The sequence below is a fragment of the Xanthobacteraceae bacterium genome (assembly GCA_019454205.1).
Lineage (GTDB): Bacteria > Pseudomonadota > Alphaproteobacteria > Rhizobiales > Xanthobacteraceae.
The window spans coordinates 2951557-3007980 of sequence record CP075369.1 but is presented as its reverse complement, the minus strand read 5'-3'; the positions used below and the strand labels follow the sequence as shown (position 1 = coordinate 3007980).

Below are 56424 nucleotides of genomic sequence, written 5' to 3'. Positions count from 1 at the left end.
CGGCTGCAAACCGAAACCGAGCAGATCCGCGCGTTGCTCGACCAGACGCCGTCGCCGGTGTGGCTGCGCGATTCCGAGCAGAAGATTTCATTCGCCAACCGTGCCTATGCCGCGGCGGTGGAAGCGAAGAACCCCGCCGACGTGATCGAGCGCAGCATCGAACTGCTCGATCAGCCCTCGCGCGCGGAAGTCGCACGCGGACGGCAGGAGCGCGGCTCGTTCCGCGGACGCATGAACGCGGTTGTCGCCGGGTCGCGGCGTACGCTTGAGGTTTTCGAGACGAGCACGGGACGCGGCGCGGCGGGGATCGCGCTCGACGTCACCGACGCGGAAATGGCGCGCAACGAAATCGGGCGCGTGATGGAAGCGCACCAGCGCACGCTCAACCAGCTCGCGACCGGCGTTGCCATCTTCGGCGCGGACCGGAGGCTCGCGTTCTACAATGCGGCCTATGTCGCGCTGTTCCGGCTGGAGCCTTCGTTCCTCGACGACCGGCCGGACGACTCGATGGTGCTCGACAAACTGCGCGCGCAGCGTTGCGTGCCGGAGACCAGCGACTTCCGCGCGTTCAAGGCCTCGCTCCACGAAGCCTATGAGGCGGTGGATGCGCGCCAGTCGCTCTGGCATCTGCCCGACGGGCGCTCGCTTCGTGTCGCCGCGACGCCGAACGCGCAGGGCGGCGTCACCTATCTGTTCGACGACATCTCGGAAGGTGTCGCGCTCGCGAGCCGTTTCAACACCATCGCCAACACGCAGACCGAAACGCTGGACGCGCTCGCCGAAGCGGTCGCGGTGTTCGCAGGCGACGGGCGACTGCATCTGCACAATTCGGCGTTCCGCGAGCTATGGCGGATCGGCGCGGATGAACTGGTCGAGAAGCCGCACGTCAACGTCATCAAGCAGCACTGCCGCGCGCTGGACATGCGCAGCGCCGAAATCTGGACCGCGATCGAGCGCATCATCACCGGCGTCGCCGAGCGGCACCGCTTCACGCGGCAACTGGAGGAACAGGGCCGCACACTGGAATGTTCGGTGACGCCACTGCCCGACGGCGGCAACCTCGTCACCTTCCGCGACATCAGCGACAGCGTGCGCATCGAGCGCGTGCTGCGCGAACGCAACGCCGCGCTGATCGCCGCCGACGCGATCCGCGATACGGTGATCCGCTACATTTCGCACGACCTGCGCTCGCCGCTGAACAACATCAGCGGCTACACGCAATTCCTCGGCACGCCCGAAGCCGGTCCGCTCACCGAGCGGCAGCGCGAGTATCTCGGCCACATTTCCTCGTCGAGCGCCGAACTGCTCGCGATCGTGGACAGCCTGCAACTCGCCATCGCCGACGCGGGGGGCGAGCGGGTGTTGCCGCGCGAAGTCGATGTACGCGCGCTGCTGGATGCGATTGCGCGCGAAAGCGGACCAAGGCTCCGCGAGAAGCGGCTGTCGCTGCACATTGACGTCCCGGCGGGGATCGGCCGTTTCGGCGCGGACGAAGATAAGGTGCGCCAGGTGTTGCAAAACCTGGTCGCCAATGCCGCGCTGCACTCGCCTGAAGGCGAAACCATCGGCCTCGCGGCGGAGCGCCGCCAGCACGCCATGCTGTTCCACGTCTCCGACCGTGGTCCCGGCATCCCGCGCGACGTACAGGAGCGCCTGTTCCAGAATTTGGAAACCTTGCCGATCGATTCCACCCACCGGGGCGCGGGTCTTGGGCTATCTCTGGTCCGTTCGGCCATGAAGTTGCAGGGCGGGGACGTTATGATCGACTCCGAGCCGAACCGGGGTACGGTCGTGACCTGCGTGTTTCCGCTCGCATCGCCAGAAGCCTAGGACACGGCTAAAACAGCAGGATGAGTACGGAAGACAAAAGCTGGGACATCGTCGTCGAGGACGAAGCGGCGACGCAGCGGCTGGCGCGCGATCTCGCCTTCGCCCTGAATCCCGGCGACCTGGTCGCGCTACACGGCGAACTCGGCACCGGCAAATCCGCGCTGGCGCGTGCGATCATCCGCACGCTCGCGCGCGACGAAACGCTCGAAGTGCCAAGCCCGACCTTCACGCTGATCCAGCTTTACGAACTGCCGCGTTTTCCGGTGGTGCATGCCGACCTGTTCCGGGTCGAGACATTGGCCGAACTTTCCGAACTCGGTTGGGAAGAAGCCTCCGCCGGAGCGGCCGTGCTGGTGGAATGGCCGGAGCGCGCGGGCGCATTGCTGCAAGCCGACCGCCTCGACGTCTATCTCGAACTCGCGCCCGACATGGGACCGGAGTGCCGCGTGATCCGCATCACGGGGCGCGGACAATGGGCGGAACGGCTTACACGACTGCGCGCCGAACATGCGCTGCTGGAAGCCTCCGGCTTCCACGACGCCGTGCGCGAACATATTCAGGGCGACGCCTCGACCCGGCGTTACGAGCGGCTTCGGCGCGAAGGCGGCGGCACCGCAATCCTGATGAAAGCGCCCGCCAGCAAGGACGGCCCGCCGGTACGGCAAGGCCGGACCTACGGCGAAATCGCGAAGCTCGCGCAGAACATCGAACCCTTCGTCGCATTCTCGCGCGGCCTGCGCGCACGCGGATTTTCCGCGCCGGAAATTTATTCAGCCGACCTGCATAACGGCCTCCTGCTGATCGAAGACCTCGGCACCGACGGCATCGCCTTCGGCGATCCGTTGCAACCCGACGAGGAGCGTTACGGCGCGGCGGTCGATCTGCTCGCCATGCTGCATCTGCAACAGCTTCCGCCAGCGCTCTCGATTGCGCCGCGCTTCGAATATGAAATTCCGCGCTACGACCTCGACGCATTCCTGATCGAAGCCGAACTCCTGCTCGACTGGTACCTGCCCTATCGCGGTGTGAAAACGCAGGACGCCACCGCGCGCGAAATCTTCCGCGCACTGTGGCGCGACGCGCTGGTCGATACGCTGCACGGGCCGGTGACATGGGTGATGCGCGATTATCATTCGCCGAACCTGCTGTGGTTGCCAGAGCGCAGCGGCGTGCAGCGCGTAGGGCTGCTCGACTTTCAGGACGGCTTGCTGGGGCCGCCGGCCTATGACGTCGCCTCGCTCCTGATGGATGCGCGTTGCGACATTCCCGACGAGATGGAAGTGCGCCTGCTATCGCGCTACGCGATGACGATGGCACCGAGCGATCCTTCGTTCGATCCGGCGGCGTTCGCGAAGCACTACGTCACGATGGGCGCGCAGCGCGCGACCAAGATCCTCGGTATCTTCGCGCGGCTCGACATGCGCGACCGCAAACCGCAATACCTGCGGCACATTCCGCGCGTCTGGAGTTACCTGACGCGGACGCTGGAACATCCCTCGCTTTCGGCGCTGAAGGCGTGGTTCTCGATCAACGTGCCGCCGCCGGTGCGCCCGGCGACGGTTTCGCCCGACGAACCCGAACTACCGCTGCTCGACCCGGCGCCGAAGCCGGAATTGCCGAACCCGTGAAGCCCGGCGAAATCAAAACCGCGATGGTGCTCGCGGCCGGATTGGGCACGCGGATGCGCCCGCTCACCGACCACAAGCCGAAGCCGATGGTCGAAGTCGCGGGGAAAACGCTGATCGACCGCGTGCTCGACAAGCTCGCCGAGGCGGGAGCCGAACGCGCCATCGTCAACGTGCATTACTTCGCCGATCTGCTGGAAGCACATCTCGCACAGCGCACCTCGCCTGCAATCGAAATCTCCGACGAACGCGACGTGCTGCTCGACACCGGCGGCGGCGTGGTGCGCGCTTTGCCGAAACTCGGCGGCGCGCCGTTCTTCTCGGTGAACTCCGATACGATCTGGATCGAAGGCGCGACGCCGAACTTCATTCGTCTCGGCGAAGCGTTCGACGCGGATAAAATGGACGTGCTGCTGCTGCTCGCACCGAGCGCGGGAGCCATCGGTTATCACGGGCGCGGCGACTTCCACATGGATGCGGACGGCAAGCTGACCCGCCGCGGCGAGAACGAGGTCGCGCCGTTCGTCTTCGCGGGCGCGGCGGTGCTTACGCCGAAGGTATTCGGGGATGCGCCGCGTGGCGCATTCTCGCTGAACCGCACATTCGATTCCGTGGCCGCCACGGGACGTTTATACGGATTGCGCCTCGACGGGCTGTGGATGCATGTCGGTTCGCCCGACGCAATCGCGCAGGCAGAGGATGCGATCCGCGCCGCCAGCGAGTAATCTCGCGATTCCATGCGGCCCACTCCCCGCGTCTTCACCATTCCGCCTACCGCGCCGTTCCTGCGGACGCTTGCCGATGCCGTGCTCGACGGGCGCGTGGTGCCGGGTTTCGCGCCACGCCATGCGCCGGAAACCTTAAGCGACGCGACCATCTTTCTTCCAACCCGCCGCGCGGCCGGCGAACTCGCGGATGCGTTTCTGGAATCGCTCGGCACGAACGCGGCGTTGCTGCCGCGCATCGTCCCGCTCGGCGACGTGGACGAGGATGCGCTCGCCTTCGACTTCGACGGGCTGGAGCCGCTCGCGCCCGCGGTTTCCTCGGCGCAACGGAGGCTCGCGCTCGCCAACCTGATCTCGCGCTTCGCGGAAAGCCAGCCCGGTCTTTTGCCCGGATCGCCCGCCGCCGCCATCGCGCTCGCCGACGAACTCGCGCACCTGATCGACGACTTCATCACCGCGGGCTTGCCGTTCGACGCGCTGAAAGAAGCGGTGGACGGCGAATACGACAAATACTGGGAACGCTCGCGCCTGTTCCTGCGGCTCGCGGGCGACGGCTGGAATAATTTTCTTTCCGAGAATGGCATGATGGACGCGGCCGCGCGCCGCGATGCCCTGCTCGCGCACGAAGCCGCGCGCCTCGCGGGCGGAGGCGGCGGCCCGGTGATCGCCGCAGGCTCCACCGGCACGCTGCCGAAGGTCGCGGAACTGTTGCGCACGGTTGCGCTGCGCACGAACGGTGCGGTCGTGTTGCCGGGCCTCGACCAGATCATCGACGACAATGCCTTCGCCGCCATCGGCGCGGAAGACGAGCCGCTGCCCGGCCATCCGCAATTCGGCTTGAAGCGGCTGATCGAGAAGATCGGAATTGCACGAAGCGCGGTGGAACCGCTCGGCGTTCCGGTCGCGCCCCTGCGCGAGCAACTACTCTCGCGCGCGTTTCGGCCGCCGGTTTCCGCGGATAATTTTCCGGCACTCTCTCCAGATGTGTTGCGCGGCATCACCGTGATCGAAGCATCGGACGCGCGTGAGGAAGCGCTTGCCATCGCGATCGTGCTCCGCGAAACGCTGGCGCTATCCGGGAAGACCGCGGCGCTCGTCACGCCCGACCGCGCGCTGGCGCGGCGCGTCTGTGCCGAACTCGCCTACTGGGACATCGAAGCCTACGATTCCGCAGGCGTGCCGCTCGCGGAAACCGAGGCAGGCCGTTTCGCGCGGCTCGTTGCGGAAGCCGCACTGGAAGACACCGCACCGTCCACGCTGCTCGCGCTGCTGCGCCACCCGGCGATGGACGAGCGCTTTCAGGAACCGCATGTCGACGCGCTCGAAATCGCGGCGCTGCGCGGCGGACGCCCGGCCGGCGGCGTGCGCGGCTTGCAGGCCGCCATCGCAGGATGGAAGGCGCAGGATATTCACCGCTTCGATGCGCGCAGCCGTCTCCTGACGGAAGAAGACTGGGCGAATGCCGCGGCCCTTGCAAAAGAATTGGCGGATGCCCTCGCGCCGCTCACGGCGCTGCATGGAACGTGCGATTTTGCGCCTGTCGCCACCGCGCACCGGGAAGCGATCACGAAAATCGCACCAAGATTCTTCGATGAAGGCGAAGACGCGGAAGCGCTGCTGGCCCTGTTCGATGAACTGATCGCGGCAGGGAGCGCGAGCGCCCCCATGACGCTCGCCGAATATGCCGACGCGCTGCCCGCGCTGTTGCGCGACCGCACGGTGCGGACCGCCGCGCGCGGCGATGCGCGCATCCGGATTCTCGGCCCGCTGGAATCGCGCATGATCGCGGTCGACCGCATGGTGCTCGGCGGTTTGTGCGAAGGCGTGTGGCCGCCGGAAGCGCATAGCGACGCATGGCTGAACCGGCCAATGCGCCGCAAGCTCAAGCTCGACCTGCCGGAGCGCCGCATCGGTCTATCAGCACATGACTTCGTACAAGCCGCGGGCGGAGTGGAAGTCTTCTTCACCCGCGCGCGCAAGCAGAATGGTGTCGAGACCATCGCCTCGCGCTTCGTGCAGCGGCTCGCGGCGGCGGCTCCGCTGGTAGATAAAAAGAAAAGCTGGGACAAGACGCTGCAACGCGGCGAACGTTATCTGCTTCTCGCGCGCAGCCTCTCCCCGCAGGAGAAAGCCGCTCCCGCTTCCGCGCCGCGGCCGAAGCCGCCGGTCTCCGCGCGGCCGGTTTTCTTCAGCGCAAGCGACGTGCGCGACCTGGTGCGCGATCCCTACACGATCTACGCGAAATACATCCTCGGCTTGCACGCTATCGACCCGGTGGACGACGAGCCGGAAGCAGCGCAGCGCGGCACGCTGATCCACGCGATCCTCGAAAAGTTCACGAAGGAATATCCTTCGGCGCTGCCGGACGATGCGCTGGCGCGCCTTGTCGCGATTGGCGACGCCGAGTTCAAGACGCAGGAAACCAATCCCGTCGCGCGGGCGGTGTGGTGGCCGCGGTTCCTGCGCGCCGCCGAATGGTTCGTCGCATGGGAGCAAAAGCGCCGCGCAGAGATCAGCGCAATTCATACCGAGCAGCGCGGCGAACTGAATTTCCCGATCGGCACGCGCGAATTCACGCTGAGCGCGCGCGCCGACCGCATCGATCTGCGCGCCGGCAACCTCGCCTCCGTGCTCGACTACAAGACCGGCAAGCCGCCAACCATCAAAGAGATGATCGCGGGGTTCGAGCCGCAACTGCCGCTGGAAGCGGCCATCGTTGCAGGCGGGGGGTTCAAGAATGTAGGCGAGCGCAACGTTGCCGAACTCGGCATCGTGCGCCTTTCCGGTAACAAGGAGCCGGGCGATTTCGCCGACTTCGCAAGGAAGATCGAGAAGGATTTCGCCGAAATCGCACAACGGCTGAGGATCGCGCCTCGCGACGGACAGCAGCCGGTCGATGCCGTGGCTGAGGCCGCGTTGCGCGATTTCAAGAAGCTGCTCGCGGAGTATGAATCGGAGGATACGGCTTATCTTTCCACGCCGCGCCCGCAATGGCGCAACGAATACGGCAAGTACGACCATCTCGCGCGCATCAAGGAATGGTCGGAGGACACCGAAGAATGAGCATCGCGCGCACAAGCCCCACGCCGCAGATGCAGGCGTCCGATCCCGCCCATTCGGCGTGGGTGTCCGCCAATGCCGGTTCGGGCAAGACCACCGTGCTTGTGTGGCGCGTCATCCGCCTGTTGCTGGATGGCGTGAAGCCCGCGCGCATTCTCTGCCTCACCTACACGAAGGCGGCGGCTGCCAACATGGCGAACCGCACCCTCTCGACGTTGCGCGACTGGGTGCAACTCGACGACGGAGAACTCGACAAGGAGCTTGCGCGCTTCGATCCGACGCCAGCCAGCGCGGAGCGGCGGCAAAAAGCGCGGCGCCTTTTCGCAGCGGCGCTGGAAACACCCGGCGGGCTGAAGGTGCAGACCATCCATGCCTTCTGCGACAGCGTGCTGCACATGTTTCCGGTGGAGTCGCAGGTGCCGGCAGGCTTCGAGGTGCTCGACGATGCGGGCGAGCGCGACCTGCTGGCACAGGCACGGCTCGATACGCTGGGCGCGGCAGGCGAGCAGCCGGAGAGCGGGCTGGGCCGCGCGCTCTCGCATGTCATCGCGCAGGTGGACGACGACCGCTTGCAGGCCGTGCTGATGGAGGCGGTGCGGGCGCGCGCTTCGCTTTCGCTGGAACGCACCAACGACGAAGCGATTGCGAAGGCGCTGAACGCTTCAAGAGCCGTAGCTGAGATCGAGCACGATATTCTGGACGGCCCGGTTTTTCCGCGCGCCGCATGGAGCGGCACCGCGCAGGAGATGATGGAGCGCTTTGCCGCGAAGGGGAAAGGCAACGCCTTCAAATGCGCAGGGCTGTTTCAGGCCGCGGCGGCGGCCGGCGACAGCGAAGCGTTTGACGCCTATCTCGAAATCTTCGTGACCGGTCAGGGCACGTTAAAGGCGGACGCGACGTTTGGCAGCGAAGCCGACCTCAAGGCCATTCCCGGTCTTCGCGAAAAACTGTTTGCCGAGCGCGAGCGGCTGGAAAGCCTCATCGAACAGCTTCGTGCGGCGCGCGAACGCGAACGCAGCGCCGCGCTGTTCCGGATCGCGGCGGATGTGATCAAGCGCTATGAAGCGGCGAAACAGGCGCGCGGCGTGCTCGATTTCGCCGACCTCGTCACGAAAACGGTCGCGATGCTGGACCGCGAGGAATCCGCCTGGGTGCACTACAAGCTCGACGGCGGCATCGACCATATCCTCGTGGACGAAGCGCAGGACACCAGCCCGGAGCAGTGGCACATCGTCGGCAAGCTCGCGGAGGAATTCTTCGCGGGCAAAGGCGCGTCGGAGAAGCGCCGCACCATCTTCGCGGTCGGCGACGAGAAGCAGTCGATCTTTAGCTTTCAGGGCGCGGACCCGGCGCGCTTCGCGGAAGAACGCGCGGGCTTCCAGTCGCGGATCGCAGCAGCGGGACAAGAGCTGCTGGTGCCGCGGCTGAACGAATCCTATCGTTCGGTGCCCGCCGTGCTCGGTGCGGTCGATCTCGTATTCAAGGACGAGAGCCGCTGGCAAGCGCTCGGCGGAGAAGAGCCGTTGCATGAGGCGATCCGCAAGAAAGCGCCGGGCCGCGTCGAGATATGGCCCTGCATGGCGTGGGGTGTGCAGGAAGAAGACGAATCGGCCTGGCAGAAGCCGCTCGATTCCGTGCCTGAATCCAGTTCGCATGTGCGCCTCGCGAACGCGATCGCGAAAGCCATTCACGAATGGAAAAAAGACGGCGGCCTCACCGTCGGCGAAGTGGACCGCATCACGCGCGAAGAAAAATCCCGCCCGGTGCGCGACGGCGACATCATCATCCTCGTCCAGAAGCGCGGCCCACTGTTCGATACGATCCTGCGCACGCTGAAGGGCAGCGGTATCCGCGTCGCGGGCGCGGACCGCCTGCAACTCACCGAGCACATCGCGGTCATGGACCTGATGGCGCTGGGCGACGCGCTGCTGCTGGAGAGCGACGACCTGCAACTTGCCTGCGCGCTGAAAAGTCCGCTGTTCGGATTTTCCGACGACGACCTGTTCGCGCTCGCGCACGAACGGAAAAGTACGCTGATCGAAGCGCTGCGAACGAGTAGCGCGGCGCGTTACCGCGAAGCAGCGGCGCTGCTCGACCGCTGGCGGCAGGAAGCGCGGCACCTGAAGCCGTTCGATTTCTATTCGCGCGTGCTCGGCCGCGACGGCGGGCGCAATCGCATGATCGCGCGGCTCGGCGAAGAAGCGGCCGATGCGCTCGATGAGTTCCTTTCACGCGCGCTCGGCTACGAAGCGCTGGAAACGCCCTCCCTGCAAGGCTTTCTCGGCTTCCTGCGCCGCGCAGGCGCGGAGGTGAAGCGCGACCTCGAAGCGGGCGGCGATGCGGTGCGCGTGATGACCGTGCATGGCGTGAAGGGTCTGGAAGCGCCGGTCGTGATCCTCGCCGAAACCACCGCGGTTCCGGCTCCGCAGAATGCACCGAAACTGGTTCGCGCGGGCGGCGATAACGGCGCCTTCGTCTGGGCAACAGGCAACAAGACCGAAGCCTCGCTGATCATGGAAGCCGCCAAAATCGCGGCCGGACGAAAGCGCAGCGAAGAATACGAGCGCCTGCTCTATGTCGCGCTCACGCGCGCAAAGGACGTGCTGGTCGTCTGCGGTGCGCTGAAAAAGAATCGCGACAAGGCCGAAGAAGGATCGTGGTTCGATCTGGTCTGGAACGCGCTCGCGGAAGACCAGCATGCCCGCCCCATGCAGGCAGCGTATCATCCAGAAAAAATCATCCTTTGGGGCCAGCCGCTGGAGCCGCTGCCGCGCGCGGAGGACACGCCGCGGTCCGCGCAGGCCCTCCCCGATACGCCATGGCTGCACGCGAAACCTTCCGCGCCGGTTTCGCGGCGGCGCGTGCTGCGGCCTTCGCATCTGCTCGAAACGGAAAGCAGCGCACGCGAAAGAATCCCGCCGCGCGAAAAGGGCGGCCTCGCGCGCGGCATCCTCGTGCATCGCCTGCTGCAATCGCTCCCCTCGCTCCCACCGGCGGAACGCCAAGCCGCAGGCCGCCGCTATCTCGCGGCCGCCGCCGCACATCTCGACGAGGCGGCGCGCGAGCTTCTGCTTGCGGAGAGCCTTGCCGTGATCGCGCATCCGCTATGCGCGGAACTGTTCGGCGCGGGCAGCCGCGCGGAAGCGGAATGCGTTGCGCGCATCGTCAGAGAAAACGAAACGCTGGAAATCCCCGCGCGGATCGACCGGCTGCTGGTGACGGCGACGCAGATCACGCTTGCGGATTTCAAATCCGACCAGCGCATCCCCGATCGCGCGGACGCCGTGCCAACGCGCTATCAGGCGCAGCTTGCCGCCTATCGTGAAGCCATGCGCGCCGCCTTTCCGGGCCGGGCCGTGCGCTGCATTCTGATCTATACGGGCGGGCCGCGCGTGATCGAAGTCCCTGAATCCGCTCTCGATTCCGCCTGGGCCAAAGTTCAGGCGCATGGCGGCGGCGCGTTCTCCTGATCGTGTCTTGACCCTCACGACCCCGGAACCTACCTATGCCTTTCACAAGGGATTTCTCCCGATTCCCCTTCCATTGATGAGGTCCGCCATGGCCGGAGTCGCCAAAGTTTCCGATGCTTCTTTCGAAGCCGATGTAATCAAGTCGAACGAGCCGGTCCTCGTGGACTTCTGGGCCGAGTGGTGCGGACCCTGCCGCCAGATCGCGCCCGCGCTGGAAGAAATCGCCGGCGCCGGCAGCAAGGTGAAGATCGTCAAGCTCAACGTAGACGAGAACCCGGAAGTCGCGTCGAAGTACGGCATCATGTCGATCCCGACCTTGATGATCTTCAAGAACGGCGAAATGGCCTCGCGCCTGATCGGCGCCTATCCGAAGGCGAAGATCGAACAGTGGATCTCGACCACGGTCTGATCCGCAGCGAGAACCGAAGACAATAAAAAAACGCCGCCCTTTTCGGGCGGCGTTTCGTTTTATCGCGGCGGCGTTTCGTTCGCGGCGAGAACCGCGCCCGCGAGATAGAGCGAACCGCTGATGAGCACGCGTGGCGGAACGGGAAGATCAAGCGAGGCGACGCGCGCAAGCGCATCCTCCACGTCCTTCGCGGCCTCCCCGGCAATGCCCGCGCTGCGCGCGGCAGCGACAATCTCGCTCGCGGGCCGCGAGGCTTCGCCCGGCGGCGACACGCCGAACACATAACGGGCCAGCCCGGAGAAGCGCGCGAGAAAGTCGTCCGCGCTTTTCGTGTTCAGCATGCCGACGATGAGAACCAGCGGGCGCGGCACGCGCTCTTCCAGTTCTCCCGCGGCGTGGGAAACGGCTTCGCCGCCCGCGGCGTTGTGCCCGCCGTCGAGCCAGAGTTCGGAGCCGGAAGGAAGAAGCGCTGCGAGCTTGCCGCCGGAAAGATTCTGCATCCGCGCCGGCCAGTCGGCCTTCTGCAACCCGGCTTCGATCGCGGACGGAAGGATGCCGAGCTGCGGCAGGCAGCGCAGCGTTGCGATAGCCGTGCCTGCGTTCTCGATCTGGTGGCGGCCGAACAGGCGGGGCTTCGGCAGATCGAGCAGCCCGGACTCGTCCGCATACACCAGCCGTCCGCCCTCTTCGTGCGCGGACCATTTCTCGCCGCAAATGAACGGCTTCGCGCCCGCGCGCGATGCCGCGCGTTCCATCACGCGAAGCGCCTCTTCGCTTTGCCGCGCGAGAATTGCAGGCACGCCGCGCTTGAAGATGCCTGCCTTCTCGGCAGCAATTTTTTCGACCGTGTCGCCGAGATATTCGGTGTGGTCGATGGAAACCGGCGTCACCACGGTCGCGAGCGGTTGCGCGATCACATTGGTCGCGTCGAGACGGCCGCCAAGGCCGACTTCAAGCAACAGCACGTCCGCGGGCGTGCGCGCGAACAGAAGGAATGCCGCCGCCGTCGTGATCTCGAAAAACGTGATTTCATGGCCCGCGTTGGCGCGCTCGGTTTCTTCCAGCGCAGCCGCCAATGCCGTATCGCTCACCAGTTCGCCCGCAAGGCGGATGCGCTCGTGGAAACGCACCAGATGCGGCGAAGTATAAGTGTGAACGCGCTTGCCCGACGCTTCCAGCATGGCGCGAAGAAAGGCGACCGTCGAACCCTTGCCGTTAGTGCCGCCGACATGGATGACCGGCGGAACGGCGCGCTCCGGGTTGCCGAGCGCGCCCAGCAGGCGGTGCAGGCGGCCGAGCGAAAGATCGATGCGTTTGGGATGAAGCGCACCGAGCCGCGCCAAAACCTGATCGGCGGCGGACCCGTGCGAAGCGGAAGCGTTCACTCTGCCTGGGCCGGAACGGGTACCGGCGCTTCCAGGGCGGGCTGCGCCGGGAACGCTGGCGCTTTCATCAACATGCGGCACAGGCGCGAGAGCGTTTTGCGCATCTCGTGGCGATGCACGACCATATCGACCATGCCGTGGTCGCGGAGATATTCGGCGCGTTGGAAGCCTTCCGGCAATTTCTCGCGGATGGTCTGCTCGATCACGCGCGGGCCGGCGAAACCGATCAGCGCGCCCGGCTCCGAAATCTGGATATCGCCGAGCATCGCGTAGGACGCGGTGACGCCGCCGGTCGTCGGGTTGGTCAGCACGACGATGTAGGGCTTTTTCGCTTCACGCAGCTTCTGCACCGCGACCGTGGTGCGCGGCATCTGCATGAGCGAAAGAATCCCCTCCTGCATGCGCGCGCCGCCGCTCGCGACGAAGAGAATGAACGGCGTCTGTTTTTCTACCGCGGTGTCGAGGCCTTTAATCACGGCTTCGCCTGCCGCCATGCCGAGCGAGCCGCCCATGAAATCGAAATCCTGCGCGGCGGCGACAACCGGAAGGCCGTCGAGCTTGCCGAAGCCGATCTTCACCGCGTCCTTCATGCCGGTTTTCGTGCGCGCATCCTTGATGCGGTCGGTGTAACGGCGCTCGTCGCGGAATTTCAGCGGGTCGGCGGGAACGTCCGGCACCGCCACGTCGAGCCAGGTTTCGTTGTCGAAGGTCGCCTTGAGGCGCGCGTTGGCGCCCATGCGCATGTGATAGTTCGAGCCGGGAATCACCCACTGGTTCGCTTCCACATCCTTGTGAAAAACGAGCTGGCCCGTTTCCGGGCACTTGATCCAGAGATTCTCCGGTACCTCGCGGCGCGAGAGAAACGAGCGAATCTTGGGGCCGACGTTCGAAATCCAGTTCATGACCGGGTCTCCGGAAACTTGGTTCGCGCTTCTTATAGCGGGAAGCGTGGCAAAATTACTCCGCCGCCTTGCGGCGGGCCGAGCGCACGCCTTCGGCGAGCGCGGAGGTGAGGTCGGTAACGGCTTTCACGGTTTTTGCCGTTGCCTTGCCGTTGCCGTCGAGGCTGGTGCGCACCGCCTCCACCAGCGCCGAGCCGACCACGGCCGCATCGGCGCCCATCGCAACCGCGCGCGCGTGTTCCGGCGTTTTCAGGCCGAAGCCCACCGCGATGGGAAGTTGCGTATGGCGCTTGATGCGTGTCACCGCCTCGATCACCTTCGGCGTGTCGGGCGTCGCTGCGCCGGACACACCGGCAATCGAAACGTAATAGACGAAGCCGGACGTATTCTTCAGCACCGCAGGCAGGCGCTTGTCGTCGGTGGTCGGCGTCGAGAGGCGGATGAAGTTGATGCCCGCCTTCATCGCGGGAAGGCAAAGTTCCTCGTCTTCCTCCGGCGGCAGGTCGACGACGATCAGTCCATCGACACCGGCGGCCTTCGCGTCGCCGAGGAATTTTTCCACGCCATAGACGTAGATGGGATTGTAGTAGCCCATCAGCACGATCGGCGTCTCGTTATCCTGTTCGCGGAACGCGCGGACCATCTGGATCGTCTTCTTCAGCGATTGTCCCGCCGCAAGCGCGCGCAAGGACGAAGCCTGAATCGGCGGACCGTCTGCCATCGCGTCGGTGAAGGGAACGCCGAGTTCGATCACGTCCGCGCCCGCCTTCGGAAGCGCCTTCACGATGGCGAGCGAAGTTTCGTAATCGGGATCGCCCGCGGTCACGAAGGTGACGAGGCCGGCGCGGCCTTCGGCGGAAAGCGCCTTGAAGCGCGCATCGATACGGGTCGCGGTCATTTCGGCGGAATCGCTTTCGATAGAATTTCGCGCACCACCTTGTCGGGGCAGCGCACCGGATAGGTCACGAACGACACCGGCTGCTTGGTTTCGCGGTCGATGAAGCTGGTAGTGACTTTTATATAGTCGCCGTCGCGCTCGAACTTGCTTTCCTCGCGCAACGGAAAGCGGCGCCGGTTGTCGGTTTCCTCGCCGGTGCAGAGCGCGGTCTGCTTCTGCACGTCGAACGCACAGGTGCCGTTGGTATCGACCGAAAGTTTTTTCTTCATGCGCCCGGCGGGCTGGTTCAGCAGCGTGAAGAAACCGCCATCCGCGAAATGCATCGCGAAACCGGACCAGCAGAAGGCTTCCACCGTCGCGGGCGCGATCTTCTCGCTTGGGTAGACCCACGCGCCTTCCTTGATGGGATTATCCTTGAACGGTTCCTGCGCGTGGCCAAGCGCGGCGGCCGCAGCCGTCATCGCAAGCGAGAGTGCTATCTTCGGCAGCGCGCGTTTCATGCGTTGTTCTTCAGGTACGACGCGACGGAGGCGAGGTCCTTGTCGCCGCGGCCTGACATGTTCACGACGATCAGGTGGTCCTTCGGCTTGTTCTGCGCGAGTTCTTCGAGCTTCGCAAGCGCGTGCGACGGCTCCAGCGCGGGAATGATGCCTTCGAGCCGCGAGCAAAGCTGGAAGGCCTTGAGCGCCTCGTCGTCGGTCGCGGAAAGATATTTCACGCGGCCGATTTCGTGCAGCCAGGAATGTTCGGGGCCGATGCCGGGATAATCGAGGCCCGCCGAGATGGAATGCGCTTCCTCGATCTGCCCGTCTTCATTCATGAGCAGATAAGTGCGGTTGCCGTGCAGCACGCCGGGGCGGCCGCCCGCGAGCGACGCCGCGTGCTGCTTGTCGAGGCCATGGCCCGCGGCTTCGACGCCGTAGATCGCGACATCGGTATCATCGAGGAACGGATGAAACAGGCCCATCGCGTTGGAGCCGCCGCCGATGCAGGCGAGCAGCGAATTGGGGAGACGGCCTTCCATCTCCATCATCTGCGTGCGCGTCTCGTCGCCGATCACGCACTGGAAGTCGCGCACCATCGCGGGATAGGGATGCGGACCAGCGACCGTGCCGATGCAATAGAAGGTATCGTGCACGTTCGTGACCCAGTCGCGGAGCGCCTCGTTCATCGCGTCTTTGAGCGTCTTGGAACCGCTGGTGACGGGGCGCACTTCCGCGCCCAGCGCGCGCATGCGCAGCACGTTCGGCTCCTGCCGCGCGACGTCTACCTCGCCCATGAACACCACGCATTGCAGGCCGAACTTCGCGCACAGCGTCGCGGTGGCGACACCATGCATGCCCGCGCCGGTCTCCGCGATGACGCGCGGCTTCTGCATGCGCTTCGCCAGCATGATCTGGCCGAGCACGTTGTTCACCTTGTGCGCGCCGGTGTGGTTCAGGTCTTCGCGCTTGAAAAAGATTTTCGCGCCGCCGTAATGCGCGGTCATGCGCTCGGCGAAATAGAGCGGGCTGGGGCGGCCGACGAAATGCTTGAGATGGTAATCCATCTCCTTCTTGAACGCCGGGTCCCGCTTCGCTTCCTCGTAAGCCTTCTCCAGATCGAGCACGAGCGGCATCAGCGTTTCCGCGACGAAGCGGCCGCCGAAAATGCCGAAGTGGCCGCCCGCGTCGGGACCGCTACGCAGGGAATTGGGACGAACGTTCACGAGGCGCGCTCCATGACAGATGCGCGGGCCGCGCGCACGAACGAGATGATCTTGTTGCGGTCCTTCACGCCGGGCGCGCTTTCGACGCCGGACGAAACATCGACGCCGTCGGGCCGCGCGATGCGGATCGCCTCCGCGACGTTCTCCGGATCGAGGCCGCCGGAAAGCATCATCGGCGTTTTCCGCGGCGCATTCTTCAGGAGCGACCAGTCGAAAGCGACGCCGTGGCCGCCGGGGCGGGTCGCATCCTTCGGCGGCTTCGCGTCGTAGAGCATCCAGTCGGCTTCGTACTTCGCGGCGAGGTCGAGATCGCGCGCGTTCGAAACGCCGAGCGCCTTCATCACCGGCACGCCGTAGCGGGCGCGCAGTTCGCGCACGCGAGCCGGGGTCTCCTTGCCGTGCAGTTGCAAGAGATCGGGCGCGGCGTGTTTCATGATGAGGTCGAGCGCGGCGTCGTCGGCATCCACGGTCAGCGCCACCACTTTCGCCTTGCCACGCGCGCGCGAAGCCAGCGACGCCGCTTCGAGCGGCGCGACATTGCGCGGACTGGGACCGAAGAAGACGAGGCCGGTCATGTCCGCGCCCGCTTCGAGCGCGGCTTCCATCGCGGCCAAGTCCTTGATCCCGCAGATTTTGACGATCATGCCCGTTCCGATGCCACGGCCCGCCAGTCCTGTCTACGGATCGGCAAAAAGCCTAGGATTCAGGAGAGCTTACGCCAGACCAGCATGGCGGCGGCAAGGTCCTCGATCGCGGTGCCGACCGACTTGAAGAGGGTGATTTCGTCCGCCCGCGCGCGGCCTTTCGCCTGCCCGCGGCAGAGTTCGAACAGGTCGGCCTTTACGGCATCTTCCTTCAAAATCCCGGCGGCCATCGGCATCACGAGATCGCCCGCTTCCTTGAGCGCGCCGCGGCGGGTATCGACATAGATGCTGGCGCGGCGGATGGCGGCATCGTCCGCCTCGCGCGCGTTCGGCCGGAACGCGCCGACCAGATCGAGGTGAGCGCCTTCCTTCAGCCAGTCGCCGGAGACGACGGGAGTTTGCGAGAGCGTGATGCAGGTCACGATGTCGGCGTGGCGCGCTGCACGTTCGCGGTCGCCGACAACTTCCACCGCGAACGTCTCGTTCGCAAGTTCTTTGGCGAGTACTTCCGCGCGCTCCGGCGTGCGATTCCAGATCGAGACTTTTTTTATGGGACGCACGGCGGCATGGGCGCGCGCAAGATACGGTGCGAGCGCACCTGCGCCGATGAGCAGCAAATGCGAGGCATCCTCGCGCGCGAGATACTTCGCAGCAAGCGCGGAAGCCGCAGCCGTACGCCACAAGGTCAAGCGGTGGCCGTCGATGGTGACGAGCGGCTCGCCGGTGTCGCCGGACATCAGGAGATAGGTGCCCGCGACCGAGCCGATATTCTTCGCGAGGTTGCCGGGGAAGACGGTCACGGTCTTGGTGCCGAGGAACGCGCCGTCCTTTTCTTTCGTCCACGCGGGCATCAGCAGCAGCGCGGCCTCGCCGTCATCGCGGGCGATGGCATGGTGATGCCGGAGCGGCGTTTCGATGTCGGCACGGAACGCCGAGTGGAGCGCATCGATCAGCGCAGGGAAGTCGAGAACGGCGTCGATCTCGCGGGCGGAAACGACCCGCATTTGGTCCGCGTGCATATTCAGCGGAGCGCGACTTCGCGGCTGCGGGATTCGGATGCGGGGCCGCGGAGGAATTCCTCGTTGCGCGCCTGCAATTCCTTCGCCTCGCGCTCGGCGGAGCGCGCGCGATGACGCCAGCGCATCCGGCCGATCCCGGCGGCAGCGCCGCCGATCACCACGCCCAGCACGACCGCGAGCAACAGCGCGACGAACAGCGGTATCTTGATCGCGAACGCAGGCGATTCAGGGGAGAACGGATCGATCGAAAGCGTCACCGGCGCGCGATTGGCCACTGCGAGCAGCACAAGCGCGATGCCCAGCGGAATCAGCAACAGCCAGCGAAACAGATTTCGCATTCGATCAGGCCCGGAAAAGAGACGAACGAATCAGCAAATTACTTGCGCATCACTTGCGCGGCGCCTGCGGCTTGTTCAGCCGGTCGCGCATTTCCTTGCCCGTCTTGAAATAGGGCACGACCTTTTCCTGCACCTTCACCTGCGCGCCGGTGCGCGGGTTGCGCCCCACGCGCGCGGGCCTGTTCTTGACCGAGAACGCGCCGAAGCCGCGCAACTCGACGCGATCGCCGCGCGCCAGCGCGACCGTGATCTCGTCGAGAATCGCATCGACGATGTTCTCGACGTCGCGTTGATAGAGATGCGGATTCGCGGTGGAGATTCTCTGCACCAGTTCCGACTTGATCATCGAAATATCAGCCCGCCGCTATAAACCTGCCGGTCGAAAATCGTGCCCGGCGAAATCGAAAAAGCCGAACAATCAAAAAGACTTGGCTCAGGTCAGTTCGCGATTTGAGGGTGCCAGAGGGCCAATAGCCCGTCAAGTTGCGCCTGCGCTGCGGCGCGCAAGACGCCTTCGTTCGCAAGTGCCGCGGCCAGCGACGACAATCCGAGCGAATCCGCGAACGGCGCAAGCGCGCCGAGCCAGCGGAACTCGGAGCCGGCGGTCGTGACCCGCCAGTCACGCGCCTTCAAATCTTTCGATACTTTCTTGTTCTTCTCCAGCCATTCGCGCGCGGACTTCTCGTCGCCGATCTCGTCGATGAGACGCAGCGGTAACGCCTGCGAAGCCGTGAACACGCGGCCGTCCGACGCCTTCAGGAGCGTCGCGTTGTCGAGCGCGCGGCGCTCCTGCACCAGCGACTTGAACCAGGTGTAGTTGTCCTCGACCAGCGCGCGGATCGCAGCCTGCGCTTCCGGCGGGGTCGGTTCCACGCCGCTCGGCATGGCTTTCAGCGGCGTCGAGCGGATCGCCTCGACATTCACGCCGACATTCTTGAGCAGGCCGGACAGGTTCGGATACTGGAAGATCACGCCGATGGAACCGACGATCGCGCCGCGCGGCGCGAAGATGCGGTCCGCGCCCATCGCGGCGATATACGCGCCAGAGGCGGCGGTGCCTTCGACCACCGCGACCACCGGCTTCTTCGCCGCCAGCTTGCGGAGCGCATTATAGAGTTGCTCGGAGCCGGCGACGGTGCCGCCGGGGCTGTCGATCACGAGGATCACCGCCTGCGCGCCGGACTTCTCGATCTCCTCGAGCAGTTCCACGCGCTTCTTGTCGTTGCGGATCAACCCGCCGATGGTGACGCGCGCGACATGCGCGCTCGACTTCTCGACGTAGTTGGCGCCGCCATAGGCGGCCCACAGTCCCGCCAGCGCGAACAGAAGCGCGGCAACGCCGAGCACCCGCCAGAAAGTCACCTTGCGGCGCATGCGGCGGCGGTCCATTGCGTGATCGACATTGAGCGTCATTGATCTCTCCAGAAGGCGGGTTCGCGCGAAACTTACAATGGCAGGGGACGATTCAACGGTGAGGCATTCAAAAAGCAGTTAACGGCGGGATTTTGTCCCGCCGTTAACAAGCCGTTTGCCAAGCTGGAAGCGTAGAAGGCTTACTTGTTGCCTTCGCGCTGCTTCAGCGCGGTGCCGAGGATGTCGCCGAGCGTCGCGCCCGAATCGGACGATCCGTACTGCGCCACGGCTTCCTTTTCTTCCGCGATCTCGAGCGCCTTGATCGACACGCCGACCTTGCGGGCCTTCTTGTCGAACAGGGTGACGCGGGCATCGACCTTCTCGCCGACGGCGAAGCGCTCGGGGCGCTGGTCGTTGCGGTCACGCGCCAGATCGGAGCGCTTGATGAAGGCGGTCATGTCGGTATCGACGATCTTCACTTCGATGCCGCCGTCGTTCACCGCCGTCACCTCGCAGGTGACGACCGCGCCCTTCTTGAGATCGCCGGCTTCCGCGAACGGATCGCCTTCGAGCTGCTTGATGCCGAGCGAGATGCGCTCCTTCTCGACGTCCACATCGAGCACCACCGCCTTCACGCGGTCGCCCTTCTTGAACTCCTCGATGACCTGCTCGCCCGGACGGTTCCAGTCGAGGTCCGAGAGATGAACCATGCCGTCCACGTCGCCGTCGAGGCCGACGAACAGACCGAACTCGGTCTTGTTCTTGACCTCGCCTTCGACGGTGGAGCCTTGCGGGTGCTTCTCGGAGAAGGCTTCCCACGGGTTCGCCATGGTCTGCTTGAGGCCGAGAGAAATGCGGCGCTTGACCGGATCGACTTCGAGGATCTGCACTTCGACTTCCTGCGAGGTCGAGACGATCTTGCCCGGATGCACGTTCTTCTTGGTCCACGACATTTCGGAAACGTGGACCAGGCCTTCGATGCCCGGCTCCAGTTCGACGAACGCGCCGTAGTCGGTGATGTTGGTGACACGGCCCTTCATGCGCGCGCCGACCACGAACTTGTCGGAGATGTTCTCCCACGGATCGCCCTGCAACTGCTTCATGCCGAGCGAGATGCGGTGGGTTTCGTGGTTGATCTTGATGATCTTGACTTTCACCGACTGGCCGATGGTGAGCACGTCCGTCGGATGGTTCACGCGGCGCCAGGCGATGTCGGTGACGTGCAGCAGGCCGTCGATGCCGCCGAGGTCAACGAACGCACCGTAGTCGGTGATGTTCTTCACGACGCCGTCGATCACCTGACCTTCTTCCAGCGAGGACACCAGTTCCTGACGCTGGCCGGCGCGGGTTTCTTCCAGCACGGTGCGGCGCGAGACGACGATGTTGCCGCGGCGGCGATCCATTTTCAGAATCTGGAACGGCTGCGGGTTGTGCATCAGCGGGCCGACGTCGCGGATCGGACGGATGTCCACCTGCGAGCGCGGCAGGAACGCAACCGCGCCGTCGAGATCGACGGTGTAGCCGCCCTTGACCGAATTGAAGATGACGCCCGAAACCTTCTCGTTGTTGTTGAAGGCCTTCTCGAGCTTGCCCCAGCTCTCTTCGCGGCGCGCCTTGTCGCGCGAGAGAACCGCTTCGCCGAGCGCGTTCTCGACGCGGTCGAGGAACACTTCGACTTCGTCGCCGACCTTGATGTCGGCGCCGCGGCCATGGCCGCCAAATTCGCGGAGCGGGATGCGGCCTTCGGTTTTGAGGCCGATGTCGATGACGGCGATGTCCTTCTCGATGCCGACGACTTTGCCCTTGACGACGGAACCTTCCATCACGTCGTTGCGGGTGAACGACTCTTCGAGCATCGCGGCAAAATCTTCGCGGCTCGGGGTCTTGGTAGCGGTAGCAGCAGCTTTAGCCATTCTCTTTCCTAAACGTAGATGCGCCGGACTGGTGTGGTTGGCGTCTCAAGGCACACGGGCCTTGGGCCGAAAGCCCAAGGCATCCCCGGCATGAGCCGGAGCCGGCGCGGGTTCGCCGTGCAAATCGAGACGATGTTGAATTCGAGGCCGGGGAATTCGTGGCCTTCGCGCGAAAGACGGGGCGGGCAATCCTCCAGATGACAGCCGCGATTTCAGGATCGCGACCGGCCCGCCCGGGATGCTTCCACGATGGAAAGGGCCGCCCGGAACGCGGCCTCTATATCCAAGTCGGTGGTATCCAGCAAGACAGCGTCCGGGGCCGGTGTCAGGGGGGCGATGGAGCGCCCGGAATCGCGCTCATCCCGCTTTCTGATGTCCGCGATCACCTCGCAATACTCGGTGGGCTGCCGCCGCGTAGCGAGTTCGATGTGGCGGCGTTTCGCGCGGACTTCCGGCGAGGCCGTGACGAACAGTTTCACGTCCGCATGGGGCGCGATCACGGTTCCCGTATCGCGCCCGTCCAGCACGGCGCCGCCCGGCTGGCGCGCGAAGTCCTGCTGCATCTTCAGGAGCGCGGCGCGGACGCCCGGCATCGCGGCGACGCGGGATGCCGCCTCGCCGATTTCGTCGGAGCGCAGCTTGTCGTGGTCGATTTTGAAAAGATCGAGCGCCACCGCGATTTCTTCCGCCGCCTTCGCGTCGTCGAGCGCATGGCCGGACTCGATCATGAGAAAGCCGACGCCGCGATAGAGCAGCCCGGTATCGAGATGCGGCAGCCGATAATGCGCGGCCAGCCTGCGCGCGAGCGTGCCTTTGCCCGACGCAGCCGGACCATCGACGGTGACGATCACGAGATTTCCGCGCCGAGGCGGCGCATGTTGCCGGTGAAATCCGGGAAGCTGGTGGCGATGAAAGTGCCGTCATCCACCTGCACGGGCTTGTCGCTGGCAAGTCCCATCATCAGGAACGCCATCGCGAGGCGATGATCCATGTGGGTCTTGACCACGCCGCCGCCGGGCGCCGCATGGCCCCGCCCGCCTACCAGGAGATCGTCGCCGAGCGTTTCGCAATCGACGCCGTTCGCGCGCAAGCCGTCGGCGGTGGCGGCGAGACGGTCGGATTCCTTCACGCGCAGTTCGGAAAGCCCGCGCATGCGGGTATCGCCCTTCGCAAAGGAAGCGGCGACGGCCAGCACGATATATTCGTCGATCATGGACGGCGCGCGCGCGGCCGGAACATCCACGCCCTTGAGCGAAGACGTACGCACCCGCAGATCGGCGATGATTTCACCGGCTTCGTCGCGGCGATTCAGTTCCTCGATGTTCGCGCCCATCTCGCGGAGCGTCTCGACCAGTCCGGCGCGCAGCGGATTGAGCAGCACGTTTTCGAGCACGATGTCGGATCCCGGCACGATCAGCGCCGCGACCATCGGGAACGCAGCGGAAGAAATATCGGCAGGCACGACGATCTTTTGCGGCTTCAGTTCGGGTCGTCCGCGCAGCCTGACCTTGCGGCCATGTTCGCCGTGTTGCTCGCTTGAAATCTTCGCGCCGAAATGGGCGAGCATCCGCTCGGTATGGTCGCGGGTCGCTTCCTTCTCGATCACGGTGGTTTCGCCATCCGCGCAAAGCCCGCACAACAAGACCGCGGATTTGATCTGCGCGGAGGCGACCGGCGTCTCGTAGGTGATCGGAATCACTTCGCGCGCGCCGCGCAGACGAAGCGGCAGCCTGCCGCCTTCGGCTTGCTCTACCGTCTCCGCGCCCATCTGCATCAGCGGGTCGAGGATGCGGCGCATCGGGCGCTTGCGCAGCGACGCGTCGCCGTCGAATACCGCCTCGAACGGATGGCCGGCGACGACCCCCATCGCGAGGCGGCTGCCGGTTCCGGCATTGCCGAAATCGAGCGCGTCGCGTGGCGGCAACAGCGTACCGACACCGAGGCCGTTGACGCTCCAGTTGCCGCCGTCATGGCGCTCCACGGTCGCGCCCATCGCGCGCACGGCTTTCGCGGTCGCGATCACGTCCTCGCCTTCGAGCAGCCCGGTAATCTCGGTGCGGCCGACCGTCATCGCGCCGATCAGGAGCGAACGGTGCGAGATCGACTTGTCGCCGGGCACGCGCAGGCGGCCCGTAAGCCCCCGGCTTCTGGCGGCCGACATGGGCTTCAGCGCTGACCCGTGCATCGAGGAATCCGACATGGCGCGGGCTTGCTAGCACATGCGCTTCCGGCCCGTCTCGCTGCCGGAAACGCGATTTTGCGCCCTTGACAGGCTTGGACACGCGGTCCAAGTGAGGCCGCCTTTCCGGATGGATTCAGGAGCGATCGGCGTGGCGAAACCAGAACTCGGCACCAAGCGCGTCTGTCAGAGCTGCGGCGCCAAATTCTACGATCTCTCGAAGGACCCCATCGTGTGCCCGAAATGCGGCACGGTCTATGAGATCATGGCGCCGGTGACGCGCGGCCGGGCTGCCGCGGCGGCAGCCGCCGCCACGGCCTCGCCTGCGATGGCCGACGAGGATGCCGCACCCGCCGGCGCGGAAACGATCTCGCTGGAGGATGCCGACGCGGAAGCGACCGGCAGCAACAAGAAGAACTCCTCGGAAATCGACATCGACACCGACGACGTGGAGGTCGAAGGCGACGACGAGGACGACAACACCTTCCTCGAAACCGACGAGGAAGAAGAAGGCGGCGACGTCTCCGACATCATCGGCGACGGCATCGAGAAGGACGACGAGAGCTAGACGCAGGCTTCCGCCGCCTTGGCTTCGGAAAGCGTTTAGAAGTACAGGTTAAGCGACTACCGCGGACGCAAAGTCCGCGTTCCCAGATCCGGCGCTTCGGAGCCGGATCGAGGCCAGTGGGGCCATAGCTCAGTTGGGAGAGCGCTTGCATGGCATGCAAGAGGTCGGGGGTTCGACTCCCCCTGGCTCCACCATTTCCTCCCGCCGCGGGAAGCGGCACATCCTTCAGAATATCGCCAACTGACTGAATCGGCGGCGCTTTCGTTGCCGCTTGAATGGGCTGTTCGGGGTTCCCATATCTGGGGAGCCGGAATGCCTCATCAGGGTTCCGGCACGAGAAGTCGCTCAACCGAGGACTTAGCCAGATGCCGCGTATTCCGACCCTATCCTCGCCTTTCCTGCTCGGTTTCGAGGAAATCGAACGAGCGCTCGACCGCGTCACCAAGGGCGCGGACGGCTACCCGCCGTACAACATCGAGCGGATTCGCGACGCCGATGGCGCGCCCGAGAAGCTGCGCATCACGCTTGCGGTCGCTGGCTTCTCTCGCGGCGACCTCGAAATCACGGTCGAGGAAAAAGAACTCACCATCCGCGGCCGGCAACCGGAAGACGCGCAACCGCGCGAGTTTCTCCATCGCGGGATCGCGGCGCGGCAGTTTCACCGGACTTTCGTTCTCGCCGACTCCATCGAAGTGGTCGGCGCCAATCTGACCGACGGGTTGCTGTCGGTCGATCTGAAGCGGCCGGAAGCGGCGCGTCAGGTCCGCCGTGTCGAAATCGCGAACGGCGGCACAAAGTAAAAGGAGTACGTGAAATGACGAACTCGAACACGCATCCTACCCTCACCCCGGAAGCCTTCGCGGTGCTCGGCGGCGGCCAGGTCGCCTATGTGCGCGAGATCAAATCCGAGGAAGTGAAGTCGCTGTTCCCGCAGGCACCGCAGATCGCGCCAGGCATGAAGTTGTTTTCGCTCCATGCGGCGGACGGCACGCCGATCATCGTCACCGACAGCCGCGAAGCGGCGGTTGCGAACGCGCGCGAGCACGAACTCGACACCGTCAGCGTGCACTAATCGGAAACGTGCGCGGTTAAATCAGGCAGCGTTGCTCGCCGCGGGAGCGGTGAGCAACGTATGGATCGCCTCCCGGTCGCGCGCGGTACGAAGTTTGCGCGCGGCTTCGGGGTCGCGGAGCAAGCGTGCGATGCGCGCCAGCGCTTTCAGATGATCGGCACCGGCAGCTTCCGGCGCGAGCAGCAGAAAAATCAGATCAACGGGTTCGCCGTCGAGCGCTTCGAAATCGATCGGCGTATCGAGACGTGCGAACAAACCGACGATGCGATCCATCTTCGGCAACTTGCCGTGCGGAATCGCGACGCCGCCACCGACGCCGGTCGAACCGAGTCGTTCGCGTCGAAGCAGCGTTTCGAAAATTTCCCGCTCGTCCTGGCCGGTCAGAGCCGCGGCGTTGGTCGCCAGCTCCTGAATCGCCTGCTTCTTGTTGGTGGCCTTGAGCGAGGGAAAAACCGCATTCGGTGCGAGCAAATCGCTAAGCGGCATGGCCTCTATCCAATCTTTCCGGTTCGTGGCCACGGAGCATAACTTTTGCCGCGTGACTCGGGGTCCGAAGGCGCGGGGTATAGAAGCGCCCTCGCGGGCGGTCAATCACCTATTTTTCGTCTGCCGCGCGAGGATGAACCCATCCGATGTTACCGTCCCGCCTGCGGTAAACGATATTGATCCCCCCGCCATTGACGTGACGGAAAACCACCACCGGCGCGCCGGTGAGGTCGAGTTCGGCGACCGCATCGCGCACCGAGAGTTCCGGCAGCGAAGAAGGCGTTTCCGCGATGGTCACGGGATTCCAGCCTTCCGGTTCTTCCTCGGCTTCGTCCGGCGCCTCGATGACGTAATTGGTCGCGGAAAGCTGCGCTTCCTGCGCGCGAATCGTCGTGCCGCGATCTTTCAGACGGCGCTTGTAGCGGCGCAGCCGCTTTTCGATTTTCTCGACCGCGTCGTCGGCGGCGACGACCGGATCCTGCGCGCTGGCGTGCGCTTCAAGAACGATTCCAGAATCGAGATGCAACACGCAATCGGCGCGGAAACCGGGGCCGTCGCGCGAAATCGTGGTGTGACCGGACCAGCCGTGCTGGAAATATTTGTCGAGCGCGGCACTCACCTTGTCCGTGACACGCTCGCGCAGCGAATCGCCAACATCGACATTCTTTCCGGAGACGCGGAACATTCGAATTTCTTCCCTGTTGCTGGATTGATTATTACGCCGCTGCCGCCGGCTTGAAAGCCAAAAAAACTAAATCGAGCCTGCGCGCTTTTCGCGGCGGCGCTGCACCGAAGACGGAATGCGGAGCGATTCGCGATATTTCGCGACCGTGCGCCGGGCGATGTCGATGCCGGCATCCTTCAGCTTGGTCACGATGGTGTCGTCGGAGAGAATGTCGTCGGGCTTTTCCTCGTCGATCAGGCGCTTGATGCGGTCGCGCACGGCTTCCGACGAATGGGCTTCGCCGCCTTCGGCCGAAGCGATGGCCGACGAGAAGAAATATTTCAGTTCGAAAATGCCGCGCGGCGTCGCCATATATTTGTTGGCGGTCACGCGCGACACAGTGGATTCGTGCATCGAGATCGCGTCCGCGACCATGCGCAGGTTCAGCGGCCGCAAATGCTGCACGCCCTGCACCAGAAATGCATCCTGCTGGCGAACGATTTCGGTTGCGACCTTGAGGATCGTGCGCGCGCGCTGGTCGAGCGAGCGCGTCAGCCAGGTAGCGGTCTGCATGCATTCGGTCAGGAACGCCTTTTCCTTGTCCGAGATCGGCCCCTTGGAGACGCGCGAATAATAGGTCTGGTTCACCAGCACCTTCGGCAGCGTGTCGGAGTTGAGTTCGACATTCCAGCCGCCGTCGGCGGCCGGGCGCACATAGACGTCGGGCACGACCGGCTGCACCACGCCGCCGCCGAACACGAGGCCCGGCTTCGGATTGAGGCGGCGCAATTCCGCGACCATGTCGGCGAGGTCTTCCTCGTCCACGTTGCAGATCCGGCGCAGCGCCGCGTAGTCGCGCTTCGCGAGCAGATCGAGATTGCCGACCAGCGCCTGCATCGCCGGATCGAGGCGGTCGCGCTCGCGCAACTGGATGGTCAGGCACTCCGCAAGATCGCGCGCGCATACGCCGGGCGGATCAAAGGCCTGCAATTCGCGCAGCACGGTTTCGATTTCGGATTGCGGCGCGCCGAGCTTCTCCGACACTTCCGCGAGATCGGAACGCAGATAGCCGCCCTCGTCTACCGAATCGATCAGATGCTGCCCGATCAGGCGATGCACCGGATCCATGATCGCGAGCGAGAGTTGCCGCGACAGGTGTTCGTGCAGCGTGACTTCCGCGGAAACGAAGGCTTCGAGATTATAGTCGTCGTCGGGGCGTCCGCCGGGACCGACGCTCGACCATTCGGAATAAGCCGCCGGTTCCTGCTGCGCGGGCGCCGCTTCGGAAGGCGCCGCAGGGGCGTCGTCGGGAAATACGTTTTCGAGATTGGTGCCGAGCTGTTCTTCCATCGCGGCACGGCTCTCGAAGCGGTCCTCCATCCAGTCGTCGCCGCCACGATCCTCGCCGCCTTCTCCCTCGGCGGAAAATTCTGTTTGCGCTTCGGGCAGAGACTCGCTGTTGCGCTCGCCTTCCGGTTCTTCCGCGCGCTCCAGCAGCGGATTGCGTTCCAGTTCGGCTTCGACAAACGTAACGAGATCGAGATTGGACAGTTGCAGCAGCTTGATCGCCTGCATCAGCTGCGGCGTCATCACGAGCCCCTGGCTCGTCCGCATTTCGAGTTTTTGCGAGATTGCCATTGCGCGCAACCCGGCTAGAGCCGGAACTCCTCGCCGAGATAGAGGCGGCGCACTTCGGGGCTTTCGACGATTTCCTCCGGCGAACCTTCCATCAGGATCGAGCCGGAATGAACGATGTAGGCGCGGTCGATGATGCCGAGCGTCTCGCGCACGTTGTGATCGGTAATCAGCACGCCGATGTCGCGGCGCGTCAGCAGCCGTACCAGCGCGCGGATGTCGCCGACCGCGATCGGGTCGATGCCGGCGAAGGGTTCGTCGAGCAGCATGTAGTGCGGGTTCGCGGCAAGCGAGCGGGCGATTTCCACGCGGCGGCGTTCGCCGCCCGAAAGCGCGATCGAAGGAGACTTGCGCAGCCGCGCGATATCGAATTCGTCGAGCAGATCGTCGAGGCGCTGTTCGCGCCGCTCGCGGTCCGGCTCCACGACTTCGAGCACCGCGCGCAGATTGTCTTCCACGTTCAGCCCGCGAAAGATCGACGGCTCCTGCGGCAGATAGCCGATGCCGAGCCGCGCGCGGCGATACATCGGCAGCTTCGTGACGTCGTGACCGTCGAGCGTGATGCGGCCCGCATCCGGCTCGACGAGGCCGGTCACCATGTAGAAGCAGGTGGTCTTGCCCGCACCGTTCGGTCCGAGAATCCCGACCGCTTCGCCGCGCATGACTTCGATGCTGACGCCGTTCACGACGCGGCGTGCGCCATAGGATTTCTGCAAGCCTTCGGCTGCGAGGATTCCCTCGCCCGGAATCGGTACCGGCATCGGCACGGAATCGCGGTTCGCGCCGCGCGGCCGGTCGAACGGCTGGTTGTCGGGGCGGCGCGCTTCCTGCCGTTGGGGCGGCGCGGGACGGGGATCGTGACGCGGCTCGGCAGGACGCGGCGGAAGTGGACGCGCGTCTTGCCGGGGCGGCTGCGGGGGACGCGGATTCTCGCGCGGCTGCGGCCGCACTTCTTCGCGCGGCGGCCTTGCGTCCTGGCGCTGCTGCGGTTGCGGGCGCGGCGGCGCGGGCGGCTGCCAGAGGCGCGCCGGACGCTCGTCAGGATTTTCGTTCTGGGGACGGGGCGGCGGCGCGGCGCGCGGCGGGCGCTGTTCCGTCACTTCGCGTTCGGGGGCACGCCGTTCCGGTACGCGCTGGGGCGCGCGCCGCTCGGGCGCGTCCAGCCGCCACTGCTCCGTCAGTGCGGGAGTGTCGCGCTTGTCTCCGGATTTTGAGCGGAACCAGCTCAGCGATTTCTCCCTTCCTTGCCGCCGCAACGCTCCCGGCCATTGCACGGCCGCAGGATTTTCTGGCGGACAACCCGGCGGCGCGTGCCGGTCGGGCACCGAATCGCCGGTCTTTCAGGCCCGGCGAAGGCGTACTCATGCAGGAATGGTTTTGATAAATCGTTCGCGCCGGGGAAGCAAATCCGGGGCCAGATTAGGTTACTGCCCGGAATCAGGAGAGGTTTTCTTGCCCCGGGCCGGTTTCTTTTTATTCCCGTCCTTGTTCCCGTCCTTGGCGTCCTTGTTCTTTTCATCAACCGAGTTCGGCACGAACAAGCCGTGGACGCGCGTGCTCCCGCCCTTCTGCTGGCCGTCGAGCCGGGAGCGGCCGGAATTGAGGTCCACCACCAGCTTGCTGCCGTTCATCACGTTCGGACCCTGCGTCACCACCACGTTGCCGGTGAGGGTGACGGTATTGGTCGCCATCTCGAACAGGCCGTGGTCGCCGGTCGCTTTTTGATTGGTGGCGGTGACGATGACGCCGCCGACCGCGATCAGCCGTTTGATCTTTTGCGCGGAGGCAGTTTGCTTCGCGCCGGGCGCTTTAGCCTGCGGAGCGGGCTGCTCCTTCTTGTCCTTGCCGTCGACGGCGGAAAGCGCATTGCCGTCATAGAAGATCGTCAATTCACGGCAGCGCATGGTGGTGTCGCCCTGCGTGACGATGACGTTGCCGGTGAAGACTGCGGTCTTGTCCTTGTCCTTCACTTCCAGCGAATTCGCCTCGATCTTGATCGGGTCCTTGCGGTTGCGCGAGAAGCCCTGAAAGGCGTTCGGCACCACCTCTTTTTCCGCCTTCTTGGTCTGCGCGAAGGAAGGCGAAGGTCCGGCGAACGGAAGCACCGCCGTCAGCGAAGACAGCACGGCGAGAACGAGAAGATTGCGCGGAAGCGAATGATTCATCGGGTGAGCGGAGGCGTTACCTGATTCTGGTTGGCGGTCGCCGCAGCCGTATTTGGCGGCGTGACGTCGTCCTTTTCAGCCTGCGGAGACGCATTCTCGGAAGGCGGCGGCAGGTTGGTGATGAAGGTCACGCGCCCTTCGAAGATCGCGTGGGCGCCGTTGTTGAAGACTTCCATCCGGTCGGCGCGCAGCGCGCCATTGTTGAAGATGATGTCTACCGGGTTCGTGGTGACGACATGGCCCTTCTTCACCTCGATCAGCGCATCGCGCAGGCGGCCCTGATAGCCCTGCGACGAGGTGATGACGACACCTTCGGTAAGCTGCACGCGGTCGGCCTTGGTATCGTATTCGCCTTTCACCGCCTTCAGTTCGGTGGTGCCGCCGGTGAGCGTGAAACTCGCGATGATGCCGTTCAGTTCGATGACATTGGTGCGGGTCAGGTCCTGCGCGGCCGATTGTGCGGTGACGTTGTAGCCGCGGCCGTCCTTGGTGAAACCGGAGAGCTTCGGCGCATCCATCACCAGCTTGTTGCCCTGAATCGAGAGCTTCATCAGATCGAGTGGAAAATCGCGCACCAGCCGGAACGGATCGAGCCAGACGATCAGCGCGACGACGACGAGGATGCTTCCCGTGAGAATCGGGAAAATCCGGCGCATGAAACGCACGCGCGTGGAATGGCGCACGGCATCGCCATAGGCGAAGGCGCGGCGATCCACATGCTGCCGGCGGGGGTGGCCGCCCGCCGATGGTACGTTCCGGTTCATTTGGGTTCCGATGTGCGCCCCGTATAAACTGCGTAATTACGGCTTTCGGACGGCCCCGGACCATGGTCCGCGAGGCCGGGCCGATCACGAATGGCTGAAGATGTCTTCCTCGGCCCAGCCGCCCAGATCGAGGGCGACGCGGGCCGGAAGGAAGCGGAAACAGGCCTCCGCCAGCGCTTCGCGGCCCTCGCGGGCCAGCATTTCGTCGAGCTTGCGCTTGATCTGGTGGAGATAGAGCACGTCCGACGCAGCGTAGGCGACCTGCGCCTCGCTCAGCTTATCCGCGCCCCAGTCCGAGCTTTGCTGCTGCTTCGACATGTCCATGCCGAGCAGTTCGCGGGCGAGTTCCTTGAGGCTGTGGCGGTCGGTGTAGGTGCGGACCAGCCGCGACACGATCTTGGTGCAGTAGACCGGCTGCGCCATCACGCCGAGATTCTTGTAGAGCACCGCGAGGTCGAAGCGCGCGAAATGGAAAATCTTCAGCCGCGCCGGATCGGCGAGCAGCTTCGCGATGTTCGGCGCGTTCACCGGACCGGCGGGAATCTGCACGACATCCGCAGTGCCGTCGCCGGGAGAAAGCTGCACGACGCAAAGACGATCGCGGCTCGGATTTAAACCCAGCGTCTCGGTGTCGATCGCAACCGACTCTTTATATGCGGAGAGATCGGGGAGATCGCCGCGATGCAGCCGAATGGTCATCTGGTTCTCGACGTTATGTTCCCTAACCGGACAGCGCGCAAAGCCGGACACCCGGCTGCGAGCGCCGCGCGTCCCGCGACCATACCAGCTAACGATTCGCAAAAAGATTAACAGCGCAGTGGCGCGAAACAGGCTGGCGTTTTGCCTGCCTTCGCGGCGTCACGCGGCCGCTGGTGCCCAGGAGAGGACTCGAACCTCCACGGTGTTACCCGCTAGTACCTGAAACTAGTGCGTCTACCAATTCCGCCACCTGGGCAGGCGCGGCTTGCCGTCAAGCGGCGCTAGGTAGGGCTAGGCCTCCAGCCTTGTCAATCGAAGGCGGCGGACTTCGCGCGGCCAGCGGCGAAGCGCGCTTTGACGGCCAAAAACTGATCTTGTAACGCTCGGTGAGAAAGCCCGGTTTTCCCTAGCGAGACACAACGATGGCGCAGATTCCGTCCGACCGTTTGGTGACGATTTTCGGCGGCTCCGGCTTCATCGGACGCCATCTGGTCCGCGCGCTGGCGAAGCGCGGCTGGCGCATCCGCGTCGCGGTCCGCCGGCCCGATCTCGCAGGCCATCTCCAACCGCTCGGCGTGGTGGGCCAGATCAACGCGGTGCAGGCGAACCTGCGTTACCCGGAGTCGGTCGCGCGCGCGGCGGAAGGCTCCAGCGCGGTCGTGAATCTGGTCGGGATTCTTTATCAGTCCGGCGCGCAACGCTTCGACGCCGTGCAGGCGGAAGGCGCGGGCGCGGTTGCAAAGGCCGCGAAGGCGGAAGGCGCGAAGCTCGTGCATCTCTCCGCCATCGGCGCCGACGAAAACTCGAAATCGAACTACGCGCGCACGAAGGCGCTGGGCGAAGCCGCGGCCTTCGCGGAGCGGCCGGATGCAGTCGTGATGCGCCCCTCCATCGTGTTCGGGCCGGAAGACGACTTCTTCAACCGCTTCGCATCGCTCGCGCGCATTTCGCCGTTGCTGCCGCTGATCGGCGGCGGCGAAACGAAATTCCAGCCGGTCTTCGTCGGCGATGTTGCTACCGCGATCACGCGCGCGGTCGAAGGCGAGGCCACGCCGCGCACCGTTTACGAACTCGGCGGGCCGGAAGTGAAATCCTTCCGCGAGCTGATGGAGATCACGCTGCGCGAGATCGACCGTTCGCGCCTGCTCGTGCCGCTGCCGTTCGCCGTCGCGCGCATCCAGGCATTCTTCATGGAGCTGATGCCGAAGCCGATGCTGACGCGCGATCAGGTGACGCTGCTCGAAAGCGACAATGTCGTTTCGGAAGCGGCGGCCCGCGAGCAGCGCACGCTGGAAGGCCTCGGCATCACGCCGACCGCGATGAACGCGGTGCTGTCGAGCTACCTGTGGCGTTTCCGCAAGGCCGGCCAGTTCACCAAGCCGGCGGCGTAATCAGGTCGTCGCGTAGAGCGTGATCAGCGCCGCAGCGCCGACCGCGATCCGCCACCAGCCGAAGAACGAAAATCCGTTCTTCGCGACGAAGTCGAGCACGAAACGCACGACCAGCAACGCAGACAGGAACGCGGCAATGAATCCGACCGCGATCACCGCGCCGTCGTCGAACGACATGGCCTTGTAGTTCTTGTAGAGGTCGTAGACGAACGCACCCAGCATCGTCGGCATTGCAAGGAAGAACGAGAACTCCGCGGCCGCGCGCTTGTTCAGTCCGAGCAACAGCGCGCCCACGATGGTCGAGCCGGAACGCGATACGCCGGGGATCAGCGCGAGACACTGAAACAATCCGATGCCGAGCGCCGTCAGCAGGGGCAACTGCATCGCGTCGTCGTACTTCGGCTCGAAACGAATCTTGTCCACGACGATAAGAATGATCCCGCCGATGACGAGGTTGATTGCGATCAGCTTCGGCGACTCGAACAGCACGGTCTTGATGAAGCCGTGCAGCAGCACGCCCGCCACCGCCGCCGGGATGAAGGCGAGAATGATGCCGAGCGCGAAACGGCGCGCGGAAGGATCGAACGGAATCGCGAACAGCACGCGCAGCAGGCGGTTCAGGTAGAGCAGCGTGATCGCGAGGATCGCGCCAAGCTGGATCAGCACCTCGAAGGTCTTGCCGCTGGTCTGGAACTTCAGGAACGTGGTCGCGAGCAAAAGATGCCCGGTCGAGGAAACGGGGATGAATTCGGTGCCGCCTTCGAGCAGGCCGAGAAAAAAGGCCTCGATCAGCTTCGCAATCGACATGGAGTGATTCTTCGCCCCGTTGAATCGCGCGCTGTTTAGCGCGGCGGCCACGGCACCGCAAAACTACGTTGCGCGCCCCATCTTTGCCGGTTTCACACGGTTTTTACGCCCTGCCCGTGCGGCTTCGCTTTATTAAGGAAGATGATGCAAACCGGTCCGGCGATGCAGCTTTATCACCAGTTCTTCTGTCCCCATTCGCGGTTCGCGCGGCTCGTGCTCGCCGAATACGGCGTGGAGGCCGCGCTGATCGAGGAACCGTTCTGGAAGCGGCGGCCGGAATTTCTCGCGATCAATCCGGCGGGCAGCCTGCCGGTGCTGACGGGCGCCGCGGACATCGCGATCCCCGGCGCGGACGTGATCGCGGAATATGTCGACGAGACGCTCGGCAGGAACGCGGGCGAGCGCCGCCTGATGCCGGAGGGAGCCTCGGAGCGCGTCGAGGTGCGCAGGCTCTGCGCATGGTTCAACGCCAAGTTCTTCGCAGAAGTGAGCGACCTCCTTACCCGCGAGAAAATCTGGAAGCGCTACATGCGCGCGGAAGAAGGCGGCGGCCCGCCGGATTCAAGCGCGATCCGCGCGGCGCAGACCAACGTCAGCGGCCATTTGCGCTATCTCGGCTGGCTTGCGAGAACGCGGAAGTATCTGGCCGGCGACCGGCTCACCTATGCCGATCTCGCCGCGGCCGCGCATCTTTCGGTATGCGATTATCTGGGTGACGTGCCGTGGGCGGAAGACGAGAACGCGAAGAACTGGTACGCGCGGATGAAATCGCGGCCCGCGTTTCGCGCGCTGCTCTCGGAAACGATTCCGGGGTTGCCGCCATCGGCCAGCTACACGAACCTCGACTTCTAGAAAAATACGCCGCGCTGAAACGCGAGCTGATCGCGCGGGCGAGCGAGGAAGGCTTCGACGCCATCGGCGTCGCGCATCCCGATTCCATCCGCGAGGCAGCGCCGCGCCTGCATCAGTGGATCGCGGAACAGCGCCACGGCGACATGGCGTGGATGGAAACCCACGCACTCCGGCGCGAACATCCGAACGCGCTCTGGGAAATGGCTGGCGCGGTCGTGATGTTCGGCCTGAACTACGGACCTGACCACGACCCGCGCGAAATCCTGAAACAAAAAATGCACGGCGCGATCTCGGTCTACGCGCAGGGCGACGACTATCACGACCTGATCAAGGGCAAGCTGAAACGGCTCGGCCAGTGGCTCGCGCATAAGAGCGCGTCGGACCTGAAAGTCTTCGTCGATACCGCGCCGCTGATGGAGAAGCCGCTTGCCGAAGCAGCCGGTCTCGGCTGGCAGGGCAAACACACGAACCTGGTTTCGCGCGAGCACGGCTCATGGCTGTTCCTCGGCGCGATGCTCACGCCGTTCCAGATGCCGTTCGACGCGCGCGAAGTGGATCATTGCGGCTCCTGCCGCGCGTGTCTCGATGTATGCCCGACGAACGCATTCATCGCGCCCTACCGCCTCGATGCACGGCGCTGCATTTCGTATCTCACCATCGAACACAAAGGGCACATCCCGCGCGAACTGCGCAAAGGCATCGGCAATCGCATTTACGGATGCGACGACTGCCTCGCCGCCTGCCCGTGGAACAAGTTTGCCAGCGAAGGCCGCGAGCAGAAGCTGGCGGCGCGCGCAGAGAATCGCGCGCCCGCGCTCGAAGAACTCGCTGCGCTCGATCAGGAAAAATTCCGTGCGCGCTTCGCGAAGTCGCCGGTGAAACGTACCGGGCGCGAGCGCTTCGTGCGCAACGTGCTCATCGCGATCGGCAATTCGGAATCGCCATCGCTGATCCCAAGCGCGGTCGCGCGGCTCGACGACGAGTCGCCACTGGTGCGCGGTGCCGCGGTGTGGGCACTCTCGCAACTCGATCCGAATGGACTTCGGCAATTATCCGCGCAGCGTGCGCCCGATCCTTCCCCCGAAGTCCGCGAAGAGTGGTCGCTCGCACTGGCGGAACACACGGCTCAATAGGGACGCCCGTCCTTGCGGGTGAAAACCCACGTTCCGTCCGCGCCGAGCGAAGCCTTCAGATCGTCCTGCGGATAGCTGCCTTCGTCTCCCGGCGTGCGGTCGCCGATTTCGAGATAAAGCACGTCCCTGCCGGTCCTGTTCACCAGATGATGCGCGATGCCTTGCGCCGGAAATCCTGCGCACATGCCGGGCGCAAGCAGGACTTCGCCGCGATCGGTGACGAGGGTCGGTTCGCCTTCGAGAATGTAGACGAACTCGTCTTGTGTGCTGTGCCGGTGCAGCAGCGCCGATTCTCCGCCCGGCATCAGCTTCGTGAGATTGACGCCGAAATTCTTCAGCCCGAAGTAATCGCCGAGCTGACGCTTCTCGCGCTTCACCATCCGGCTGAAGAATGGCTCGGGATAGTTCGAAGGCTTCGTGCGCGGCGGCACCGACGATGCCGTAACAGCGATTTTATTCTGCGCGTCTTCACCCATGATGCTGCCCGTCCCGAATGACCTTCCGGGCGGCATCATTCCGCAGTCCACCGCGAGTCGCTATGCGTCCGCCGCAAGCTCGTCCACCGTCTTCAGCAGACGCTGGATGTCTTCGGGGCGCGACAGGCGGTGGTCGCCGTCCTTCACCAGCGTCATCGCCACATCGTCCTGTGCGAGACAGGAAACGAGACGCATGGCGTGCTGCCACGGCACGTCCGGATCGAGCACGCCCTGCAAGATCCTCACCGGGCATTTCACTTCGATGGGCTGGCCGAGCAGCAGGTGTTTGCGCCCGTCCTCGATCAGCTTTTTCGTGATCGCATAGGGCGGATCGCCGTAGACGGACGGCCGCTCCCACTGTCCGGTGGTTTCGATCTGGTTGCGGATTTCGTCCGAAAACTGCTTCCACATCAGTTCTTCGGTGAAGTCGGGCGCGGGTGCGATCAGCACCAGCCCGGCGAGTTTTGCATCCTTCGCGAGCGACGGGTCTTTCGCCAATGCGCGAGCGAGCAACAGTGCCATCCACCCGCCCATCGACGAGCCGATGACGATCTGCGGACCTTTCGCCCGGTTTCCGAATACCGCGAGCGATTCTTCCAGCCATTGCGAAATCGTCGCGTCCTCGAACCTGCCGCCCGATTCGCCGTGGCCGGAATAATCGAAGCGGATACAGGCACGTCCCGTCTGCGCGGCATGGGCATCCAATGCGACAGCCTTGGTGCCCTTCATGTCGGATTTGAATCCGCCGAGCCAGAACAGTCCGGGCGTGTTGCCTTCGCGCGCGCGAATGGCGATGCGTCGGCCACCCACGTCTATGAATTGGGGTTCGCTGCTCATCGGGGCCGCGTAATATGACGGCGCGGCGAACGCAAGGTGCCTTGCGAATGCCGCAACCCGCGCCTAGAAGCGGCTTCGTGCAAGCCGCCGCAGCAAAAGCCGAAAAACCGCTGACCGTGGTGCAGGTCATCTCCGATCTGCAATCCGGCGGAACGGGGCGTCACGCGATCGAAATCGCGGAGACGCTGGTGCGCGCCGGCAATCGCGCGATCATCGTTTCCGAAGGCGGGCGGCTGGAAGACGACGCAAAAAGCGCCGGCGCAACCGTCATTCGCCTGCCGGTCGCCACCAAGAACCCGTCGCAGATTTACCGGAACGCACGCGCGCTCGGCGATCTCGCGCAAGACCTGCACGCCGATCTGCTGCATGCGCAAAGCCGCGCGCCGGCGTGGAGCTGTCTGGTCGCGAATCGCATGACGAAAATTCCATTCGTCGCGACCTATGACGGCAGTTTCTCGGAGCGCAATCCGTTCAAGCGGCTCTACAACAGCGTGATGGTTCGCGGCTCCCGCGTGATCGCGCCGGGCGAGCGGCTCGCGAAGATGGTGTCGGAGCGCTACGGCACCGCGCCGGAAAGAATCTCGGTCGTGCCGCGCGCGATGGATTTGCGCGAATTCGATCCGGTTCGCGTCGATGCCGGGAAGCGCGCCGCGCTCGCTGCGAAGTGGGGTGTCGGCGCGAAGGATCGCGTCATTCTTCTCCCCGGCCGCCTGTCGCGCCCGAAAGCGCCGCATGTGCTGGTCGAGGCCGCGACGAAACTGCGCGAAGCGGGCCTGAAAGATTTTCTCTGCGTGTTCGCGGGCGAGCACCCGACCCGCTCCGGCTATGCCGGCGAACTCTGGGACAAGGTTCATCAGGCGGGCCTGTCCGGCGTGGTCCGCTTCGCGGGCTACAGCGACGACATGCCGACCGCCTATTCGCTGGCGGACATCGTGGTCTGCACCTCCGTCTCGCAGGGCGGCCAGCGCCGCGCCGTGCTGGAAGCGCAGGCCATGGGCATTCCGGTCGCCGTCTCCGATTCCGAGAACGGGGATGAAATCGTGCGCGCGGCTCCCTATCTATCGGAGACGCGGGCCACCGGCGTGCTCTATCGCGCCGGCGACTCGGCCGAACTCGCGCAAAGTCTTTTCAAATTGCTGGCAATGGGCGCTCCCGCCCGCCGCGCCATGGGCGTGCGCGGCCGCGAGTGGATCGCCTCGCAATTCTCGAAAGAGACCTTCGCCGAGCGCCTGCTTGCGGTGTACCGCGACGTCGTAGCCAAGTCCGCCGCATCCTAGGCCGGCTATGAGCCTAGGCACTCATGATGCCGATTTCAGATAAATCCGGGATTGATACGGCAAGTTGACTTGCCGCCCGTTTCTACCGATCCTCCCGATGCTTCGCCGTTTTGGGCTGGCCTTCCTTGCAAGGTTCTGGTCCCGGCGTAACAGCGTTCGTTTTAACAGCTAGAGGAGACTGCCCCCATTCGCCGTCCCATGAGAAGCGCCGCGCCGGTCCAGAAGGACGGCCCGCGTACCAACGAAGACATCCGCGTCCGCGAAGTTCAGCTGATCGACGAAAGTGGCGAGAACCGCGGCACCGTTCCGACCCATCAGGCCATCCAGATGGCGCGCGACGCAGGCCTAGACCTCGTCGAGATTTCCCCGAACAACAATCCGCCGGTCTGCAAGATTCTGGACAGCGGCAAGTTCAAGTTCCAGGCCCAGAAAAAGGCCGCGGAAGCGCGCAAGAAGCAGAAGACCGTCGAGGTCAAGGAAATCAAGCTGCGCCCCGGCATCGACAAGCACGACTATGAAGTGAAGATGCGCTCGATCCAGCGCTTCTTCGAAGAGGGCGACAAGGTGAAGGTCACGCTTCGCTTCCGTGGCCGCGAAATGGCGCATCAGGAGCTGGGCTACAAGCTGCTCCAGAAGCTGAAAGAGGACACGACCACCATCGCGAAGGTCGAGATGGAGCCGATGTCCGAAGGCCGCCAGATCGTCATGATCCTCGCACCGCGCTAAAAGCGGCCTGACCCCCAAATACTTGAAAATACTGGCCGTCTCGTCTATCGAGACGGCCTTCGAGCCGACCGGCCATTCATCAGGGCTGCCGTGGCGGCTTTCGAGCGCTCAATTCCGAGCAATTACAGTAACTTAGGCGGGCTTGCCCGGCCAAAGTCCATGGAGAGCAAAATGCCCAAGCTGAAGACCAAGTCCGGCGCCAAGAAACGATTCAAGGTTTCGGCCACCGGCAAGGTGATCTCCGGTCAGGCGGGAAAACGCCACGGCATGATCAAGCGGACCAAGAGCCAGATCCGGAAGCTGCGCGGCACGCGCGTGATTTCCGAGTCCGACGCCGAGCGCGTCCGCAAGATCTTTCTGCCCTACCACTAAGCAGAACCGTTTCTCGTTTCCTGATCCCGAAGGAGTTTCATCATGGCTCGCGTCAAACGCGGCGTAACTTCACACGCCAAGCACAAGAAGACTTTCAAGGCCGCCAAGGGTTTCTATGGCCGCCGCAAGAACACCATCCGCACCGCGAAGGCTGCCGTCGACAAGTCGATGCAGTACGCCTACCGCGACCGCAAGAACAAGAAGCGCACGTTCCGCGCGCTCTGGATTCAGCGGATCAACGCCGCGGCGCGCGAAGAAGGCCTCGTCTACGGCCGCTTCATCAACGGACTGAACAAGGCCGGGATCGAAGTGGACCGCAAGGTGCTGGCCGACCTCGCCGTCCACGAGCCGGCGGCGTTCAAGGCGCTATGCGCACAGGCACGCGCCGCTCTTAACTGAGCGCGCGCCGTGGCCGACCACTCCAAGCTCGAATCCGATCTGATTGCGCAGATCGCGGGCGCGGCCGACGAGGCCGCGCTCGAAGCCGTGCGCGTAAGCGCGCTAGGCAAGAAGGGTTCGGTCTCCGAACTGCTCAAGGGCCTCGGCGCGATGTCGCCGGACGAGCGCAAGGCCGAAGGCGCGAAGATCAACGCGCTGCGCGACCGCGTGACGGGCGCGCTGGAAAAGAAAAAAGCCGAGCTGAAAGAGAAGGCGATTGCCGGAAAGCTCGCGGCGGAAACTGCCGACGTGACGCTCCCCGTTCGCGCCGCGCCTGCCGAGAGCGGCCGCATCCATCCGATCTCGCAGGTGATCGACGAACTGACCGCGATCTTCGCGGACATGGGCTTCTCGGTCGCGGAAGGCCCGGACGTCGAGACCGATTTCTATAACTTCACGGCGCTGAACTTCCCCGTCGGCCATCCGGCGCGGGAAATGCACGACACCTTCTTCTTCCCGCCCGACGAGAAGGGCGAGCGCAAGCTGCTGCGCACGCACACCTCGCCGGTGCAGGTGCGCTCGATGCTGAAGCAGAAGCCGCCGATCAAGATCATCATTCCGGGCCGCACCTATCGCTCGGACTCGGACCAGACCCACACGCCGATGTTCCATCAGGTCGAAGGTCTCGTGATCGACAAGAAATCGCACCTCGGCCACCTGAAATGGATTCTCGCCGAGTTCTGCAAGGCGTTCTTCGAAGTCGACGACGTGAAGATGCGCTTCCGTCCGTCGTTCTTCCCGTTCACCGAACCGTCGATGGAAGTCGACATCCAGTGCGACCGCTCCGGCGGCGACATCAAGTTCGGTCAGGGCACCGACTGGCTGGAGATTCTCGGCTGCGGGATGGTGCATCCTAATGTCTTGAAGAATTGCGGCCTCGATCCCGACGAGTATCAGGGCTTCGCCTGGGGCATGGGCATCGACCGCATCGCGATGCTGAAATACGGCATGCCGGATTTGCGTCCGTTCTTCGAGGCGGACGTGCGCTGGATCGAGCACTACGGCTTCCGCCCGCTCGACTTCCCGACGCTTGCGGGAGGATTGAGCACGTGAAGTTCACCCTCTCCTGGCTGAAGGATTATCTCACGACCGACGCGACGGTCGCGGAGATTGCCGAAAAGCTGACGGAAGTCGGCCTCGAAGTGGAATCCATCGAGGACAAGGCGGCGACGCTCGCTCCCTTCGTGGTCGCGAACGTGATCTCCGCCGAGAAGCATCCGAACGCTGACAAGCTGCGCGTCTGCATGGTGGACATCGGCGACGGCAATCCGATTCAGGTCGTCTGCGGTGCGCCGAATGCGCGCGGCGGGATGAAGGCCGTGTTCGCGCGTCCCGGCACCACGATCCCCGCGAGCGGCGACGTGCTGAAGATCGGCGCGATCCGCGGCGTGGAATCGCGCGGCATGCTCGTTTCCGAGCGCGAGATGGGCCTGTCCGACGAACATTCCGGCATCATCGAAATGCCGGCCGACGCGCCGCTCGGCAAACCGTTCGCTGAAGTGCTCGGCCTCAACGATCCCGTGTTCGATGTGGCGGTGACGACGAATCGTCCCGACGCGCTCGGCGTGCATGGCATTGCGCGCGACCTCGCGGCCGCAGGCCTCGGTACGTTCAACGACAAGCCGCCGAAAAATATTCCCGGCAAGTTTCCCTGCGCCATCAAGGTGAAGATCGAAGCGCCGGAGCTTTGCCCCGCATTCGCGATCCGCGTGATCAAGGGCGTGAAGAACGGCGCTTCGCCGGAATGGCTGCAAAAGCGCCTGCGCGCCATCGGCCTTCGTCCGATCAACGCGCTGGTCGATATCACGAACCTGCTCACCCACGACCGCTCGCGCCCGCTGCATGTCTTCGACGCGGCGAAGGTGAAGGGCAATCTCGTCGTGCGGCGCGCGAAGCAGGGCGAAAAAATCCTCGCGCTCGACGGCAAAACCTACGAACTGGATGAAACGATCTGCGCGATCTCCGACGACGTTGCCGTGGAATCGCTCGCGGGCGTGATGGGCGGCGAGGAAAGCGGCGTTTCGGAAGCGACCACGGACGTCGTCGTCGAATCCGCGCTGTGGAACCCGCTCAACATCGCGCAGACCGGCCGCAAGCTCGGCTTGAATTCGGACGCGCGCTTTCGTTTCGAGCGCGCGGTCGATCCGGGTTTCATGTTGCCGGGCCTGGAGCTTGCGACGCAGCTCATTCTCGAAATGTGCGGCGGCGAGCCTTCGGAAGTTTTCACCGCGGGCGAAGTGCCGGACACCAGCCGCGTGATCGATTTCCCGGTCAGCGAACCGAAACGCCTCACCGGCATTGAAATCAAGGCCGACGAAATCAAGCGCATCCTTGCGGCACTCGGCTTCACGACCGCGGGCGCCGGCGAGACGCTGAAAGTCTCGCCGCCGAGCTGGCGCGGCGACATCGAAGGCAAGGCGGATCTCGTCGAAGAAGTCGTGCGCATCGCGGGACTTGAGCGCGTGCCGCAAACTCCGTTCGAGCGCGACGACCATGCGCGCAAGCCCGTGCTGACCACATTGCAGAAGCGCACCCGCGCCGCGAAGCGTGCGCTTGCCGCGCGCGGCTCGCTGGAAGGCGTGACGTGGTCTTTCATCTCGAAGGAACATGCCGAGCGTTTCGGCGGCGGCGCGGCCGCGCTCGCACTGTCGAATCCCATCGCGTCGGATCTTTCCGACATGCGCCCAAGCTTGATTCCGGGCCTCGCACTGGCCGGGCAGAAGAACGCAGATCGCGGCTACGCAGATGTCGCGCTGTTCGAGGTCGGCCAGATTTTCCTCGGCGACAAGCCGGAAGAACAGTTGATGGCGGCCACTTCGCTGCGCCGGGGCGCGGCCAAGGTTTCCGGTAGCGGCCGTCACTGGCAAGGCTCGTCCGGCAATGTCGACGTCTACGACGCGAAAAGCGACGCGCTGACCGTGCTTGCCGCCTGCGGCGCGCCGACCGACAAGGTGCAGATCGTGGCGGGCGGGCCGAACTATCTGCATCCGGGCCGTTCCGGCACGATCCAGCTTGGGCCGAAACTCGTGCTCGGCTATTTCGGCGAACTGCATCCGCTCACGCTCGACGCGCTCGACATCGAGGGTCCGGTATCGGTTGCGGAAATTTTCCTCGACCGGCTTCCCGAACAAAAGGCCAAGCCGACGAAGGTAAAGCCGAAGCTCGATCTCTCGCCGTTCCAGCCGGTGACGCGCGACTTCGCGTTCCTCGTCGACCGCAAGGTCACGGCGGCGGAGATCATCCGCGCCGCGCAGGCCGCCGACAAAACGCTGATCGAAGCGGTCGATGTGTTCGACCTCTACGAAGGCAAAGGCGTGCCGGAAGGAAAGAAGTCGCTTGCGATTGCTGTCACGTTGCAGCCGCGCGAGAAGACGCTCACCGACGCCGAGATCGACGCCGTCGCGAAGAAGATCGTGGACGAAGTCTCGAAGAAGACCGGCGCGACGCTGCGCTAAGCGAGCATTAAATCCGCGAACACGAAGCCGCCGCGCTCGACGACTTCGCCCATCTTCACTTCCAGATTTTCCGAGAACATCGGCCCGCCCGTGACGCAGGTGTGAAACTCGCCGTTCTCTGCGCAAGGATCGATGCCCGGGGGTAACGCCTCAAGCAACGCTTCGCCGAATTCCGCCCGCAAGCTCGCGCGGCATCTTCTTCGGATCGATACAGACGACGCGCGCCTTTAGCCCGCCCGCGATCATCTCGCGCGCGAGTTGGCCGGTCGGGATTTTCCAGAGCGGGAACACACCCTCGATTCCAGTGCCGCGCAGTTTTTCTTCGCGATAGGCGCGGATGTCTTCCAGAAACAGGTCGCCGAAGATGATTTTCGAAATGCCGCGCGCCCGCAGGCCGCGCACCATTTCGCCCATGCGCGCTTCGTAGATTTCGTTCGGACAGGGAGACGGAATCGTTACCGGAAAAAGCGGCAGGCCCGCTGCCTGCAATTGCGCGTCCAGCACTTCACGCCGCACGCCGTGCATCGAAACGCGGTCGAAGTTCTCCGTAATGGTCGTCAGCGCGCCGGCGATCTCGTATTCGCCCGCAAGCCGCCCCCGATGCAGCGCCCATGCCGAATCCTTGCCGCTCGACCAGGAAATCAGCGCTTTCGGTTTGCTCATCGTTTGGCGGGCAATACGCGCAACGCCGCCAGCGCGGCGCGTTCGCCGGACAACATTGCGCCCGCGACCGTGCCGTAGTGGGTTTCGTGGATCGCTTCGCCCGCGAAGAAGATGCGCTCGTTCGCGGCGTCGAACAGCGTGCGCCGCGCGCCGGCGAATCCCGGCTGCACGGCGGCGTGCGAACCACGAAAATATTCTTCCCGGTCCCAGCGCGCGATGGCGGACCAGCCGACGCGCTTCGCGACGTCCGCGCCGAAATGTGCGGTGAGCATCTCGCGCACGAAGGCGAGCATCTCGCGCTCGCCCGCGCCGGAAAGTTCGCGCGCGAAGGCGCCGCCGATATCGGCGTAGGCGGTATCCGTTCCGCCGACCCGCCCGACGAGACGCATGGTGCGGCGGCCGAGCGCGCGGAACAGAATCGTTTCGTCGTCTTTCAGGCGCAGCGGATTGCCCGGCAATTCGAACGCGACGCGGTTCTGCACGCCCATGGTCATGCGCGATAGCGCCGATGAAATGCGTTCCGGCAGCGACGGCGAGAAACGGATCATCCCGGCCGCCAGCACGCCCGGCGATGCCGTGACGATGACGGCGTGAGCCTGCACCGCGCCGCGCGCGGTCTCGACCACGACGTTGCGCTTCGCCGCGACCTGAATCGCGCGCACCGCCGTATTCAACTGAACCGGGATTCCGCGCGAGACGGCGAGGATCAGCGCCGCCATGCCCGCGCGGGCGGCGAGTTCCTCGCTGCGTTCGGCTGCCCGGCTGAAATCCACCGTGGAGACGCGGTCGAGTTCGACGCCGCTCGTCAGCGGACCAAGCAGAAAGGAAGCCGTGCCGTGCCAATCGCCGAGATCGGGCAGCACGGAAGTCGCGGGCAAATCCTGTCCCACCTCGCCGGCTGCGGCGATGGCGCGCGCGGTGCGGCGCACGGCGGCGGTGAAGTCGTCGTATTCGGCGTCGCGCGCCTCGCGCATGCCGAGATAGAGACGGCGCGAAAGCAGCGGCGCGTAGAGTTCGAACTTGTTCGCTTCCGCATAGGCAACCAGCGGATTTTGCCGCGGCGTATAGAGGCGATGCGCGCCGAGATCGGCAGGCGTGCCGAACGGAGAAATGGTTCCGGCAATCCTGCCGCCGATGCGCGGCAGCGCTTCGAGAATGACGTGGCTGCGGCCTTGCGCCGATAGTCTGCGCGCGGCGGCGATCCCGGCCGCACCCGCGCCGACAATGATGACATCCACTTCGCGCGGCATTTGCGCGAACGCGCCGCGCGGCAGCGCGGCGGGCAATGCGGAGAGGAGCGCTGCCTTCAGCAGCGTGCGGCGGTCGAAATGTGCAGGCATGGTAAAAAATTACTTGATTGCAATACCATAACAGGTCCGGAATGGCGCCGCGATGGCGGTGGCACAAGGCTTTGTGAACCGCGCGGAAACCGGATTAGGCTAGGCTCAAACCGGGACAAAAGACGCCCGGCAATCCGGGCGTGGGGGACGCCTCCGGCATGACCGACCAGGTATTCGGCTTTTTGAGCCGCCGCATCGTCAAATACCTCGAATCGCCCTCGCCGGGCGCGGACATGCACACGCCGAGCGATCAGGACGCGATGGCCGCGGTGCTGCAAGCCGGCGACGTCATCCTGGTCGAAGGCAATTCGCGCGTCTCCGGCATCATCAAGTATCTCACCCAATCGACGTGGTCGCACGCGGCGCTGTATGTCGGGCCGCGCTTCAACAAGCGCGGCATGGACGGCACCCCGCATGTGCTGATCGAGGCCAACCTCGGACAGGGCGTCGTCACCGCGCCGCTCTCGAAGTACAAGGATTTTCACACGCGCATCTGCCGCCCGGTTGGCCTCAGCGACGACGACCGCGAACAGGTCGTCAGCTACATGATGAAGCGGCTCGGCATCGAATACGACGTGAAGAACATCATCGACCTGATGCGCTACCTGATTCCCGCGCCGATCCCGCAGCGTTTCCGCCGCCGCATGCTGTCCTTCGGTTCCGGCGTGCCTACAAAAGTGATCTGCTCCGGCTTGATCGCGCAGGCGTTCGAAGCCGTGCGCTATCCGATCCTGCCGCGCATCGAACTGATCGACAGCAAGGAAAAGCGCCGCGAGATTCTCCACATCCGGCATCACTCGCTCTACATGCCGCGCGACTTCGACATTTCTCCTTATTTCCGCATCGTGAAGCCGACCATCGAACTCGGCTTCGACTACCGCAAGCTGCGCTGGGCGAACCGGCCGCTGCCGCCCGAGGAGGAGCGTGATGCTGCGCCCCGCCCTTTAGCGGAAGGCGGCAACCCGCCGCTGGTTCCTGAACTTCCCGTCCCCGCAGAAACACCGATCGCCGCTTCTCTCCGCGCATAATCGCGCGTAAGAATCGCGGCATGATTTCGGATGCCCTTGGCGCGTTCGCGCAGGTCTTCTCGCCGCCGCTTCGCAAGGTTTTGCTGAAGTCGATCGGCCTTGCGATCCTGCTGCTCATCGCGCTGGGCGCAGGCTTGCAGTGGCTGTTGCGGTTCCTGTTGCCGCTCGCGCATCCCTACGACTACATCGCGGAAATCCTGCTCGGCCTGCTTACGCTGGTCGTCGCGTTCTTCGCGATGGCGCCGGTCACATCCGCGATCGGCGCGATCTTCGCGGACGAAGTCGCCGGCGAGGTGGAACACACGAACTATCCGGCCGATCCGCCCGGCAAACCGCTACCACTGGCGCAGGCTTTGTTTCTGTCGGCGAAATTTTTCGGCGTCGTGCTCGCCGTGAACATCGCCGCGGTGATTTTGTGGTTTGTCATTCCGGTGCTGAACGTAGGCGTGTTCTATGTCGCGAACGCCTATCTGCTTTCGCGCGAATATTTCGAGATGGCGGCGATGCGTTTCCGCACGCCGGAAGAAGCGCGGGCCTTGCGGCGCGCGAACGCGGTGCCGGTCTTCGTCTCCGGCCTCGTGATCGCGGCCATCGTCGCGGTGCCGGTGCTCAACCTGATCACGCCGGTTTTCGCCACCGCCTTCATGGTGCGGCGGCACAAGCGCTTCATGCCGAAACGTGAAATCCTGCCGCCGTATCGCGGCGCGGGGATCTAGAGCGTCTTTTCCGGCCAGCGGCAAAGGTCGTTGACGATGCAGGCCGGGCATTTTGGATTGCGCGCCAGACAAGTGTAGCGCCCGTGCAGGATCAGCCAGTGATGCGCGTGCGTCATGAAGCGCGCGGGAATCACGCGGTTCAATTCCAGCTCGACTTCGAGCGGATTTTTTCCCGGCGCAAGGCCGGTGCGGTTGCTGACACGGAATACATGCGTGTCCACCGCCATGGTCGGCTCGCCGAAGGCAATGTTGAGCACCACGTTCGCGGTTTTCCGGCCCGCGCCGGGGAGCGCCTGCAATTCCTCGCGGGTCTTCGGCACTTCGCCGTTGTGCCGCTCGATCAGCATGCGCGAGAGCGCGATCACGTTCTTCGCCTTGCCCTTATAGAGACCGATGGTCTTGATGTAGTCGCGCAGCTTTTCCTCGCCGAGCGCCGCCATCTTCTCCGGCGTGTCGGCGACCTTGAAAAGCGCGCGCGTGGCCTTGTTCACGCCGGCGTCGGTCGCCTGCGCCGAAAGCACGACCGCGACCAGCAGCGTAAAATTATTGACCGATTCCAGTTCGCCCTTCGGATGCGGGTTGGCTTTCTCCCAGCGCGTGAACGCCTCGGCGACTTCCCGCTCGTTCCAGCGACGGGGCGTTGCCGCTTTCTTGGTCTTCGCCGGGATGGTCGTGCGTTTTTTGGCGGTCGCTTTTTTGCCCATAGCCCCTCTATAATTGCCGGATGAACGCGAGCAACCCGATTCCGGAGCCACAGCTCCTGTACGAGCGGCTATCCCCGCATCGCTCGCTCAGCCCGCGCGGCTTCGCGATTTTGATGCTGACGCTCGGCGCGGCCAGCTTCGTGGTCGGCCTTGCTTTCCTCCTGATGGGCGCGTGGCCGATCTTTGGCTTTCTGGGCCTCGACGTTTTTCTGGTGTGGCTCGCGTTCCGCGCGAACTTCCGCTCGGCGCGGGCGTTCGAGGAAATCCTGGTCACCCCGGTACGGCTGGTCTGGCGCAAGGTATCCGCGCGCGGCGAGCAGCGCGAAGACACCATGAACCCGCGCTGGGTGCGCCTCGATACGACCTCCGACGAATTGTCGGGCGTTACCCGCATCGCGCTGACCGAACGCCGCATTACGCGCGTGATCGGCGCATTCCTGCCACCGGTGCAGAAAGAGCGTCTCGCGAAGTCGCTCGCCTCCGCGCTCGCGACCGCGAAGCGATAAATCCCGCGAAATCGGGTGGCTTGCGCTATCCTGCGAGCCTACCTCCTCCACCAATGGAGGATATTGCGATGCTTGCCGGAGCCATGAAGATTTCAGACACCGCGAACCGGCAGGATTACGAAACGGTTCGCCGCGCGATCGAATATCTGACCAGAAAGTTCCGCGAACAGCCGGAAGTGGAAGCCGTTGCGGCAGCCATGAAGACGGACCCGCGCACGCTGAACGAATTGTTCCGCCGCTGGTGCGGGCTGACACCGAAGGCCTTCTTGCAGGCCGTCACCCTCGACAATGCGAAGCAACTGCTCGCGCAGTCGCCGAACATTCTGGAAACGAGCTACGAACTCGGCCTGTCGGGGCCGGGGCGGCTGCACGATCTTTTCGTCGTGCACGAAGCGATGTCGCCCGGCGAATGGAAAACCGGCGGCGAAGGCCTCGAAATCCGCTATGGCTTTCATCCATCTCCCTTTGGAACTGCGCTCGTGATGGTGACGAAACGCGGCCTATGTGGCCTCGCCTTCGCCGATCCCGGCAAGGAAAACGCGGCGCTGAAAGACATGCGCGCGCGCTGGAAGAACGCAGACTACGCCGAAGACTCCGCCGCCACCGCCGATATCGCCGCGCGCATCTTCCAGTCCGAGCGCTGGAAGCCGGATACGCCGCTCCGCGTGGTGTTGATCGGCACCGATTTCGAGGTGCGGGTCTGGGAGACGCTCCTGAAAGTGCCGCTCGGCCGCGCGGCGACCTATAGCGACGTTGCGAAGAAAATCGGCAAGGACAATGCGGCGCGCGCGGTCGGCGCAGCGGTCGGGAAAAACCCGATTTCATTCGTGGTGCCGTGTCACCGCATCGTTGGCGTAAGCGGTGCGCTTACCGGCTATCACTGGGGATTGACGCGAAAACGCGCAATGCTCGGCTGGGAACAGGCACGGTTGATTACCTGAACGGCTTGATCCCCTGCCCACGCCGCATCATGCTGTCCCTCTTTGGGGGTATTCGTATGAGCTGGCAGGCTATTGTTTCCATGGCAATTTGCGTTGCGTTTTTCATTGTCGCGATCATGCTGATCCTGGGCGGACTGAATATTACATCCGCGATCGCGCGCTATGCCGGAATCGGCGCCGGGGCGGCGCTTGGCGTAATCACCGGGCCGATCCTGCAACGCAAACTGTTCGGCTGACTTCAGGACGCGAGATCGAGCTTCTCCGCGACCGTCGCGTCGGCGTTCAGCCTGTAGATGATCGGCACGCCGGTCGCGAGTTCGCGCTTGATGATGCTTTCGGGGGTGTGATTCTCCAGCACCATGATTAACGCACGCAGCGAATTGCCGTGCGCAGCGACCAGCGTGCGCTCGCCGCGCAGCACACCGGGCAGGATGTGCTGCACGTAATAGGGAAGCGCGCGCGCGACCGTATCCTTCAGGCTTTCGCCGCCCGGCGGCGGCGTGTCGTAGGAGCGCCGCCAGATGTGAACCTGCTCCTCGCCCCATTTCTTGCGGGCGTCGTCCTTGTTCAATCCGTTCAGATCGCCGTAGTCGCGCTCGTTCAGCGCCTTGTCCTTGTGAACCGTAATGCCGCCCTGGCTCATCTCGTCGAGCACCAGCCCCAGCGTGCGCTGCGCGCGCTTCAGCGCGGAGGTGTAAGCGACATCGAACTGGATGCCACGCGCCTTCAACTTCTGCCCGGCGGCCTTGGCTTCGGATACGCCCTGTTCGGTGAGGTCGACATCGCGCCAGCCCGTGAAAAGGTTCTTCAGGTTCCACTCACTCTGGCCATGACGGACAAGAACCAGCAGACGTTCCATTTTTTCACTTCCTGATCTTTATGCGCGCGATACTCGCCGCGACGTGCCGGGCCATCCGTACCGCCGCGTGCGGCGTGAGGTAAAACAAAGCGGCCGTCCCCGCAAGGAAGCCGAGCAGCAGCGCAAGGTCGCTCCGCGTTTCCAGCCCCGGAAACTCGCCGCGGGCATAGCGATAGACCACGAAGCCTGCGAGAAAGATCATCGGCGCGGCCAGCACCAGTCCGATACGATGCGCGGCCGAGCGGCGCGGTGGCGTTTCGTCCACGGCTATTTTCCACGCCGGGCGGTGATGCCGGCGGCAATCATGACTGCCGCGCCGAGCAGAAACACCGCGAGACCGGCGATCAGGGAAATCGGGCGCGGCGCAATTCCCGTGACCCGCGAAACAAACGGCGTGCCGAGAAAATAAATATAGAGCGCGACCAGTAACAGAATAAAAAGCGCGGGGAGCGGCTTCGACTTCATTGCCGTTACGAAAGACCGAGCACGTCCGCCATCGAATAGATGCCGGGCTTCTTTCCCTTGCCCCACTTCGCTGCCGCAAGCGCGCCGCGCGCGAAGATCATGCGGTCCTCGGCCTTGTGGGTCAGTTCGATGCGCTCGGATGCGCCCGCGAAAATCACGCTGTGCTCTCCGACCACGGTGCCGCCGCGCAGCGTGGCAAAACCGATGTCGCCCGCCTTGCGCGCGCCGGTATGCCCGTCGCGGGAGCGAACCGAGTTCTTCGCGAGGTCGATCCCGCGCCCTTCCGCCGCTGCATTGCCGAGCAGCAGCGCGGTGCCGGATGGCGCATCGACCTTCCTGTTGTGATGCATCTCCAGCACTTCAATGTCGAAGTCCGGGCCAAGCGCGGCGGCAGCGCGCTTCACCAGCGCGGCCAGCAGGTTGACGCCGAGGCTCATGTTGCCGGACTTGATCAGCGCCGCATGGCGCGCGGCCGCTTCAAGTTTCTTGTCGTCGGCATCCGACAGGCCGGTGGTGCCGATCACATGCACGATGCGCGCCTGTGCCGCGAGCGCGGCCAGTTCGACGGTCGAAGCGGGCGTGGTGAAGTCGATGATCGCGTCGGCCTGCGCCACTAGTGGCAGCGCGCCGGCCACGACCTTAACGCCGGAAGGCTCATGTCCTGCAAGCAAGCCGGTATCCGCGCCGATTTCGGCCGCACCTTCACGATCAACCGCCCCCGCCAGCGCGAAACCCGGCACTTCGTAAATCGCGCGCAGCAACGTGCGGCCCATGCGGCCGCCGGCACCGGCGATGACGAGACGAAGATCGGCCATTTCGCGCGCTCCAGAATACGCGCGCGGGTATAGCGTGACCGCGCGGAGCGGGAAAGCAGCGCCGTCGAGGCAGCGTTAAGACGGCTGCGGGCCGTCGTACCCTTCGATGATGACGATGTCGCCTTCCGAGATCGGCGCGCGGATCGAGATGGCGTGCGCGTATTCCGGCGAATGGTAGCAATCGACCGCCGCCTGATAGCTGGGGAATTCGATCACCACGTTCCGCGAGCGCGAGGAGCCTTCCGGATTCTCGAACTTGCCGCCACGCACCACGAAACGCGCGCCGTATTTCTTGAAGGCGATGGCGTTGGCGTCGCGATACTTCCCGTAGATGTCGTCGTCCCGCACGTCGACCCGTGCAATCCAGTAACCCTTTGCCATTTCACTCCCCTTATTTTTTCGTTTGTTCGATTTCCGCGACGATAGTCTCGGCGGCAGCCTTCGGGTCTTCGGCCGCGAGAATCGGACGGCCGATCACCATGTAATCCGCGCCGGCCTTGATCGCATCGGACGGCGTCATGATCCGTTTCTGGTCACCCTTCGCACTGCCCGCGGGGCGAATACCCGGCGTGACCAGCAGCATCTTCTCTCCGACCTTGCGGCGAATGTCGGCGGCTTCCGCCGGCGAGCAAACCAGACCGTCGATGCCGATGGCGCTTGCCTGCGCCGCGCGGCGCGCGACCAGTTCGGGCACGGTCGCGCTATAGCCTGCATCGTTCAGGTCGTTATCGTCCCATGACGTGAGCACGGTCACGGCCAGCACTTTCAGTCCGCTGTTGCCGCGCCCTTCCACCGCCGCGCGCATGGTTTGCGGAAACGCGTGCACGGTCAGGAACGTCACGCCAAGTTGTGCCGCGCGTTCGGTCGCGCGCATGACGGTGTTGCCGATGTCGTGCAGCTTCATGTCGAGGAAGACTTTCTTCCCGCCCTGCACGAGGTCTTCGGCAAGCGAGAGGCCGCCCGCCATCACCAATTCGTAGCCGATCTTGTAGAAGCTCGCGGAATCGCCGAGCGCCCACACCGCCTTCTCGGCTTCCGCCACGTCCGGCACGTCGAGGGCGACGATCACGCGGTCGCGCGCGGAGACGTTTGCGCTCACGGCAACTTCCCCGCGACGTCGATCAGCTTTTGCAAGGAGTTGACCAGCATCTTCTGCGTGCGCTCGTCTTTCAGCGCGCCGCGCTCGTCGAACGCGCTGCCCGCGCCCGCGACGGATACTTGTTCGGGCAGTACCAGTGCGCCGAGACCCAGTTCGAGAATCTGCCGGAGATTCATCAACGCCCGGTAGCCGCCAAGGCGTCCATCGGAAGTCGCCGCAATCGAGAATACGCAGGATTTGTACGGGTCGGGCTTCTCGCGCACGCGCGAAACCCAGTCGATCGTATTTTTCAGGAGCGGCGGAACGGATGCGTTGTATTCCGGCGTGACGATATAGATGCCGTGATGCTCCGCCATCGCGGCCTGCAGTTTCTTCGCGTTTTCCGGCTGGCCTTCACGCGCTTCGCGGTCGGCGTCGTAGATCGGCATTTCATAGTCGGTGAGCGAGATCAGGTTCGCCTCCGCGCCAAGCACCGCAAGTTCGCGGGCAACATGCGCGGCGAGTTGGCCACTGAACGCGCCGGTACGGATCGAACCGGCGAAAACGAGAATACGTTTCTGCACCGTCATTTTGCGCGATAGGTCCATACTTGCGCGGGCGGGAGATTCCACCATACGCGCTTCGAAGCCGAGGTTTCGTACAAATCCGATTGCAGCGGCAGCGGCGAGTTCGCGCCGTAAGTGAACTGGATAAACGGCGCGCCGGGACGCAGCATCCGCATCGTACTCTCGATCAAACGCTTGCGCTGCTCATGCGGAAAGTTCAGGAGCGGCAGGCTCGACACGACGGCCGCGAACGGCGGCGCCGCATGCCCTTTCAGGGTTTCCTCGAGCGCGAAGGCATCACCCTGCACCACGTTCACCAGCGGGAAGCGAACGAACAGAAGATCGCAAAACTTCTTCTCGAACTCGACCAGCACGAGCCGCTTCGGCTCGATGCCGCGATCCACCAGCGCCTTCGTGACCGGGCCGGTGCCGGGTCCGAGTTCGACGATCGGTCCTTCGACGGCAGGATCGACGATGGCCGCCATGGTGCGCGCAAGCGCGGGACCGGAAGGCGCAACTGCGCCGACACCTTTCGGATTGAGCAGCCAGGAGAATAAAAAGCGCGCCTGATCGCCGAGCCGCGAGCCGCTGAATTCCGCTCCGGTGGGCGACGACATCCGCGTACCTCTGCTTACTCAGGCTATGGAAAAGCCGTACGTCCCGCGCCTAGCGCGGTCAAGCGCTCAACTGAAGAGGTCGCGCACTTTGGCGAAGAAGCCCGCGGATTCGGGATGCGTATCCTTGGTGCTTTCGCGGTCGAACTCGCGCAGCAGTTCCTTCTGCCGCTTGGTGAGCTTCTGCGGCGTCTCGACCACGACCTGCACGACCATGTCGCCACGCGCCCGCGAACGCAGTACCGGCATGCCCTTGCCGCCGAGGCGAAGACGCTTCCCCGATTGCGTGGCTTCGGGAATTTTTACCTTGGTGCGGCCGCCGTCGATGGTAGGCACTTCGAATTCGCCGCCGAGCGTCGCGGTCACCATCGAGACCGGCACGCGGCAATAGAGGTCCGCGCCGTCGCGCTGGAACATCGCGTGCTGCGTCACCGTGAGGAAAATGTAGAGATCGCCGTTGCCGCCGCCACGCGCACCGGCCTCGCCCTCGCCGGCAACGCGGATGCGCGTTCCATCCTCGACGCCGGCCGGGATCGGCACTTCGAGCGTGCGCTCCTTCTGCACGCGGCCGGCACCGGAGCAGGCCTTGCAGGGGTCCTGCACGATTGCGCCACGGCCCTGACAGGAAACGCAGGTACGCTCCAGCGTGAAGAAACCCTGTGCATGACGCACACGGCCCGAACCGCCACAGGTCTTGCACTGCACCGGCTGCGTACCGGCTTTCGCGCCCGTGCCGGAGCAGACCTCGCAGGTCACGTTGGTCGGCATCTCGATGGTCGCGGTCTTGCCGTTGAACGCTTCCTCCAGCGAGATTTCGAGATTGTAGCGAACGTCCGCGCCGCGCTCGCGTCCGCCGGACCGCGCGCGGCGGCCGAGACCGCCGAACAGATCATCGAAAATATCGGAGAAGGCAGAAGTGAAATCACCGCCGAAACCGCCCGGCCCGCCCGCGCCGCCGTTCTCGAACGCACCGTGACCGTAGCGGTCGTAGGCCGCGCGCTTCTGCGGATCCTTCAGGCAGTCATAGGCTTCGTTGATTTCCTTGAACCTCGCTTCGCAATCCTTGTCGCCCGGATTTTTGTCCGGATGCCATTGCATCGCGAGCTTGCGGAAAGAGGTCTTGATTTCGCTATCGGTCGCCGTGCGCGTGACGCTCAGGACTTCGTAGTAGTCGCGCTTGGACATTATCCGGTACCGCTCAGAAAAATGGCCTTCGTCCGCTGCGGGTTTGCGCTGCTTTGGACGAAGGCCATCCGTTTCACTCTAGTTCGGTCCGCGCTTACGCGGACTTTTTCTGGTCGCCCTTGTCGTTCTTGTCGTCCTTCACTTCCGTGAATTCCGCATCGACGACATCGTCCTTCTGGGCGTCGGCGCCCGCAGTGGCGTTGCCCGCGTTCTGCTGCGCGGCGTACATCGCTTCGCCGAGTTTCATGGACGACTGCGCGAGCGCGTTGGTCTTGGCCTTGATATCCTCGCCGTTGTCGCCCTTCAGCGCTTCCTTGAGGTCGTTCAGGGCCGACTCGATCGAGGACTTGGTGCCGGCATCGACCTTGTCGCCGTGCTCGCCGAGCGACTTCTCGGTCGCGTGGACGAGCGCTTCGCCCTGGTTCTTGGCTTCCACCAGTTCGCGCCGCGCCTTGTCTTCGGTCGCGTGCAGTTCGGCGTCTTTCACCATCTTCTCGATGTCGGCGTCCGACAGACCGCCGGATGCCTGGATGCGGATCTGCTGCTCCTTGCCGGTGCCCTTGTCCTTCGCCGCCACGTTGACGATGCCGTTGGCGTCGATGTCGAAGGTGACTTCGATCTGCGGCACGCCGCGCGGCGCGGGCGGAATGCCGACGAGGTCGAACTGGCCGAGCAGCTTGTTGTCGGCCGCCATCTCGCGCTCGCCCTGGCTGACGCGGATGGTGACGGCGCCCTGATTGTCTTCCGCGGTCGAGAACACCTGCGATTTCTTGGTCGGGATCGTGGTGTTGCGCTCGATCAGGCGGGTGAATACGCCGCCGAGCGTTTCGATGCCGAGCGAGAGCGGAGTGACGTCCAGCAACAGCACGTCCTTGACGTCGCCCTGCAACACGCCCGCCTGCACCGCGGCGCCGATCGCGACCACTTCGTCCGGGTTGACGCCCTTGTGCGGCTCCTTGCCGAAGAACTGCTTCACGACTTCCTGCACCTTCGGCATGCGGGTCATGCCGCCGACGAGCACGACTTCATGGATGTCGCCCGCCGAAAGGCCGGCGTCTTTCAGCGCGAGGCGGCACGGCTCGACCGTCTTCTGGATGAGGTCGTCGACCAGCGCCTCGAACTTGGCGCGGGTCAGCTTCATGGTGAGATGCTTCGGACCGGACGCATCCGCCGTGATGAACGGCAGGTTGATTTCGGTCTGCGTGGCGGAGGACAGTTCGATCTTCGCCTTTTCGGCGGCTTCCTTCAGACGCTGGAGCGCGAGCTTGTCCTTGCGCAGGTCGATGCCCTGCTCTTTCTTGAACTCGTCCGCGAGATAGCCGACCAGGCGCATGTCGAAGTCTTCGCCGCCGAGGAAGGTGTCGCCGTTGGTCGACTTCACCTCGAACACGCCGTCGCCGATTTCGAGAATGGAAATATCGAAGGTGCCGCCGCCGAGATCGTATACGGCGATCATGCCCTGCTTCTGCTTGTCGAGGCCGTAGGCCAGTGCAGCCGCGGTCGGCTCGTTGATGATGCGCAGCACTTCGAGGCCCGCGATCTTGCCGGCATCCTTGGTGGCCTGACGCTGCGCGTCGTTGAAGTAGGCGGGAACGGTGATGACGGCCTTCTCGACCTTGGAGCCGAGATAGGCTTCCGCCGTCTCCTTCATCTTCTGCAGGATGAAAGC

58 protein-coding genes, 2 tRNA genes and 1 pseudogene (2 of these 61 cut by a window edge) are annotated in these 56424 nt (G+C 64.4%); 24 read left to right on the top strand and 37 right to left on the bottom strand.

What is annotated here, in order from left to right:
- From KF794_15260 to trxA, 6 genes are all read left to right on the top strand, one after another.
- Positions 1 to 1830: the 3' portion of a PAS-domain containing protein gene (locus KF794_15260; protein ID QYK45078.1), read on the top strand. It extends 675 nt beyond the left edge of the window; the window shows 1830 of its 2505 coding nt (coding positions 676-2505); its start codon lies beyond the left edge, outside the window; its stop codon occupies positions 1828 to 1830.
- Positions 1831 to 1850: 20 nt separating this feature from the next.
- Positions 1851 to 3458, top strand: coding sequence for a tRNA (adenosine(37)-N6)-threonylcarbamoyltransferase complex ATPase subunit type 1 TsaE (tsaE, locus tag KF794_15255; GenBank protein ID QYK45077.1), 1608 nt, complete (start codon positions 1851 to 1853; stop codon positions 3456 to 3458).
- Between the two features lie 23 nt (positions 3459 to 3481).
- The gene (locus KF794_15250; GenBank protein QYK46733.1) at positions 3482 to 4180 is read left to right on the top strand and encodes a nucleotidyltransferase family protein; all 699 of its coding nucleotides are present in this window, start codon (positions 3482 to 3484) and stop codon (positions 4178 to 4180) included.
- Positions 4181 to 4192: 12 nt separating this feature from the next.
- A complete protein-coding gene (gene addB / locus KF794_15245) occupies positions 4193 to 7243 on the top strand; it encodes a double-strand break repair protein AddB (protein QYK45076.1) in 3051 nt (1016 codons plus the stop codon).
- Positions 7240 to 10710, top strand: a complete 3471-nt coding sequence (gene addA, locus KF794_15240; GenBank protein QYK45075.1) for a double-strand break repair helicase AddA — start codon at positions 7240 to 7242, stop codon at positions 10708 to 10710. Before addB ends, addA begins: the two co-directional genes overlap by 4 nt.
- A gap of 88 nt (positions 10711 to 10798) precedes the next feature.
- Entirely contained in the window at positions 10799 to 11119 is a 321-nt protein-coding gene (gene trxA, locus KF794_15235) for a thioredoxin (protein ID QYK45074.1), read from the top strand.
- Between the two features lie 59 nt (positions 11120 to 11178).
- Here the strand turns inward: trxA and KF794_15230 are convergent, their stop codons facing one another.
- The 13 genes from KF794_15230 to aroA form a co-directional block, all read right to left on the bottom strand.
- Complete coding sequence (locus KF794_15230; protein QYK45073.1) at positions 11179 to 12504, bottom strand: bifunctional folylpolyglutamate synthase/dihydrofolate synthase; 1326 nt, start codon at positions 12502 to 12504, stop codon at positions 11179 to 11181.
- A complete protein-coding gene (gene accD / locus KF794_15225) occupies positions 12501 to 13406 on the bottom strand; it encodes an acetyl-CoA carboxylase, carboxyltransferase subunit beta (protein QYK45072.1) in 906 nt (301 codons plus the stop codon). The genes KF794_15230 and accD overlap by 4 nt, the downstream gene beginning before the upstream one ends.
- Before the next feature lie 55 nt (positions 13407 to 13461).
- Positions 13462 to 14304, bottom strand: a complete 843-nt coding sequence (trpA, locus tag KF794_15220) for a tryptophan synthase subunit alpha (protein ID QYK45071.1) — start codon at positions 14302 to 14304, stop codon at positions 13462 to 13464.
- Positions 14301 to 14804: a hypothetical protein gene (locus KF794_15215; protein QYK45070.1), complete on the bottom strand. Its 504-nt coding sequence runs from the start codon at positions 14802 to 14804 to the stop codon at positions 14301 to 14303. The genes trpA and KF794_15215 overlap by 4 nt, the downstream gene beginning before the upstream one ends.
- On the bottom strand, positions 14801 to 16012 hold the full coding sequence (gene trpB, locus KF794_15210) for a tryptophan synthase subunit beta (protein QYK45069.1): 1212 nt from the start codon (positions 16010 to 16012) through the stop codon (positions 14801 to 14803). Before trpB ends, KF794_15215 begins: the two co-directional genes overlap by 4 nt.
- Positions 16009 to 16656 carry a phosphoribosylanthranilate isomerase gene (locus KF794_15205; protein QYK45068.1) on the bottom strand — a complete coding sequence of 216 codons (648 nt, stop codon included), beginning with the start codon at positions 16654 to 16656 and terminating at the stop codon, positions 16009 to 16011. Before KF794_15205 ends, trpB begins: the two co-directional genes overlap by 4 nt.
- Before the next feature lie 59 nt (positions 16657 to 16715).
- The gene (locus KF794_15200; protein ID QYK45067.1) at positions 16716 to 17660 is read right to left on the bottom strand and encodes an ornithine cyclodeaminase family protein; all 945 of its coding nucleotides are present in this window, start codon (positions 17658 to 17660) and stop codon (positions 16716 to 16718) included.
- Positions 17661 to 17677: 17 nt separating this feature from the next.
- Positions 17678 to 18013, bottom strand: a complete 336-nt coding sequence (locus KF794_15195) for a DUF1049 domain-containing protein (protein QYK45066.1) — start codon at positions 18011 to 18013, stop codon at positions 17678 to 17680.
- Positions 18014 to 18062: 49 nt separating this feature from the next.
- Positions 18063 to 18359: an integration host factor subunit beta gene (locus KF794_15190; protein QYK45065.1), complete on the bottom strand. Its 297-nt coding sequence runs from the start codon at positions 18357 to 18359 to the stop codon at positions 18063 to 18065.
- Between the two features lie 92 nt (positions 18360 to 18451).
- Complete coding sequence (gene sppA / locus KF794_15185; protein ID QYK45064.1) at positions 18452 to 19426, bottom strand: signal peptide peptidase SppA; 975 nt, start codon at positions 19424 to 19426, stop codon at positions 18452 to 18454.
- Positions 19427 to 19566: 140 nt separating this feature from the next.
- Positions 19567 to 21279, bottom strand: a complete 1713-nt coding sequence (rpsA, locus tag KF794_15180; protein ID QYK45063.1) for a 30S ribosomal protein S1 — start codon at positions 21277 to 21279, stop codon at positions 19567 to 19569.
- A 212-nt stretch (positions 21280 to 21491) separates the two neighbouring features.
- On the bottom strand, positions 21492 to 22130 hold the full coding sequence (gene cmk, locus KF794_15175) for a (d)CMP kinase (protein QYK45062.1): 639 nt from the start codon (positions 22128 to 22130) through the stop codon (positions 21492 to 21494).
- Entirely contained in the window at positions 22127 to 23479 is a 1353-nt protein-coding gene (aroA, locus tag KF794_15170; protein QYK45061.1) for a 3-phosphoshikimate 1-carboxyvinyltransferase, read from the bottom strand. Before aroA ends, cmk begins: the two co-directional genes overlap by 4 nt.
- 130 nt (positions 23480 to 23609) lie before the next feature.
- On the opposite strand from aroA, the gene KF794_15165 reads away from it, so the two are divergent.
- The 4 genes from KF794_15165 (at position 23610) to KF794_15150 (ending at position 25098) form a co-directional block, all read left to right on the top strand.
- Entirely contained in the window at positions 23610 to 24026 is a 417-nt protein-coding gene (locus KF794_15165) for a TIGR02300 family protein (GenBank protein ID QYK45060.1), read from the top strand.
- Between the two features lie 118 nt (positions 24027 to 24144).
- Positions 24145 to 24220: transfer RNA gene (locus tag KF794_15160), tRNA-Ala, on the top strand.
- Positions 24221 to 24391: 171 nt separating this feature from the next.
- Positions 24392 to 24826, top strand: coding sequence for an Hsp20 family protein (locus KF794_15155; protein ID QYK45059.1), 435 nt, complete (start codon positions 24392 to 24394; stop codon positions 24824 to 24826).
- A gap of 14 nt (positions 24827 to 24840) precedes the next feature.
- Entirely contained in the window at positions 24841 to 25098 is a 258-nt protein-coding gene (locus KF794_15150) for a DUF1150 domain-containing protein (protein QYK45058.1), read from the top strand.
- Between the two features lie 21 nt (positions 25099 to 25119).
- On the opposite strand, the gene ptsN is transcribed toward KF794_15150, so the two are convergent.
- The 8 genes from ptsN to KF794_15110 all read right to left on the bottom strand — a co-directional run bounded on the left by ptsN (position 25120) and on the right by KF794_15110 (position 31767).
- Positions 25120 to 25584, bottom strand: coding sequence for a PTS IIA-like nitrogen regulatory protein PtsN (ptsN, locus tag KF794_15145; GenBank protein ID QYK45057.1), 465 nt, complete (start codon positions 25582 to 25584; stop codon positions 25120 to 25122).
- A gap of 109 nt (positions 25585 to 25693) precedes the next feature.
- A complete protein-coding gene (gene raiA / locus KF794_15140; protein ID QYK45056.1) occupies positions 25694 to 26269 on the bottom strand; it encodes a ribosome-associated translation inhibitor RaiA in 576 nt (191 codons plus the stop codon).
- 66 nt (positions 26270 to 26335) lie between these two features.
- Positions 26336 to 27886 (bottom strand): RNA polymerase factor sigma-54, encoded by a 1551-nt coding sequence (gene rpoN / locus KF794_15135; GenBank protein ID QYK45055.1) that lies wholly within the window; start codon positions 27884 to 27886, stop codon positions 26336 to 26338.
- Positions 27887 to 27900: 14 nt separating this feature from the next.
- Entirely contained in the window at positions 27901 to 28983 is a 1083-nt protein-coding gene (gene lptB, locus KF794_15130) for an LPS export ABC transporter ATP-binding protein (GenBank protein QYK45054.1), read from the bottom strand.
- Between the two features lie 324 nt (positions 28984 to 29307).
- Positions 29308 to 30048, bottom strand: coding sequence for a hypothetical protein (locus tag KF794_15125; protein ID QYK45053.1), 741 nt, complete (start codon positions 30046 to 30048; stop codon positions 29308 to 29310).
- Entirely contained in the window at positions 30045 to 30812 is a 768-nt protein-coding gene (lptC, locus tag KF794_15120; GenBank protein QYK45052.1) for an LPS export ABC transporter periplasmic protein LptC, read from the bottom strand. Before lptC ends, KF794_15125 begins: the two co-directional genes overlap by 4 nt.
- A gap of 84 nt (positions 30813 to 30896) precedes the next feature.
- Positions 30897 to 31511 (bottom strand): ribonuclease D, encoded by a 615-nt coding sequence (locus KF794_15115; GenBank protein QYK45051.1) that lies wholly within the window; start codon positions 31509 to 31511, stop codon positions 30897 to 30899.
- Positions 31512 to 31682: 171 nt separating this feature from the next.
- Positions 31683 to 31767 (bottom strand) — tRNA-Leu (locus KF794_15110).
- Between the two features lie 166 nt (positions 31768 to 31933).
- Between KF794_15110 and KF794_15105 the strand changes: the two genes are divergently transcribed.
- Positions 31934 to 32902, top strand: coding sequence for a complex I NDUFA9 subunit family protein (locus KF794_15105; GenBank protein QYK45050.1), 969 nt, complete (start codon positions 31934 to 31936; stop codon positions 32900 to 32902).
- Here KF794_15105 and KF794_15100 read toward each other — a convergent pair whose 3' ends face one another.
- Positions 32903 to 33709 (bottom strand): undecaprenyl-diphosphate phosphatase, encoded by an 807-nt coding sequence (locus tag KF794_15100; protein QYK45049.1) that lies wholly within the window; start codon positions 33707 to 33709, stop codon positions 32903 to 32905.
- A 162-nt stretch (positions 33710 to 33871) separates the two neighbouring features.
- Between KF794_15100 and KF794_15095 the strand changes: the two genes are divergently transcribed.
- Both KF794_15095 and queG read left to right on the top strand, forming a co-directional pair.
- Positions 33872 to 34561 carry a glutathione S-transferase family protein gene (locus KF794_15095; GenBank protein QYK46731.1) on the top strand — a complete coding sequence of 230 codons (690 nt, stop codon included), beginning with the start codon at positions 33872 to 33874 and terminating at the stop codon, positions 34559 to 34561.
- Positions 34531 to 35694: a tRNA epoxyqueuosine(34) reductase QueG gene (gene queG, locus KF794_15090; protein QYK46732.1), complete on the top strand. Its 1164-nt coding sequence runs from the start codon at positions 34531 to 34533 to the stop codon at positions 35692 to 35694. Before KF794_15095 ends, queG begins: the two co-directional genes overlap by 31 nt.
- Here the strand turns inward: queG and KF794_15085 are convergent.
- Together KF794_15085 and KF794_15080 are read right to left on the bottom strand one after the other, a co-directional pair.
- On the bottom strand, positions 35688 to 36170 hold the full coding sequence (locus KF794_15085) for a cupin domain-containing protein (GenBank protein ID QYK45048.1): 483 nt from the start codon (positions 36168 to 36170) through the stop codon (positions 35688 to 35690). The two genes, queG and KF794_15085, sit on opposite strands and share 7 nt — an antisense overlap.
- Positions 36171 to 36230: 60 nt before the next feature.
- Positions 36231 to 37007: an alpha/beta hydrolase gene (locus tag KF794_15080; protein QYK45047.1), complete on the bottom strand. Its 777-nt coding sequence runs from the start codon at positions 37005 to 37007 to the stop codon at positions 36231 to 36233.
- Positions 37008 to 37084: 77 nt separating this feature from the next.
- Between KF794_15080 and KF794_15075 the strand changes: the two genes are divergently transcribed.
- From KF794_15075 to pheT, 6 genes are all read left to right on the top strand, one after another.
- The gene (locus KF794_15075; protein QYK45046.1) at positions 37085 to 38284 is read left to right on the top strand and encodes a glycosyltransferase family 4 protein; all 1200 of its coding nucleotides are present in this window, start codon (positions 37085 to 37087) and stop codon (positions 38282 to 38284) included.
- Positions 38285 to 38470: 186 nt separating this feature from the next.
- Entirely contained in the window at positions 38471 to 39010 is a 540-nt protein-coding gene (infC, locus tag KF794_15070; GenBank protein QYK46730.1) for a translation initiation factor IF-3, read from the top strand.
- Between the two features lie 171 nt (positions 39011 to 39181).
- On the top strand, positions 39182 to 39382 hold the full coding sequence (gene rpmI, locus KF794_15065; protein ID QYK45045.1) for a 50S ribosomal protein L35: 201 nt from the start codon (positions 39182 to 39184) through the stop codon (positions 39380 to 39382).
- Between the two features lie 42 nt (positions 39383 to 39424).
- A complete protein-coding gene (rplT, locus tag KF794_15060; GenBank protein ID QYK45044.1) occupies positions 39425 to 39781 on the top strand; it encodes a 50S ribosomal protein L20 in 357 nt (118 codons plus the stop codon).
- Between the two features lie 9 nt (positions 39782 to 39790).
- Positions 39791 to 40873 carry a phenylalanine--tRNA ligase subunit alpha gene (gene pheS, locus KF794_15055; protein ID QYK45043.1) on the top strand — a complete coding sequence of 361 codons (1083 nt, stop codon included), beginning with the start codon at positions 39791 to 39793 and terminating at the stop codon, positions 40871 to 40873.
- Entirely contained in the window at positions 40870 to 43275 is a 2406-nt protein-coding gene (pheT, locus tag KF794_15050; GenBank protein QYK45042.1) for a phenylalanine--tRNA ligase subunit beta, read from the top strand. Before pheS ends, pheT begins: the two co-directional genes overlap by 4 nt.
- Here the strand turns inward: pheT and KF794_15045 are convergent.
- Positions 43272 to 43938, bottom strand: a pseudogene (locus tag KF794_15045) (adenine nucleotide alpha hydrolase). The gene pheT and the pseudogene KF794_15045 overlap by 4 nt on opposite strands.
- Positions 43935 to 45278, bottom strand: coding sequence for an FAD-dependent oxidoreductase (locus KF794_15040; protein QYK45041.1), 1344 nt, complete (start codon positions 45276 to 45278; stop codon positions 43935 to 43937). The pseudogene KF794_15045 and the gene KF794_15040 overlap by 4 nt, the downstream one beginning before the upstream one ends.
- A gap of 158 nt (positions 45279 to 45436) precedes the next feature.
- Here KF794_15040 and KF794_15035 point away from each other — a divergent pair, with 158 nt between their 5' ends.
- Together KF794_15035 and KF794_15030 are read left to right on the top strand one after the other, a co-directional pair.
- Positions 45437 to 46306, top strand: a complete 870-nt coding sequence (locus KF794_15035) for a lipo-like protein (protein QYK45040.1) — start codon at positions 45437 to 45439, stop codon at positions 46304 to 46306.
- Between the two features lie 20 nt (positions 46307 to 46326).
- Positions 46327 to 47022 carry a sulfate transporter family protein gene (locus KF794_15030; GenBank protein ID QYK45039.1) on the top strand — a complete coding sequence of 232 codons (696 nt, stop codon included), beginning with the start codon at positions 46327 to 46329 and terminating at the stop codon, positions 47020 to 47022.
- Here the strand turns inward: KF794_15030 and nth are convergent.
- Positions 47019 to 47726 carry an endonuclease III gene (gene nth, locus KF794_15025; GenBank protein ID QYK45038.1) on the bottom strand — a complete coding sequence of 236 codons (708 nt, stop codon included), beginning with the start codon at positions 47724 to 47726 and terminating at the stop codon, positions 47019 to 47021. The two genes, KF794_15030 and nth, sit on opposite strands and share 4 nt — an antisense overlap.
- Before the next feature lie 20 nt (positions 47727 to 47746).
- Between nth and KF794_15020 the strand changes: the two genes are divergently transcribed.
- The 3 genes from KF794_15020 to KF794_15010 all read left to right on the top strand — a co-directional run bounded on the left by KF794_15020 (position 47747) and on the right by KF794_15010 (position 49409).
- Entirely contained in the window at positions 47747 to 48232 is a 486-nt protein-coding gene (locus KF794_15020) for a DUF2244 domain-containing protein (protein QYK45037.1), read from the top strand.
- A 68-nt stretch (positions 48233 to 48300) separates the two neighbouring features.
- Complete coding sequence (locus KF794_15015) at positions 48301 to 49173, top strand: bifunctional helix-turn-helix domain-containing protein/methylated-DNA--[protein]-cysteine S-methyltransferase (GenBank protein QYK45036.1); 873 nt, start codon at positions 48301 to 48303, stop codon at positions 49171 to 49173.
- Between the two features lie 56 nt (positions 49174 to 49229).
- Positions 49230 to 49409, top strand: coding sequence for a hypothetical protein (locus KF794_15010; GenBank protein ID QYK45035.1), 180 nt, complete (start codon positions 49230 to 49232; stop codon positions 49407 to 49409).
- A gap of 2 nt (positions 49410 to 49411) precedes the next feature.
- Here KF794_15010 and KF794_15005 read toward each other — a convergent pair whose 3' ends face one another.
- The 10 genes from KF794_15005 to dnaK all read right to left on the bottom strand — a co-directional run.
- A complete protein-coding gene (locus KF794_15005) occupies positions 49412 to 50032 on the bottom strand; it encodes a 2,3-bisphosphoglycerate-dependent phosphoglycerate mutase (protein QYK45034.1) in 621 nt (206 codons plus the stop codon).
- A gap of 4 nt (positions 50033 to 50036) precedes the next feature.
- The gene (locus KF794_15000) at positions 50037 to 50297 is read right to left on the bottom strand and encodes a hypothetical protein (GenBank protein ID QYK45033.1); all 261 of its coding nucleotides are present in this window, start codon (positions 50295 to 50297) and stop codon (positions 50037 to 50039) included.
- Positions 50298 to 50299: 2 nt separating this feature from the next.
- Positions 50300 to 50497 (bottom strand): hypothetical protein, encoded by a 198-nt coding sequence (locus KF794_14995; protein ID QYK45032.1) that lies wholly within the window; start codon positions 50495 to 50497, stop codon positions 50300 to 50302.
- Positions 50498 to 50502: 5 nt separating this feature from the next.
- Complete coding sequence (gene dapB / locus KF794_14990; protein QYK45031.1) at positions 50503 to 51312, bottom strand: 4-hydroxy-tetrahydrodipicolinate reductase; 810 nt, start codon at positions 51310 to 51312, stop codon at positions 50503 to 50505.
- 75 nt (positions 51313 to 51387) lie between these two features.
- Positions 51388 to 51693, bottom strand: a complete 306-nt coding sequence (locus tag KF794_14985; protein ID QYK45030.1) for a DUF1330 domain-containing protein — start codon at positions 51691 to 51693, stop codon at positions 51388 to 51390.
- A gap of 10 nt (positions 51694 to 51703) precedes the next feature.
- On the bottom strand, positions 51704 to 52411 hold the full coding sequence (gene pyrF / locus KF794_14980; protein ID QYK45029.1) for an orotidine-5'-phosphate decarboxylase: 708 nt from the start codon (positions 52409 to 52411) through the stop codon (positions 51704 to 51706).
- The gene (locus tag KF794_14975) at positions 52408 to 52980 is read right to left on the bottom strand and encodes an NAD(P)H-dependent oxidoreductase (protein ID QYK45028.1); all 573 of its coding nucleotides are present in this window, start codon (positions 52978 to 52980) and stop codon (positions 52408 to 52410) included. The genes pyrF and KF794_14975 overlap by 4 nt, the downstream gene beginning before the upstream one ends.
- Positions 52977 to 53573: a methyltransferase domain-containing protein gene (locus KF794_14970; protein QYK45027.1), complete on the bottom strand. Its 597-nt coding sequence runs from the start codon at positions 53571 to 53573 to the stop codon at positions 52977 to 52979. The genes KF794_14975 and KF794_14970 overlap by 4 nt, the downstream gene beginning before the upstream one ends.
- Before the next feature lie 66 nt (positions 53574 to 53639).
- Positions 53640 to 54755 carry a molecular chaperone DnaJ gene (dnaJ, locus tag KF794_14965; protein QYK45026.1) on the bottom strand — a complete coding sequence of 372 codons (1116 nt, stop codon included), beginning with the start codon at positions 54753 to 54755 and terminating at the stop codon, positions 53640 to 53642.
- A gap of 94 nt (positions 54756 to 54849) precedes the next feature.
- Positions 54850 to 56424, bottom strand: partial view of a molecular chaperone DnaK gene (dnaK, locus tag KF794_14960; protein ID QYK45025.1) — the 3' portion only. Its footprint extends 348 nt past the window's final position; the window shows 1575 of its 1923 coding nt (coding positions 349-1923); its start codon lies beyond the right edge, outside the window — the gene reads right to left on this strand; the stop codon is at positions 54850 to 54852.

Bases quoted from the DNA above. Each gene is read 5' to 3' on its own strand.
- KF794_15010 (QYK45035.1), top strand. From the start codon at position 49,230: ATGAGCTGGCAGGCTATTGTTTCCATGGCAATTTGCGTTGCGTTTTTC.
- rpsA (QYK45063.1), bottom strand. From the start codon at position 21,279: ATGGCTAAAGCTGCTGCTACCGCTACCAAGACCCCGAGCCGCGAAGAT.
- trpA (QYK45071.1), bottom strand. From the start codon at position 14,304: ATGACCGCGACCCGTATCGATGCGCGCTTCAAGGCGCTTTCCGCCGAA.
- raiA (QYK45056.1), bottom strand. From the start codon at position 26,269: ATGTTCCGCGTCTCCGGAAAGAATGTCGATGTTGGCGATTCGCTGCGC.
- rpmI (QYK45045.1), top strand. From the start codon at position 39,182: ATGCCCAAGCTGAAGACCAAGTCCGGCGCCAAGAAACGATTCAAGGTT.
- KF794_15155 (QYK45059.1), top strand. From the start codon at position 24,392: ATGCCGCGTATTCCGACCCTATCCTCGCCTTTCCTGCTCGGTTTCGAG.
- rplT (QYK45044.1), top strand. From the start codon at position 39,425: ATGGCTCGCGTCAAACGCGGCGTAACTTCACACGCCAAGCACAAGAAG.
- sppA (QYK45064.1), bottom strand. From the start codon at position 19,426: ATGACGCTCAATGTCGATCACGCAATGGACCGCCGCCGCATGCGCCGC.
- addA (QYK45075.1), top strand. From the start codon at position 7,240: ATGAGCATCGCGCGCACAAGCCCCACGCCGCAGATGCAGGCGTCCGAT.
- trxA (QYK45074.1), top strand. From the start codon at position 10,799: ATGGCCGGAGTCGCCAAAGTTTCCGATGCTTCTTTCGAAGCCGATGTA.
- KF794_15105 (QYK45050.1), top strand. From the start codon at position 31,934: ATGGCGCAGATTCCGTCCGACCGTTTGGTGACGATTTTCGGCGGCTCC.
- KF794_15190 (QYK45065.1), bottom strand. From the start codon at position 18,359: ATGATCAAGTCGGAACTGGTGCAGAGAATCTCCACCGCGAATCCGCAT.
- tsaE (QYK45077.1), top strand. From the start codon at position 1,851: ATGAGTACGGAAGACAAAAGCTGGGACATCGTCGTCGAGGACGAAGCG.
- nth (QYK45038.1), bottom strand. From the start codon at position 47,726: ATGGGCAAAAAAGCGACCGCCAAAAAACGCACGACCATCCCGGCGAAG.
- KF794_15040 (QYK45041.1), bottom strand. From the start codon at position 45,278: ATGCCTGCACATTTCGACCGCCGCACGCTGCTGAAGGCAGCGCTCCTC.
- KF794_15030 (QYK45039.1), top strand. From the start codon at position 46,327: ATGATTTCGGATGCCCTTGGCGCGTTCGCGCAGGTCTTCTCGCCGCCG.
- KF794_14970 (QYK45027.1), bottom strand. From the start codon at position 53,573: ATGTCGTCGCCCACCGGAGCGGAATTCAGCGGCTCGCGGCTCGGCGAT.
- KF794_15100 (QYK45049.1), bottom strand. From the start codon at position 33,709: ATGTCGATTGCGAAGCTGATCGAGGCCTTTTTTCTCGGCCTGCTCGAA.
- lptC (QYK45052.1), bottom strand. From the start codon at position 30,812: ATGAACCGGAACGTACCATCGGCGGGCGGCCACCCCCGCCGGCAGCAT.
- dapB (QYK45031.1), bottom strand. From the start codon at position 51,312: ATGGCCGATCTTCGTCTCGTCATCGCCGGTGCCGGCGGCCGCATGGGC.
- KF794_15015 (QYK45036.1), top strand. From the start codon at position 48,301: ATGCTTGCCGGAGCCATGAAGATTTCAGACACCGCGAACCGGCAGGAT.
- ptsN (QYK45057.1), bottom strand. From the start codon at position 25,584: ATGCCGCTTAGCGATTTGCTCGCACCGAATGCGGTTTTTCCCTCGCTC.
- KF794_15125 (QYK45053.1), bottom strand. From the start codon at position 30,048: ATGAATCATTCGCTTCCGCGCAATCTTCTCGTTCTCGCCGTGCTGTCT.
- KF794_15195 (QYK45066.1), bottom strand. From the start codon at position 18,013: ATGCGAAATCTGTTTCGCTGGCTGTTGCTGATTCCGCTGGGCATCGCG.
- KF794_15005 (QYK45034.1), bottom strand. From the start codon at position 50,032: ATGGAACGTCTGCTGGTTCTTGTCCGTCATGGCCAGAGTGAGTGGAAC.
- rpoN (QYK45055.1), bottom strand. From the start codon at position 27,886: ATGGCAATCTCGCAAAAACTCGAAATGCGGACGAGCCAGGGGCTCGTG.
- accD (QYK45072.1), bottom strand. From the start codon at position 13,406: ATGAACTGGATTTCGAACGTCGGCCCCAAGATTCGCTCGTTTCTCTCG.
- KF794_15035 (QYK45040.1), top strand. From the start codon at position 45,437: ATGACCGACCAGGTATTCGGCTTTTTGAGCCGCCGCATCGTCAAATAC.
- KF794_15085 (QYK45048.1), bottom strand. From the start codon at position 36,170: ATGGGTGAAGACGCGCAGAATAAAATCGCTGTTACGGCATCGTCGGTG.
- KF794_15200 (QYK45067.1), bottom strand. From the start codon at position 17,660: ATGCGGGTCGTTTCCGCCCGCGAGATCGACGCCGTTCTCGACTTCCCT.
- KF794_15205 (QYK45068.1), bottom strand. From the start codon at position 16,656: ATGATCGTCAAAATCTGCGGGATCAAGGACTTGGCCGCGATGGAAGCC.
- KF794_14975 (QYK45028.1), bottom strand. From the start codon at position 52,980: ATGACGGTGCAGAAACGTATTCTCGTTTTCGCCGGTTCGATCCGTACC.
- KF794_15080 (QYK45047.1), bottom strand. From the start codon at position 37,007: ATGAGCAGCGAACCCCAATTCATAGACGTGGGTGGCCGACGCATCGCC.
- dnaJ (QYK45026.1), bottom strand. From the start codon at position 54,755: ATGTCCAAGCGCGACTACTACGAAGTCCTGAGCGTCACGCGCACGGCG.
- KF794_15250 (QYK46733.1), top strand. From the start codon at position 3,482: ATGGTGCTCGCGGCCGGATTGGGCACGCGGATGCGCCCGCTCACCGAC.
- KF794_14985 (QYK45030.1), bottom strand. From the start codon at position 51,693: ATGGCAAAGGGTTACTGGATTGCACGGGTCGACGTGCGGGACGACGAC.
- KF794_15095 (QYK46731.1), top strand. From the start codon at position 33,872: ATGCAGCTTTATCACCAGTTCTTCTGTCCCCATTCGCGGTTCGCGCGG.
- KF794_15115 (QYK45051.1), bottom strand. From the start codon at position 31,511: ATGACCATTCGGCTGCATCGCGGCGATCTCCCCGATCTCTCCGCATAT.
- addB (QYK45076.1), top strand. From the start codon at position 4,193: ATGCGGCCCACTCCCCGCGTCTTCACCATTCCGCCTACCGCGCCGTTC.
- KF794_15020 (QYK45037.1), top strand. From the start codon at position 47,747: ATGAACGCGAGCAACCCGATTCCGGAGCCACAGCTCCTGTACGAGCGG.
- KF794_14995 (QYK45032.1), bottom strand. From the start codon at position 50,497: ATGAAGTCGAAGCCGCTCCCCGCGCTTTTTATTCTGTTACTGGTCGCG.
- KF794_15150 (QYK45058.1), top strand. From the start codon at position 24,841: ATGACGAACTCGAACACGCATCCTACCCTCACCCCGGAAGCCTTCGCG.
- aroA (QYK45061.1), bottom strand. From the start codon at position 23,479: ATGTCGGATTCCTCGATGCACGGGTCAGCGCTGAAGCCCATGTCGGCC.
- KF794_15215 (QYK45070.1), bottom strand. From the start codon at position 14,804: ATGAAACGCGCGCTGCCGAAGATAGCACTCTCGCTTGCGATGACGGCT.